The 55,231-nt window shown below is 62.6% G+C and carries 54 protein-coding genes, 2 tRNA genes and 2 pseudogenes (2 of these 58 running past the window's edge); 35 read left to right on the top strand and 23 right to left on the bottom strand.

Features of this window, described 5'->3' with window-relative positions; all coding sequences use genetic code 11:
• A protein-coding gene (locus tag AC1M7R_RS26490) for a hypothetical protein (RefSeq protein ID WP_072432086.1) crosses the window boundary here: on the top strand, positions 1–98 show its 3' end. It extends 343 nt beyond the left edge of the window; 98 of the gene's 441 nt are visible here — the last part of the coding sequence; its start codon lies beyond the left edge, outside the window; the stop codon is at positions 96–98.
• Between the two features lie 108 nt (positions 99–206).
• On the opposite strand, the gene ytfE is transcribed toward AC1M7R_RS26490, so the two are convergent.
• Complete coding sequence (gene ytfE, locus AC1M7R_RS26485) at positions 207–881, bottom strand: iron-sulfur cluster repair protein YtfE (RefSeq protein WP_072432085.1); 675 nt, start codon at positions 879–881, stop codon at positions 207–209.
• Positions 882–1,040: 159 nt separating this feature from the next.
• Between ytfE and norR the strand changes: the two genes are divergently transcribed.
• The 8 genes from norR to AC1M7R_RS26445 all read left to right on the top strand — a co-directional run bounded on the left by norR (position 1,041) and on the right by AC1M7R_RS26445 (position 8,066).
• On the top strand, positions 1,041–2,573 hold the full coding sequence (norR, locus tag AC1M7R_RS26480) for a nitric oxide reductase transcriptional regulator NorR (protein ID WP_072398785.1): 1,533 nt from the start codon (positions 1,041–1,043) through the stop codon (positions 2,571–2,573).
• A gap of 123 nt (positions 2,574–2,696) precedes the next feature.
• On the top strand, positions 2,697–3,344 hold the full coding sequence (gene pdxH / locus AC1M7R_RS26475) for a pyridoxamine 5'-phosphate oxidase (RefSeq protein WP_072398784.1): 648 nt from the start codon (positions 2,697–2,699) through the stop codon (positions 3,342–3,344).
• A 91-nt stretch (positions 3,345–3,435) separates the two neighbouring features.
• On the top strand, positions 3,436–3,990 hold the full coding sequence (gene moaB / locus AC1M7R_RS26470; RefSeq protein WP_072398783.1) for a molybdenum cofactor biosynthesis protein B: 555 nt from the start codon (positions 3,436–3,438) through the stop codon (positions 3,988–3,990).
• A complete protein-coding gene (locus tag AC1M7R_RS26465; protein ID WP_490610126.1) occupies positions 3,972–5,234 on the top strand; it encodes a molybdopterin molybdotransferase MoeA in 1,263 nt (420 codons plus the stop codon). The genes moaB and AC1M7R_RS26465 overlap by 19 nt, the downstream gene beginning before the upstream one ends.
• Positions 5,235–5,316: 82 nt before the next feature.
• Positions 5,317–6,312 carry a ubiquinone anaerobic biosynthesis protein UbiU gene (ubiU, locus tag AC1M7R_RS26460; RefSeq protein WP_072398781.1) on the top strand — a complete coding sequence of 332 codons (996 nt, stop codon included), beginning with the start codon at positions 5,317–5,319 and terminating at the stop codon, positions 6,310–6,312.
• A 10-nt stretch (positions 6,313–6,322) separates the two neighbouring features.
• Positions 6,323–7,213 (top strand): U32 family peptidase, encoded by an 891-nt coding sequence (locus AC1M7R_RS26455; protein WP_072398780.1) that lies wholly within the window; start codon positions 6,323–6,325, stop codon positions 7,211–7,213.
• On the top strand, positions 7,207–7,677 hold the full coding sequence (gene ubiT / locus AC1M7R_RS26450) for a ubiquinone anaerobic biosynthesis accessory factor UbiT (RefSeq protein ID WP_072398779.1): 471 nt from the start codon (positions 7,207–7,209) through the stop codon (positions 7,675–7,677). Before AC1M7R_RS26455 ends, ubiT begins: the two co-directional genes overlap by 7 nt.
• On the top strand, positions 7,677–8,066 hold the full coding sequence (locus tag AC1M7R_RS26445) for a putative zinc-binding protein (protein WP_072432083.1): 390 nt from the start codon (positions 7,677–7,679) through the stop codon (positions 8,064–8,066). Before ubiT ends, AC1M7R_RS26445 begins: the two co-directional genes overlap by 1 nt.
• Before the next feature lie 170 nt (positions 8,067–8,236).
• Here the strand turns inward: AC1M7R_RS26445 and AC1M7R_RS26440 are convergent, their stop codons facing one another.
• Complete coding sequence (locus AC1M7R_RS26440) at positions 8,237–8,914, bottom strand: Crp/Fnr family transcriptional regulator (protein WP_072432082.1); 678 nt, start codon at positions 8,912–8,914, stop codon at positions 8,237–8,239.
• Positions 8,915–9,229: 315 nt separating this feature from the next.
• Between AC1M7R_RS26440 and AC1M7R_RS26435 the strand changes: the two genes are divergently transcribed.
• The 10 genes from AC1M7R_RS26435 (at position 9,230) to AC1M7R_RS26390 (ending at position 19,381) form a co-directional block, all read left to right on the top strand.
• Positions 9,230–9,832, top strand: a complete 603-nt coding sequence (locus tag AC1M7R_RS26435) for a transposase (RefSeq protein WP_072398776.1) — start codon at positions 9,230–9,232, stop codon at positions 9,830–9,832.
• A 26-nt stretch (positions 9,833–9,858) separates the two neighbouring features.
• Positions 9,859–11,463, top strand: coding sequence for a ShlB/FhaC/HecB family hemolysin secretion/activation protein (locus tag AC1M7R_RS26430; RefSeq protein WP_072432081.1), 1,605 nt, complete (start codon positions 9,859–9,861; stop codon positions 11,461–11,463).
• A 17-nt stretch (positions 11,464–11,480) separates the two neighbouring features.
• On the top strand, positions 11,481–13,286 hold the full coding sequence (locus AC1M7R_RS26425) for a DUF2341 domain-containing protein (protein WP_072432080.1): 1,806 nt from the start codon (positions 11,481–11,483) through the stop codon (positions 13,284–13,286).
• Between the two features lie 10 nt (positions 13,287–13,296).
• Positions 13,297–13,722, top strand: a complete 426-nt coding sequence (locus AC1M7R_RS26420) for an ExbD/TolR family protein (RefSeq protein WP_072398773.1) — start codon at positions 13,297–13,299, stop codon at positions 13,720–13,722.
• Between the two features lie 2 nt (positions 13,723–13,724).
• Positions 13,725–14,432, top strand: a complete 708-nt coding sequence (locus tag AC1M7R_RS26415) for a TonB C-terminal domain-containing protein (RefSeq protein ID WP_072398772.1) — start codon at positions 13,725–13,727, stop codon at positions 14,430–14,432.
• Positions 14,433–14,471: 39 nt separating this feature from the next.
• Entirely contained in the window at positions 14,472–16,163 is a 1,692-nt protein-coding gene (locus AC1M7R_RS26410) for a putative porin (RefSeq protein ID WP_490610125.1), read from the top strand.
• Positions 16,164–16,178: 15 nt separating this feature from the next.
• Entirely contained in the window at positions 16,179–16,826 is a 648-nt protein-coding gene (locus AC1M7R_RS26405) for a DNA repair protein (protein WP_072398770.1), read from the top strand.
• A gap of 19 nt (positions 16,827–16,845) precedes the next feature.
• Positions 16,846–17,316 carry a YbjN domain-containing protein gene (locus tag AC1M7R_RS26400; protein ID WP_072398769.1) on the top strand — a complete coding sequence of 157 codons (471 nt, stop codon included), beginning with the start codon at positions 16,846–16,848 and terminating at the stop codon, positions 17,314–17,316.
• Positions 17,313–18,257 (top strand): peptidylprolyl isomerase, encoded by a 945-nt coding sequence (locus AC1M7R_RS26395; RefSeq protein ID WP_072398768.1) that lies wholly within the window; start codon positions 17,313–17,315, stop codon positions 18,255–18,257. The genes AC1M7R_RS26400 and AC1M7R_RS26395 overlap by 4 nt, the downstream gene beginning before the upstream one ends.
• Positions 18,258–18,400: 143 nt before the next feature.
• Entirely contained in the window at positions 18,401–19,381 is a 981-nt protein-coding gene (locus AC1M7R_RS26390; RefSeq protein ID WP_072432076.1) for a LysR family transcriptional regulator, read from the top strand.
• Positions 19,382–19,481: 100 nt separating this feature from the next.
• Here AC1M7R_RS26390 and AC1M7R_RS26385 read toward each other — a convergent pair whose 3' ends face one another.
• The gene (locus tag AC1M7R_RS26385; protein WP_072398766.1) at positions 19,482–20,174 is read right to left on the bottom strand and encodes an aspartate/glutamate racemase family protein; all 693 of its coding nucleotides are present in this window, start codon (positions 20,172–20,174) and stop codon (positions 19,482–19,484) included.
• A 278-nt stretch (positions 20,175–20,452) separates the two neighbouring features.
• Here AC1M7R_RS26385 and AC1M7R_RS26380 point away from each other — a divergent pair, with 278 nt between their 5' ends.
• The 9 genes from AC1M7R_RS26380 (at position 20,453) to nudC (ending at position 33,664) form a co-directional block, all read left to right on the top strand.
• Entirely contained in the window at positions 20,453–20,947 is a 495-nt protein-coding gene (locus AC1M7R_RS26380; RefSeq protein WP_072432075.1) for a hypothetical protein, read from the top strand.
• Between the two features lie 98 nt (positions 20,948–21,045).
• Positions 21,046–21,717, top strand: coding sequence for a DUF3313 domain-containing protein (locus tag AC1M7R_RS26375; protein WP_072398764.1), 672 nt, complete (start codon positions 21,046–21,048; stop codon positions 21,715–21,717).
• 150 nt (positions 21,718–21,867) lie between these two features.
• The gene (gene tpx / locus AC1M7R_RS26370; protein WP_072398763.1) at positions 21,868–22,368 is read left to right on the top strand and encodes a thiol peroxidase; all 501 of its coding nucleotides are present in this window, start codon (positions 21,868–21,870) and stop codon (positions 22,366–22,368) included.
• 178 nt (positions 22,369–22,546) lie between these two features.
• Positions 22,547–23,863, top strand: a complete 1,317-nt coding sequence (locus AC1M7R_RS26365; RefSeq protein ID WP_072398762.1) for an MdtA/MuxA family multidrug efflux RND transporter periplasmic adaptor subunit — start codon at positions 22,547–22,549, stop codon at positions 23,861–23,863.
• On the top strand, positions 23,860–26,955 hold the full coding sequence (locus tag AC1M7R_RS26360; RefSeq protein ID WP_072398761.1) for an MdtB/MuxB family multidrug efflux RND transporter permease subunit: 3,096 nt from the start codon (positions 23,860–23,862) through the stop codon (positions 26,953–26,955). The genes AC1M7R_RS26365 and AC1M7R_RS26360 overlap by 4 nt, the downstream gene beginning before the upstream one ends.
• A 199-nt stretch (positions 26,956–27,154) precedes the next feature.
• Positions 27,155–30,259 carry an efflux RND transporter permease subunit gene (locus tag AC1M7R_RS26355; RefSeq protein WP_337349830.1) on the top strand — a complete coding sequence of 1,035 codons (3,105 nt, stop codon included), beginning with the start codon at positions 27,155–27,157 and terminating at the stop codon, positions 30,257–30,259.
• Complete coding sequence (locus AC1M7R_RS26350) at positions 30,256–31,731, top strand: efflux transporter outer membrane subunit (protein ID WP_072398759.1); 1,476 nt, start codon at positions 30,256–30,258, stop codon at positions 31,729–31,731. Before AC1M7R_RS26355 ends, AC1M7R_RS26350 begins: the two co-directional genes overlap by 4 nt.
• 284 nt (positions 31,732–32,015) lie before the next feature.
• Entirely contained in the window at positions 32,016–32,828 is an 813-nt protein-coding gene (locus tag AC1M7R_RS26345; RefSeq protein ID WP_072398758.1) for a crotonase/enoyl-CoA hydratase family protein, read from the top strand.
• A 5-nt stretch (positions 32,829–32,833) separates the two neighbouring features.
• On the top strand, positions 32,834–33,664 hold the full coding sequence (nudC, locus tag AC1M7R_RS26340) for an NAD(+) diphosphatase (RefSeq protein WP_072398757.1): 831 nt from the start codon (positions 32,834–32,836) through the stop codon (positions 33,662–33,664).
• Here nudC and AC1M7R_RS26335 read toward each other — a convergent pair.
• The 5 genes and pseudogenes from AC1M7R_RS26335 to AC1M7R_RS26315 all read right to left on the bottom strand — a co-directional run bounded on the left by AC1M7R_RS26335 (position 33,632) and on the right by AC1M7R_RS26315 (position 37,153).
• Positions 33,632–34,411, bottom strand: a complete 780-nt coding sequence (locus AC1M7R_RS26335) for a TSUP family transporter (protein ID WP_072398756.1) — start codon at positions 34,409–34,411, stop codon at positions 33,632–33,634. The genes nudC and AC1M7R_RS26335 overlap by 33 nt on opposite strands.
• Before the next feature lie 102 nt (positions 34,412–34,513).
• A pseudogene (locus AC1M7R_RS26330) lies at positions 34,514–34,624 on the bottom strand (ABC transporter ATP-binding protein); the annotation flags it as partial.
• Positions 34,619–35,029, bottom strand: a pseudogene (locus AC1M7R_RS26325) (MFS transporter); the annotation flags it as partial. The pseudogenes AC1M7R_RS26330 and AC1M7R_RS26325, both read right to left, overlap by 6 nt.
• A gap of 130 nt (positions 35,030–35,159) precedes the next feature.
• Positions 35,160–36,332, bottom strand: coding sequence for a zinc-dependent alcohol dehydrogenase (locus tag AC1M7R_RS26320; protein ID WP_072398755.1), 1,173 nt, complete (start codon positions 36,330–36,332; stop codon positions 35,160–35,162).
• A complete protein-coding gene (locus AC1M7R_RS26315; protein WP_271905266.1) occupies positions 36,332–37,153 on the bottom strand; it encodes an SRPBCC family protein in 822 nt (273 codons plus the stop codon). The genes AC1M7R_RS26320 and AC1M7R_RS26315 overlap by 1 nt, the downstream gene beginning before the upstream one ends.
• A 341-nt stretch (positions 37,154–37,494) precedes the next feature.
• Here AC1M7R_RS26315 and AC1M7R_RS26310 point away from each other — a divergent pair.
• The 3 genes from AC1M7R_RS26310 (at position 37,495) to AC1M7R_RS26300 (ending at position 38,842) form a co-directional block, all read left to right on the top strand.
• Positions 37,495–37,568: transfer RNA gene (locus tag AC1M7R_RS26310), tRNA-Cys, on the top strand.
• Between the two features lie 196 nt (positions 37,569–37,764).
• Positions 37,765–37,851: transfer RNA gene (locus tag AC1M7R_RS26305), tRNA-Leu, on the top strand.
• Between the two features lie 346 nt (positions 37,852–38,197).
• The gene (locus AC1M7R_RS26300; protein ID WP_072398753.1) at positions 38,198–38,842 is read left to right on the top strand and encodes a hypothetical protein; all 645 of its coding nucleotides are present in this window, start codon (positions 38,198–38,200) and stop codon (positions 38,840–38,842) included.
• A 286-nt stretch (positions 38,843–39,128) separates the two neighbouring features.
• On the opposite strand, the gene AC1M7R_RS26295 is transcribed toward AC1M7R_RS26300, so the two are convergent.
• From AC1M7R_RS26295 to AC1M7R_RS26255, 9 genes are all read right to left on the bottom strand, one after another.
• Positions 39,129–39,698: a hypothetical protein gene (locus AC1M7R_RS26295; protein WP_072398752.1), complete on the bottom strand. Its 570-nt coding sequence runs from the start codon at positions 39,696–39,698 to the stop codon at positions 39,129–39,131.
• Between the two features lie 113 nt (positions 39,699–39,811).
• A complete protein-coding gene (locus AC1M7R_RS26290; RefSeq protein WP_072398751.1) occupies positions 39,812–40,174 on the bottom strand; it encodes a DUF5064 family protein in 363 nt (120 codons plus the stop codon).
• Positions 40,175–40,235: 61 nt separating this feature from the next.
• Positions 40,236–41,165, bottom strand: a complete 930-nt coding sequence (gene arcC, locus AC1M7R_RS26285; protein WP_490610124.1) for a carbamate kinase — start codon at positions 41,163–41,165, stop codon at positions 40,236–40,238.
• A gap of 82 nt (positions 41,166–41,247) precedes the next feature.
• A complete protein-coding gene (locus AC1M7R_RS26280) occupies positions 41,248–42,258 on the bottom strand; it encodes an ornithine carbamoyltransferase (protein WP_072431156.1) in 1,011 nt (336 codons plus the stop codon).
• A gap of 67 nt (positions 42,259–42,325) precedes the next feature.
• A complete protein-coding gene (gene arcA, locus AC1M7R_RS26275; protein ID WP_076405289.1) occupies positions 42,326–43,582 on the bottom strand; it encodes an arginine deiminase in 1,257 nt (418 codons plus the stop codon).
• 26 nt (positions 43,583–43,608) lie between these two features.
• On the bottom strand, positions 43,609–45,036 hold the full coding sequence (gene arcD, locus AC1M7R_RS26270) for an arginine-ornithine antiporter (RefSeq protein ID WP_490610123.1): 1,428 nt from the start codon (positions 45,034–45,036) through the stop codon (positions 43,609–43,611).
• 420 nt (positions 45,037–45,456) lie between these two features.
• Complete coding sequence (locus AC1M7R_RS26265; protein ID WP_072398414.1) at positions 45,457–46,416, bottom strand: HlyD family secretion protein; 960 nt, start codon at positions 46,414–46,416, stop codon at positions 45,457–45,459.
• Between the two features lie 3 nt (positions 46,417–46,419).
• Positions 46,420–46,791 carry a DUF3302 domain-containing protein gene (locus tag AC1M7R_RS26260; RefSeq protein WP_072398415.1) on the bottom strand — a complete coding sequence of 124 codons (372 nt, stop codon included), beginning with the start codon at positions 46,789–46,791 and terminating at the stop codon, positions 46,420–46,422.
• Positions 46,792–47,006: 215 nt separating this feature from the next.
• The gene (locus AC1M7R_RS26255; protein ID WP_072398490.1) at positions 47,007–47,369 is read right to left on the bottom strand and encodes an NUDIX hydrolase; all 363 of its coding nucleotides are present in this window, start codon (positions 47,367–47,369) and stop codon (positions 47,007–47,009) included.
• 289 nt (positions 47,370–47,658) lie between these two features.
• Here AC1M7R_RS26255 and AC1M7R_RS26250 point away from each other — a divergent pair, with 289 nt between their 5' ends.
• Positions 47,659–47,847, top strand: a complete 189-nt coding sequence (locus AC1M7R_RS26250) for a hypothetical protein (RefSeq protein ID WP_072398416.1) — start codon at positions 47,659–47,661, stop codon at positions 47,845–47,847.
• 232 nt (positions 47,848–48,079) lie between these two features.
• Positions 48,080–48,307 carry a PLD nuclease N-terminal domain-containing protein gene (locus tag AC1M7R_RS26245; protein ID WP_072398417.1) on the top strand — a complete coding sequence of 76 codons (228 nt, stop codon included), beginning with the start codon at positions 48,080–48,082 and terminating at the stop codon, positions 48,305–48,307.
• A gap of 29 nt (positions 48,308–48,336) precedes the next feature.
• Here the strand turns inward: AC1M7R_RS26245 and AC1M7R_RS26240 are convergent, their stop codons facing one another.
• From AC1M7R_RS26240 to AC1M7R_RS26230, 3 genes are all read right to left on the bottom strand, one after another.
• The gene (locus AC1M7R_RS26240) at positions 48,337–48,765 is read right to left on the bottom strand and encodes a hypothetical protein (RefSeq protein ID WP_072398418.1); all 429 of its coding nucleotides are present in this window, start codon (positions 48,763–48,765) and stop codon (positions 48,337–48,339) included.
• 121 nt (positions 48,766–48,886) lie between these two features.
• Entirely contained in the window at positions 48,887–49,117 is a 231-nt protein-coding gene (locus tag AC1M7R_RS26235; protein WP_072398419.1) for a hypothetical protein, read from the bottom strand.
• 152 nt (positions 49,118–49,269) lie between these two features.
• Positions 49,270–49,524, bottom strand: coding sequence for a DUF6555 family protein (locus tag AC1M7R_RS26230; protein WP_041022040.1), 255 nt, complete (start codon positions 49,522–49,524; stop codon positions 49,270–49,272).
• Between the two features lie 235 nt (positions 49,525–49,759).
• Between AC1M7R_RS26230 and AC1M7R_RS26225 the strand changes: the two genes are divergently transcribed.
• Together AC1M7R_RS26225 and AC1M7R_RS26220 are read left to right on the top strand one after the other, a co-directional pair.
• Positions 49,760–50,659, top strand: a complete 900-nt coding sequence (locus tag AC1M7R_RS26225; RefSeq protein ID WP_072398420.1) for a polysaccharide deacetylase family protein — start codon at positions 49,760–49,762, stop codon at positions 50,657–50,659.
• 102 nt (positions 50,660–50,761) lie between these two features.
• The gene (locus AC1M7R_RS26220; RefSeq protein WP_072398421.1) at positions 50,762–50,953 is read left to right on the top strand and encodes a DUF2188 domain-containing protein; all 192 of its coding nucleotides are present in this window, start codon (positions 50,762–50,764) and stop codon (positions 50,951–50,953) included.
• Positions 50,954–51,117: 164 nt separating this feature from the next.
• Here AC1M7R_RS26220 and AC1M7R_RS26215 read toward each other — a convergent pair whose 3' ends face one another.
• The 3 genes from AC1M7R_RS26215 to AC1M7R_RS26205 form a co-directional block, all read right to left on the bottom strand.
• Positions 51,118–52,908: a DAHL domain-containing protein gene (locus tag AC1M7R_RS26215; protein ID WP_072398422.1), complete on the bottom strand. Its 1,791-nt coding sequence runs from the start codon at positions 52,906–52,908 to the stop codon at positions 51,118–51,120.
• A gap of 254 nt (positions 52,909–53,162) precedes the next feature.
• Positions 53,163–54,029: a prohibitin family protein gene (locus tag AC1M7R_RS26210; protein WP_072398423.1), complete on the bottom strand. Its 867-nt coding sequence runs from the start codon at positions 54,027–54,029 to the stop codon at positions 53,163–53,165.
• A gap of 232 nt (positions 54,030–54,261) precedes the next feature.
• Positions 54,262–55,231: the 3' portion of an NAD(P)-binding domain-containing protein gene (locus AC1M7R_RS26205; protein WP_490610122.1), read on the bottom strand. 893 nt of this gene lie beyond the right edge of the window; 970 of the gene's 1,863 nt are visible here — the last part of the coding sequence; its start codon lies off the right edge, out of view; it ends in the stop codon at positions 54,262–54,264.

Here is a 55,231-nt window from a genome sequence, read left to right as displayed (position 1 = left end):
TGAGCCCGTCGCGAGGCTGCTGGCTGCGGCGCAGTATCCTGGCACACATGGTGTTGATCGTGGTGTTGGCCAAGGCGATGTTCTATTGGCAGTTTTGAGCAGGGAGGTGAAGGCCAACACTGGATCCAGGAGGGGCCGAACAGGTTGAACGACATCAACCCCCTGCTGGAGCTCGCTTGCACAGGGGGCAATGCGCTGTTTGAGGGTCAGCGAGTCGGCTGCATCGCATTGACGAACAGCACGTTGTTCTCCAGGTGAATGTGCTGCATCAGGTCGTCCCGCAGCTCCACGAGCCCGCGGTACAGGGCGCGCCAGGTATTGCAGGCATCGGCTGGCGGGGTGATCTGGTCGGTGAGGTCCAGCATGATTTCCAGGGCTTCGCCGTGCTGGTCGTGTTCGTAGCGCAGCACCTGGATCGGCGCCGAGGCCCGATCACCGAGTCCGCCTTGCAGCATCGGGAACAGCACCTGTTCCTCCTTGAGCATGTGGCCTTCGAGTTCCTGATACAGGTCCTGCAGGTGGTCGGCCAGGCCGTTGGGGCACGTGGCGCGGGCGCCATGCACCTGTTCCACACGGCGAGCCAGGCGGATCAGTTCCGGCAACTGTTCGCGGTGGCGGGCATGATAGCGTTCCAGGATGTGGGCGATCAGGCGCTCCTGGGGTTCGTCGCGCCAATCATGGCCCGGCTCCCCGGCGGCCTGCAGCGTGCTGAGGGCGTCGGCGATCAGGAGCGGGTTCAGGCCCTTGACCAGGGCCGCTTCGCGCAAGGTCTTCTGTCCGCCGCAGCAGAAGTCGAGGTTGTAATGGTGAAAGGTGCGGGTGGCACCGGGAATGTCACAGGCCAGTTGGCCGAGGCTTCGTTCCAGCAGGTCGAGGTTCATCATGTTTCCTTGGGTTGAATCCCGGGAGGGACAGATGACCGGACGTTGCAGTCCGTGTGCCAGATTCAAGTTACTGAAAGGCAAAGGAAAATTTTTACAGGGGGTGATTATCACCCTGTTTGCAAGGGGTCAAACGAACCCTGGAGGGTACTCATTACCATGCTGCGTGAAAGCCTGGCCGCCGACCTGATCGTCGAGCTGCCCAATGCCGTGCGGTTGCAGCGTCTGGTGCAGACCCTGCGCGAATATTTCAACAGCGGTGCCGTGGCGCTGTTGCGCCTGGACGACGACAGCCTCCGGCCCGTAGCGACCGTGGGCCTGGTCCATGAGGCGCTGGGCCGCCGATTCGTGATTGCCCAGCATCCTCGGTTGGCGGCCATCATGGCGTCGCGCGAGCCCACCTGGTTCGAACCCGACAGTCGCTTGCCGGATCCTTATGACGGCCTGCTCGATCATCATGTGGGCGAGCCGTTGCCGGTGCACGATTGCATGGGTGTGAGCCTGTACGTGGAAGGGCGCCTCTGGGGTGCGATCACCCTGGATGCACTGCACGCCGGCACCTTCGACAGCCGGGCCCGGGAGGAGCTCAAGCGGTGCACCCTGCAAATCGAAGCGGCGGTACGGGTCACCCGGCTCGAACAGGAGAACCGCAGCCTGCGGGCTTCGCGCAGCGACCCCTCGGACCTGCGCCTGCCGGCCGAAGAGGGCGAAATCATCGGCCGCAGCGAAGGGCTGCAGCAGTTGCTCAACGAGCTGGACGTGCTGGCCGATTCCGAACTGCCGGTGCTGTTGCTGGGAGAGACTGGGGTGGGCAAGGAGCTGTTCGCCCGACGTCTGCACCGACTGTCCCGGCGCGGCCGCAAGCCGCTGGTGCAGGTCAACTGCGCGGCGCTGCCGGAGTCCCTGGCGGAGAGCGAGCTGTTCGGCCACGTCAAGGGCGCGTTCTCCGGCGCCACGACCGATCGTGCCGGCCGCTTCGACGCGGCCAATGGCGGCACGCTGTTCCTCGATGAGGTGGGTGAGCTGCCGTTGAGCGTACAGGCCAAATTGCTGCGCACCTTGCAGAACGGCGAGATCCAGCGCCTGGGCGCCGACAAGCCGCTGCACGTCGATGTGCGCATCATCGCCGCCACCAACCGGCATCTGCCCGACAGCATCCGCGACGGGCTGTTTCGCGCCGATCTGTACCACCGGCTTTCGGTCTACCCGGTACCGATCCCGCCCCTGCGCGAGCGCGGCCACGACGTGTTGATGCTGGCCGGGCACTTCCTCGAACTGAACCGCACACGGCTGGGCCTGCGCGGCCTGCGCCTGTCACCGGCCGCCGAGCAGGCGCTGCTGGCGTATACCTGGCCTGGCAACGTGCGTGAGCTGGAACACGTGATCAGCCGCGCGGCATTGAAGGAACTGAGCCGGGGCGCCAACCGCAGCCTGATCATGACCCTGGAACCCCAGGTGCTGGACCTGGATGTCAGCGCCAGCGTCGGCCCCGCGCAAGCCCGGCCGGATTCGCCCGCGCAGACGGACGACGCACCGTTGCTGCCCTTGAATGAAACCGTCGACGCTTGCCAGCGGCAGGCGATTCTCAAGGCCCTGGAGCGCTGCGGGCAGAACTGGGCCGGCGCGGCGCGGTTGCTGGAGGTCGATCCCAGCAACCTGCACAAACTGGCGCGGCGGTTGGGACTCAAATAGCGTTCACCGGGATCGTTGCATTCAACGCGAGCAGGTAGACCGCGCGCCGGCATTGACAACGATCAAGGCTTCCCCAGGCCACAAAATCCACACTGGGCCAAATCCAGAGTGGAACTCATTGCCATGCCCCTATCCCTGGCCGATATGCGCCGCCAATACACCCGCGATGGCCTCGACGAAGCCCAGGCACCGGACGAGCCGCTGGCCCTGTTCGAACGCTGGATACAACAGGCCCGCGACACCGAAAGCCCGCCGGTGGAAGCCAACAGCATGATCCTGGCAACGGTCGACCCGCAGGGGCGGCCCCATGCCCGGGTGCTGTTACTCAAGGGCTTCGACAAGGATGGCTTTGTGTTCTTCGGCAACTATGACAGCGCCAAGGGGCGGGACCTGGCGGTCAACCCCTGGGCCGCCATGACCTTCTTCTGGCCGGGCCTGGAGCGGCAGGTACGCGTCGAAGGGCAGGTCCACAGGCTCGACCCGGTGCTGTCGGACGAATATTTCCACTCCCGCCCCATGGCCAGTCGCATCGGCGCCTGGGCGTCGCCGCAAAGCGCTCCATTGGAGGGGCGCTTTGCGCTGGAGGCCTCGCTGGCACAAGTCCGAGAGCGTTTTTCGGACCAACCGGTGCCGCGTCCCGAGCACTGGGGTGGCTACTGCCTGTGCCCCGAGCGACTGGAGTTCTGGCAGGGCCGCGCAGACCGTTTGCATGATCGTCTCGATTACCGTCTGCGAGCGGGCATCTGGCAACGCAGCCGCCTCGCACCCTGAGTGCCGGGGGAGGTACCTCCAACGAGGAATAGGCCCGGCGAGGATTGCAGTTCAGGCTGGGCCATCTTTTCTCAAAGGACGGCTGATCCCAATGGCCCATCTGACGCAACGCCACTTTCAACCCTTGAACATCGCGGTGCTGACCATCAGCGATACCCGCAGCCTCGACACCGATACGTCCGGCCAGACCCTCGTCGATCTGCTGCACGCGGCAGGGCACGTGCTGGTCGACCGAGGGCTGGTGAAGGACGACATCTACCAGATCCGTGCCCGTGTCTCGCAATGGATCGCCGCGCCTGATGTGCAAGTGGTGCTGATGACAGGCGGCACCGGTTTCACGCCAAGGGACAACACGCCCCAAGCGGTACTGCCCTTGCTGGACAGGTTGGTGGACGGCTTCGGTGAGCTGTTTCGCCAGGTGTCGCTGGCGCAGATCGGCATGTCCAGCCTGCAGTCCCGGGCGTTGGCCGGCATGAGCAACGGTGTGCTGGTGTGCTGCCTGCCTGGCTCGCCGGGCGCCTGTCGGACCGGCTGGGAACAGATCCTGGTGGGGCAGTTGGACAGCCGCACCGGCCCCTGCAATTTCACGCCTCACCTCAAGCCCCAGGAAGGGAGTGCCCCGACGGCTTGCGAGACACGCTCGTGAGCGGCGGGGGATGCGCCCACGCCTGTGACAGCGGCGTGCTGGTGCCAGTGGACGAGGCGATCCGTCATCTGCTCGACCAGGCCCCGCCGCCGCCGGCCATGCAACAGGTTGCCCTGGGCCAGGCGTTGGGCCGGGTGCTGGCCCGCGACGTCATCTGCCCCATGAACGTGCCGACCTGGGACAACAGCGCCATGGACGGCTACGCCCTGAGGGCCGCTGACTTGCCCGATGGCGGTGGCTATCTGGCGCTGGCCGGGCGAATCGCCGCCGGCGATGAGCCGGGAATGCCATTGAGGGAAGGGCAGGCGGTGCGGATTTTCACCGGTGCGCCGCTGCCGCCCGGCGCTGACACGGTGGTGCCCCAGGAAAGCTGTCGGGTCGAGGAGGCGCGCGTCTGGTTGCCCTCGGTCAGGCGCGGCGATCACGTTCGCAAGGAGGGCGAAGAGCTGCGCCAGGGCGAACGCCTGTTCACCGCCGGCACGCGCCTGCGTGCCCAGGAACTGGGGCTGCTGGCCGGCGCCGGGATCGCTCATGTGCAGGCCTATCGCCCCTTGCGGGTGGGCCTGCTCAGCAGCGGCGACGAGTTGCGAGAGCCGGGGGAGGCATTGGCGCCCGGCCAGATCTACAACAGCAACCGCCACAGCCTCGCGGCGCTGCTGAGAGGCTGGGGTGTCGAGGTGCATGATTTTGGCGTGATGCCTGATCGGTTGCAGGCCAGCCGGCAGGCCCTGGGCCTGGCCGCTGGCGAATGTGACCTGCTGCTGACTTCGGGAGGGGTGTCGGTGGGCGAGGAGGACCACCTCAAGCAAGCTATCGAAGCCCTGGGCAACATCGACCTCTGGCGCCTGGCGATCCAGCCGGGCAAGCCCCTGGCGTTCGGCGACGTGATGGGCAAGCCCTGGATCGGGTTGCCGGGCAATCCGTCGGCGGCACTGGTGACGGCGTTGATCGTGGTGCGTCCATTCCTGTTCCGGGCCCAGGGCCTGGCCGAGGTGCTGCCCGTCCCGTTGCAGTTGCCAGCCGGTTTTGACTGGCAGCATCGCAACAGGCGCCGGCAATACCTGCGCGCCAGGCTGGTCCCTGACGCCAACGGCCACCTGAGCGTGGTGCTGCATCCGCAGCAGGGCTCGGCCATGCTCGCCGCCGCCTGCTGGGCCGACGGACTGGCGGTGGTGGAACGCGATGCCCTGGTGCATCAGCACGACCGGGTGATGTACCTGCCGTTCGCCGCGCTGATGCATTGACGGCAATTGATTGCCGTCAAGGTGCTCGTCCGGGGGCTGGCTAGACTGGGCGACGCTGTCAGTTCTTCCATGAGGATGCCCCATGCAACTGGTTTGCCCGGCAGGTAACCTGCCTGCCCTCAAAGCGGCGGTGCGCCAAGGCGCCGATGCCGTCTATGTCGGCTTTCGCGATGACACCAACGCCCGGCATTTCGCCGGGCTGAACATGGACGACAAGCAATTCGATGCCGCTGTCGCGCATATCCGCCAGCACCAGCGCAAGCTGTACGTGGCGGTCAATACCTACCCTCAGCCCAAGGGGTGGGAGCGCTGGCAGCGGGCGGTGGATCGGGCCGCCGATTTCGGTGTGGACGCCCTGATCGCGGCCGACCCCGGCGTGCTGGGCTACGCCAGCGCGCGCCATCCACAGTTGGCGCTGCACCTGTCCGTACAGGGTTCGGCGACTCACGCCGCGGCCCTGGCTTTCTACGCCCAGCGCTATGACATTCGCCGTGCCGTGCTGCCGCGGGTGCTATCCCTGGCCCAGGTGCGGCAGGTGGCGGCGAGCAGCCCGGTGCCCATCGAGGTCTTCGGTTTCGGCAGCCTGTGCATCATGGCCGAGGGTCGCTGCCATCTGTCCTCCTACATCACCGGCGAATCGCCGAACCTGTGCGGCGTCTGCTCGCCCGCCAAGGCGGTGCGCTGGAGCGAAGATGCCCAAGGCTTGAGCGCCCGCCTGAGTGAAGTCCTGATCGACCGCTACACCCCTGAGGAACCGGCCGGCTATCCGACCCTGTGCAAGGGCCGTTTCCTGGTGGGGGGCAAGCGCTTCCACGCCCTGGAAGAGCCCACCAGCCTGGATACCCTGGACTTGCTGCCGGAACTGGCGGCGGTCGGCGTCGAAGCCGTGAAGATCGAAGGTCGCCAGCGCAGCCCGGCCTACGTCGAACAGGTGACCCGGGTCTGGCGCGCCGCGCTGGATGCACACCAAAGCGCGCCGCAACGGTTCAGGGTTCGTGAAGAATGGCGCCAGGTGCTGGCAGGCTTGTCGGAAGGCAGCCAGACCACCCTGGGCGCCTACCACCGATCATGGCAATGAGGGAGGCCCGATGAAACTCAGCCTGGGACCGGTCCTGTTCTACTGGGACAAAACGCAACTTGGAAACTTCTATGCCGAGATGTCGGCGTTGCCGCTGGATGTGATCTACCTGGGGGAAACCGTCTGTTCGAAACGCCGGGCCTTCTCCCTGGATCAATGGCTGGGCCTGGGCCGTGAGCTGCAGGGATGCAGCCAGGCGCAGATCGTGTTGTCGAGCCTGACACTGATCGAGGCGGCGTCGGAGCTTTCCACCTTGCGTCGGCTGTGCGACAACGGCCAACTGCTGGTGGAAGCCAACGACATGGGGGCGGTGCAGTTTCTGGCCGAGCGCAAGCTGCCGTTCGTGGGCGGCCCGGCGCTGAACCTGTACAACGGTCACGCCCTGGCGCAACTGCTCGACAGCGGCATGCTCCGTTGGGTACCCCCGGTGGAGTGCTCTGCCGCGCTGATCGCCGATGTGCTGGAGCAAGTGCGGGAACTGGACCGTGAGCTGCCTGAGGTCGAGATCTTTTCCTATGGGCATCTGCCCTTGGCCTATTCGGCCCGCTGCTTCACCGCGAGAGCGGAAAACCGGCCCAAGGACGACTGCCAGTTCTGCTGCATCAACTATCCCGACGGCCTGGCCCTGAGCAGCCAGGAGGGGCAGTCGCTGTTCACCCTCAATGGCATCCAGACGATGTCTGGGGAGCCCACCAACCTGTTGGCCGATTACAACGCACTGATGGCCTGTGGCGCGGATGTGCTGCGCCTGAGTCCACGGGCCCAGGGCATGGCCGACGTGGTCCGGGCCTTCGACAGGGTTCGCCAGGGCGAGGCGCCGCCGCTGTTCGTGGAAGGCTGCAACGGTTACTGGCACGGCCAGGCCGGCATGTTGAAAGTAGAGGAGGCGGGACTGTGCTGAATCCGAAGAAGTGGTTGCTCAAGGGTGCCGACCGACTGCTGCCGCTGATGGGCAGGGTTCCCTTCGTGGTGCAGCGCCTGGCATTGCAGCAGGCCCTCAATCGCTGCCTGGCCGAGCCGCTGCGCGACGGCGGGTTCGATGTGCTGCGGGGGCGCTGGTTGTGCCTGCGGATTCCCGACCTGAAGTTGTGCTGGTACCTGACCTTGGGTCGCGATGGGTTGTGCATCGCCGAGCGGGCGCAAGCCCAGGTCACCATCAGCGGCAACTGGCGCGAGTTCCTGTTGCTGGCCAGCCGCCAGGAAGACCCCGACACCCTGTTCTTCCGCCGGCGACTGGTGATCGAGGGTGACACCGAACTGGGGCTGGCAGTGAAGAACCTGATCGACAGCCTCGATCCGGAGGTATTGCCGCCGTGGTTGTGGCGCAATCTGGAGCGGGCGGGCAAGGGCTTGGCGACCGTTTAATGAAGCCTTCGAGCGCGTTGCCCCTGGTGTATTCCTGCTCCGGTTGCTCCAACGTTGCGCAACTGGCAAACAACGTGGCCCTGCGCCTGGACCGCGCTGGTCTGGCCGAGATGTCCTGCATCGTCGGGGTCGGCGGGCATGTGGTGCCGCTAGTCAACAAGGCTCGCTCGGGGCGGCGGATCATTGCCTTGGATGGCTGCCCGTTGCAATGCGTCCAGGCGTGCTTGCAGCAGCACGACCTGGAAGCGGATGTGCACGTGATCCTGAGTCAGTTGGGCTGGCGCAAGCGTTTCGGGGTCGAGTGCTCGCAAGAAGAGGGCGATGCGCTGTTCGAACGGTTGATACCGATGATTGGTGTTGATGATATCGATGGGCCGAGCGGCGAGTAAAAGGCCCATACACCCCCTGCGGCGAGAGGATTTATCCCCGCTGGGCTGCGAAGCAGCCCCAAAGCCTGAGCCTGCGGTGTATCAGGCGGTTGAGGGGGGCGCTGCGCCCCCAGTGGGGATAAATCCTCTCGCCACAGGGGGAGGGGATGCCTTGCGTAGAGGATTCGCAGCTATTGCTGGTAATCCGCCAGCGCTTCCTCGGCCAGGATTCGAATGTTGCGTCGCTCCATGGCGATCAGCCCGGCGTCCACCAGGCGATGAAGAATGCGCGAAAAGGTCTCCGGCTGGATCCCCAGCTTGGAGGCCACCAGACGCTTGGATACCTGGAGCACCAGACGACCATCGCGTGGGTCGCGTTCCTGCAAGAGGAAATTGATGACCCGCCGGCTGGCGCTGGCCAGGGTCAGGTTGTCGATGTCCCTGAGGCGCTGATGCAGGTGCACGCTCATGCTCGCCAGGATCGCCAGGCAGACCTTGGGCTGGTCTTCCAGGGCCTTGCGGTAATGGGTGCCCTCGATACTCACCAGCACACTGTCCTTGAGCGCCGACGCGCTCACCGGGTAGCAGCGGGCCTGGCTGAACAGCAGGGCTTCGGCGAAGGTCTGGCCTGGCTGGATGATCTCCACCAGGTTTTCCTGGCCTTCGCCGGTGACCCGGAACAGCTTGACCTGGCCGCTGACCAGCAGGAAAAACCGCTTGGCCGGGTCGCCCTGGTGCATGAGCGTGCTGTTGCAGGCCAGGCGCTTGAGCACCGCCAGGCCGCACACCTCCTCGAAGACACGCTCCGGCAGCTGGCTGAACAGGTGATGACGGCGCAACAGTAGGACGATGGAAGGGTGGGTCAACATGGCGTACCTCCGCGTACCGCCATGGTAGGGCCGGTAGCCTCTTCGGCCTATGCCTCGGCAGGCCTACCTCCGAAGAGGGAGACATCCTCCCGGTACCCATATCGGGTGTGTTGCCGTCATCGCCGACAGGCCCGCTTGCTTGCCCCGATCCGTCCCGCCCGGGATTTTCCGGGATCGAAAAAACGACATGAAGCTTTCATGACAAAAGTTCGGTAGCACATCGCCATTCCCGTCATGCCTGTGTGACGTGTTCGAGAGGGCCTTCGAGGCCTTTCGGAGCCGGGGCGCGAAGCCGGGAGCGAGGCGATGGGAACTATGGAACGTTATTCGAAAGTGGGCATGCAGGAGCTCGACCAGCGGCTGTCGAAAATCGTCGAGGCGGCGCGCAAGCAACCGGTCTCGGTGTATCGCTATGGCGCGCCGTGGGTCTGGATCGTTTCCCAGGATGACTGGCAGGGCGCACTCAAGGAAGTGTCCAGCTACATCCCGCAGGGCCATTCGCTGGTCCTGCTGCGACCACAGATCGACGATCTGCTGGACGAGCATCGTGACGTACTGCAAGGCCTCAACGCCGATGCCGGGATGCGGATCGCACCCCAGACCGCCATGCACATTCTCTTGCTGCAACTGCTCTATTCGGTGCCCAGCGAGCGGCAACTCTACGAGCAACTCAATTACAACCTGCTGTTCCGCTGGTTCGTCGGCCTGGACCTGAACCAGAAGGTCTGGAACTTCAACGTCTTGAGCAAGGACCTCGCCACGCTGCTGGACGATGCGCGAGCGGTGCGGCTCATCCAGAAAATCATCGGTGAAGTGTTCTGTGGCGCCTTGCTGCAAATGCCGGAGTTCTCCTTGAACTTCGCGTTGCTGCACACCTGGCTGGCCCGGCACGCCACGACATCGACAGCCAGCAATTGAGCGGTACTTTGAATTCAGGGGGTGGTGTGGAGCATTTCTTCAAGTCACGGCCGGCGCTGTGGGGCTGGCTGTTGCTGGCCGTCGGCGGGCCATCGGCCTTCGCTGCGCAGGAAGGATCCCAGGCTGAGGCGACGCCGGCCCGCCTGGTGGACGTGAACGAGTATTTCGTGCGCGGCAACACAGTGCTCGATGCCCGGTCCATCGAGGAAGCGGTGTACCCGTTTCTCGGTCCGCAAAAGACCTTGAGCGATATCGAAGGCGCCCGGGAGGCCCTGCAGAAGGTGTATCAGGCCCGCGGCTATCAGTCGGTGTTCGTCGAACTGCCGGAGCAGAAAGTGGAAGACGGCATCGTCTACCTGCAAGTCAGCGAGACCAAGGTCGGCCGGGTGCGGGTGGTGGGGGCCAGGCACTACTCCCCGGTGGAAATCCGCGAAGACGTCCCGGCTCTCAAGGAAGGTGAAGTGCCGGATTTCGCCAGGGTCCAGGCACAGCTGGCGCAGTTGAACAAGACCCCGGGGCGCCAGGTGATGCCCCTGGTCCGCGAAGGCCAGCGGCCCGGCACCATGGATGTGGATCTGCAGGTGGAGGACCAGGATCCCTGGCAGGCCAGCCTTGGCCTGAACAACGACTACAGCGCCGACACCGAAAAACTGCGGACAGTCGCCAGCCTGGGCTACAACAACCTCTGGCAGCTGGGCCACAGCGTTTCGCTGACTTTCTTCACCGCGCCCCAGGACACCGACAACGCCAAGGTCTGGTCGGGGTCCTACACCGCGCCGTTGGACGAGCGCTGGAGCGTGCAGTTCTCCGGCTACCAATCCGACAGCAACGTGGCCACCGTCGGCGGCAGCAACGTGCTGGGCAAGGGGCATTCCTACGGGGTCTCGGCGATCTACAGCCTGCCGTCCAGCGCGGCCTGGGCCAATACCTTTTCCATCGCAGTGGATTTCAAGGATTTCGACGAGGAGTTGAGCCTGGGGGGCGCCAGCGACAAGGCACCGCTCAAATACGCGCCATTCACCTTCGCCTACAACGGGCTTCGCTACACCGAAAGCAGCCAGTTGGGTCTTGGCCTGAGCCTGGTGGCGGGCACACGCAGCCTGCTGGGCTACGGCAGTTCCGACGAAGACTTCGATTACAAGCGCTATCGAGCCAGTCCCAGCTTCGCGGTGCTCAAGGGCGACGGCAACTACACCTTCACCTTCGCCGGCGATTGGCAGAGCGCCTCCAAGGCCGCTTTCCAGCTGGCCTCCGGGCCGCTGGTTTCCAACGAGCAGTTCTCCGCCGGAGGCGCCACGTCGGTACGCGGTTACCTGGCAGCCGAGCGCACCGGGGATGACGGCTACCTGCTGTCCCAGGAGTTGCGTACCCCGTCCATGGCGAAGTTCCTCGGCAGCTATGTCCAGGAATGGCGCTTCTACGCCTTCGCCGAGGGGGCGCAGTTGTACCTGCGCGACGAACTGCCCGACCAGGAGGCCGACTACAGCCTGGCCAGCGTCGGCCTGGGCACCCGGGCGAGCTTGAGCAAATGGCTGTCCGGCAGCCTCGACTGGGGCTTTGCGCTGCTCGACGGACCGAACACCACGAAACAGGAATCACGCCTGCACTTCAACCTGCAAGCGACGTTTTGAACCCAGGAGTCATGTCCATGCAACGCATACTGTTATCCCTGCTGATCTGCCTGGGGCTGGTGCTTCCGGCGACGGCCAACGCCTGGTGGCAGGACGATTGGCACTACCGCAAACAGATTTCGGTGGACACCACGCCCCAGGGCGCGGCCATCGCCCAGGCCCTGGGGCGCACCGCGCTGCTGGTGCGGCTGCACACCGGCAATTTCACCTTCGACGGCGTCAAGGAAGACGGTTCGGACCTGCGCTTCGTCAGTGCCGACGACAAGACCGTGCTCAACCACCAGATCGAGAGCTTCGACCCGTTGATGGGCATGGCGCTGATCTGGGTCGATGTGCCGAGCGTGGAGGGCGGCCAGCGCCAGGACCTGTGGATGTACTACGGCAACCAGAAGGCAGCGGCCACCGGCAGCGGCCAGTTGACCTTCGACCCGGACTACACCGCGCTGTATCACTTCGACGGCGCCACCGGCGTGCCGCCCCGGGACACCACGGCCTATGGCAACAATGCCCAGGGCGCGGTGGGTACCAGCATCGATGGCGTGGTCGGCCGGGCGCTGCAATTCAACGGCCAGCCGCTGCTGTTGCCGGCCAGCCCGTCACTGCAACACAACGCTGGCGCGGCGTTCACCTTCAGCACCTGGTTGCGCCAGGACCAGGCCAGCGGCGAACAGGTGGTCCTGGCCCGGCGCGAAGCGGCTGCCAACCTCCTGATCGGGGTGAACCAAGGGGTACCGTTCGTGGCGGTCGATGGCCTGCGCGCTGTCTCCACCCAGCCACTGAACCCAGGGCAGTGGCAGCACCTGGCAGTGACCGCGTCCGGGGATCGGATCGTGCTGTACGTCAACGGCCGTGAGACCGCGAGCCTGGCGGCGCCGATGCCGGTGTTCAATTCGCCCATCGCCCTGGGGGCCGATGTTGCCGCCGGTGCCCTGGCGCCTTTGAGCGGCGCCATGGATGAGGTCCGCCTGTCCAAGGTCGCCCGTGCGGCACCCTTGCTGCTGGCCGATGCCAATGCCCAGGGCGCCGAGTCTAAGCTGGTGGCCTATGGCGTGGATGAGGAGCAATCCGGCTTCGGTTTCGGCAGCCTGGGCTTTTTGCTCAACGCCGTGCCCCTGGACGCCTGGGTGATCATCGGGGTGCTGGTGCTGATGATGTTCCAGTCGTGGATCATCATGATCCGCAAGAACCGCATGGTCAGTCGCCTCAGCGCGGCCAACACGGCCTTTCGCGAGCAGTTCGCCCGGGTTGGCACGCGCCTGGAGATGTTCGCCGATGATCAGGAGCTCGCCCAGCGCCTGCAACATTCCTCCCTGTGGCGCCTGTACCTGGTGGCGGTGAAGGAAATCCGCACCCGCCGCGAACAGGGCGCCGATACCTCGTCGGTGTCGGCGGCCACCATCGAAGCGATCCGCTGTTCCATGGACGGCGTGCGTACCCGCGAGAACCAGGCGCTGGGTTCGAAACTCTCGACCCTGTCCAACGCCATCGCCGGCGGCCCCTACATCGGCCTGCTCGGCACCGTGCTGGGGATCATGGTGGTGTTCCTCGGCACGGCCATGGCCGGTGATGTGAATATCAATGCCATCGCCCCGGGCATGGCCGCGGCACTGCTTGCCACCGCCATGGGCCTGTTCGTCGCGATCCCCGCGCTGTTTGGCTACAACCGCCTGATCACCCGCAATAAAGAAGTCAGTGCCGACATGCGGGTGTTCGTCGATGAATTCATCACGCGCCTGGCGGAGATGCACGGGGAAGGGCAGTCCGGCGAAGCGGCCCATCGCCGGGATCACCACCACCCAAACCAAACGTCCGTACCGGCCTGAGGGAATCGCGATGGCTAGCGTAAATGCTTCGCACGATGACGACGATGACGCCGCGGTGGACAGCATCAACATCACGCCCCTGGTGGACGTGCTCATGGTGGTGCTGGTGATGTTCATCCTCACGGCCACGGCCCAGGTGTCGGGCATCCAGATCAACCTGCCCAAGGCCAGTGCCTCGGTGTCTCTGTCGGAAGCCAAGACCAAGGCGATCTCGGTGAACGATGGCGGCCAGGTGTTCCTCGATGCCTACCCGGTGACCCTGGCGGAACTGGAGGAACGCCTGCGCATCGAGAAGGCCCAGAGCCCCGATTTTCCGATCATCGTGCGTGGTGACGCCACAGTGCAGTACCAGAAGGTCATCGAGGTGCTGGATCTGTTGCGGCGCCTGGAACTGTCCCAGGTCGGTCTGGTGACCGGCAAACCGAGCCAGGGCTGACCATGACCGCCAGACTCCCCATCGATCCGCCCCCGGTGAAGACCTCGCCCTGGCGCCTGCTCAAGTGGGCGGCGGGCCTGGCGCTGGGCGCCCTGGCGGCCTGGCTGCTGTGGCAGTGGGCCAACGACATGAGCGGCGTGCGGCGCGAGGCGCCGAAGGTCCCGACCATCATTGCGCTGCCGCCCCCACCTCCACCCCCACCGCCGGAGAAGCCCAAGGAACCGGAGCCACAGGTGGAGGAAAAGGTGGTGGAGCCCGAGCCCACCCCGGAGCCGGAGGAGGTCAAGCCTGAAGAGCAGGCCCCGCCTTCGCCGGTGGACGACCTGGCGAACCCGATGCAGATGGACGGCGAGGCCCAGTCCGGCAACGACGCTTTCAATATCGGCGCCGGCAAGGGAGGTGGCATGGCCGGTGCTGGAGGCGGGCGCCTGGGCAACGGTACCTACAGCCAGTTCCTGGCCTTCACCTTCCAGCGCCTGCTGCGGGAGAACCCGCAGCTGCGCAGCCTGGCGTTTTCCCTACAGGCTGACGTCTGGCTGAGTGCCGTCGGCGAGATCACACGGGTCGAGCTGGTCAAGTCCAGCGGCAATCGGCAAGTGGATGAACAAGTGATTTCGGCCCTGCGCGCCTCACCTCATCTGAGCGAGCGGCCACCGGCTTCCCTGACATTGCCCGTGCGCCTGTCCTTGCAAGGGCGGCGTCCGGGTTAACCGAATGCTTGAAAGTTTGCCAACAGGAGTTGTGTGCAGATGATTTCCAATGTGAATCGATTGTCGTGGAGGGTCGGCCTGGTAGTCCTGGGTCTGGCCGGGCAGGCGGTCGCCGCTGCGGCGCCCTCGGAAAACGCCACGATCAATCTGATCCGCCTGCTGGTGCAGCAGGGGGTACTCAAGCAGGACCAGGCCGATGGGCTGATCGCCCAGGCCGAGCGCGAAGCCGTGCAGGCCCGCCAGGCCGCCACGGCGGTGGCTGCGGCACCGGTGGGGGCGCCCGGGGACGTACGGGTGCAATACGTGCCGAACATCGTTCGCGAGCAGATCCGCGATCAGGTGAAGGCTGAAGTCATGGCCACCGCCAAGCAGGAGAACTGGGCCCAGCCCAACACGTTCCCGGACTGGGTGTCACGCATCAGCTTCGATGGCGACATTCGCCTGCGTGACGAGTCGCGCTACTACTCGGGCAACAACAGCAACGAGATCGTCGACTTCGCCCGGCTCAATGACAAGGGACCGTACGACGTCAATCCCAACAGCAGCTCCAGCCTGCCGCCCTTGCTCAACACCCGCGAGGATCGGGAAAACCTGTTCCGCCTGCGGGCGCGCCTGGGGATGAAGGCGGTGATTGCGCCGCAATGGACCGCCGGCATCCGCATCGGTACCGGTTCGGACAATAACCCGGTGTCCACCACCCAGACCCTGGGCGGTGGCTTCGGCAAGAAAGACATCTGGCTCGATCAGGGCTACCTGACCTGGAAGGCATCGGATGAACTGACCCTGACCGGGGGGCGGGTTGCGAATCCGTTCTTCTCCACCGACATGCTGTATTCCGGCGATCTGAATTTCGATGGGGTGGCGGCGATCTTCAATCGCAAGCTCAATCGGGACTGGGGCCTGTTCGGCACCGTCGGCGCGTTCCCGGTGGAATACACCAATGACACCAGCACCAGCAATGGCACGGACAAGGAGGAGAGCGACAACAAGTGGCTCTACGGTGCGCAACTGGGGGCGAACTGGGCGATCAACGACAGCAACCGGGTCAAGGGTGCGCTGGCCTATTACCGCTTCGACGACATCGAGGGCAAGCGCTCCTCGCCGTGCCAGCCGTGGGCCGGTGACCCCGGGTGCGACAGCGACGGTTCTCGCGTGGCTTTCATGCAGAAGGGCAACACGGTGTTCCTGCTGCGCGACATCACGCCCAACCCGCTCAACCCGTCCACCACGCCCCAGCCGCAATACGTCGGCCTGGCGTCGGAGTTCAACCTGCTGGACCTGAACCTGGTCTGGGATGCCGACCTGCCCGAGGACTTGAAACTGCGCAGCCAGGCCAACTACGTACACAACCTGGGCTACGACGAAGGCGAGATGCGCAAGCGTTCCGAAGGCCAGTTCGCCAACAACCTGGACGAGAGTGGCGAACTGGAAAGCGGCGCCAACGCCTGGATGCTCCAGTTCACCCTGGGCAGCGCCCTGGAGCTCAAGCGCGAGGGCGACTGGAACCTGTTCGCCGGTTACAAGTACATCCAGCCGGATGCCTTGCCGGACGGTTTCAACGACTCGTCGTTCCATTTGGGCGGCACCAACGCCAAAGGCTACTTCCTCGGTGGCAACTACGGCCTGGCCAGCAACGTCTTCGCCACCGGCCGTTGGTTGAGTGCCGAGGCGGTGTATGGCGCGCCCTACGATATCGACGTTCTGCAGCTTGAAATCAACACGCGCTTCTAAGCGCAGGGAGGCTTCATGAAAAGGCGAGCCATGGGTTCATGCCCAGCCGCGTTGCTGGTGCTGGGCCTGCTATTGAACAGCGGTGCCCACGGCGAGGGCCTGGAGGAACGGCTGCGGGCGCAACTGCGCAGCACCACGGCCCAGTTGCAAGCCCTGCAAAGCGAGCAGGCCCAGGCCAGTGCGGCCCGACAGGCGGCCGAAGGCCAGGCCAGGGAGGCCCAGGCGCAGGTCAAGCAATTGACCGCGCAACTGAACAAGGCCCAGGCCTTGAACGAACAACTGGCCGGGCGCCAGGAAAGCCTGCAGAGCCAGGCCCAGGCCCAGGTGGCCGCCAGCAATGAGCAGATCGGCAAATTCAAGAAAGCCTACGACGAGCTGCTGACCCTGGCCCGTGGCAAGGAGGCCGAGCGCGCCCGCCTGGAGGCCCGTCTGGCCGAACGTGACACACAAGTGCAGCAATGTTCGGTCAAGAATCAGCAGATGTACGAAGTCGCCCAGTCGTTGCTGCACGCCTATGAAACCATCGACGTCACCGATGTCATGAAGATTCGCCAGCCGTTCGCGGCCAAGGCCCGGGTACGTTTCGAAGAGCTGGCCCAAGGGTTTGGCGACGATCTCTACAAGAACCGTTTCGACGCCCCCCAGGCCTCGATTACTCATTGAAAGCAAGGATGGACCGAGCATGACTTCATTGATTGAACACGTTTCCCCGACATCGCTGACCGAGCTGTTGCAAAGCGCCGGTTACCGGGTCAACGAAACGGAGCAGAACGGCATCGTGCAGCTGCTCAGCGCCAGCCAGGGTATCGGCTTCGCGGTACGCTTCGGCAATCCGACGCCCACTGCGGGGCAGTACCTGGACTTCACGTTCAGCTGCGCCTTGCGGGTCCAGGGCGAGCTGCCGGCCGGGCTGGCCGAGCTGTGGAATGCCTCGCGGCGCTTTGCCCGGCTGTCGGTGCAGGGCGAGTTCCTGGTGATGGAGATGGACGTGGTGGTCGCCGCCGGCGTCAGCGGCGATCACCTGCGCAGCCACCTGGAACTGTGGGACCGTCTGTTGCAGGAGTTCATCGTCTACCTGCGCGAGTACAGCCAGAACGCGGCGCGCCTGCAGGCTTCGGCCGAGGCATCGGTGGAGGAGGCCAGCGCATCGTGAGAAAAACGATCTTCGCGGTTCTTTTTGCAGCGGTGGCCCTGGTTGCGGTGGCCGTGGTGCAAGGCCTGCGACCGGGCAACGATCCGGTGGCGGCGGTGCAGGACGCCAGCGTCATGCCCGCCGACGGGCCGAGCCTGGCGCGCTTGGGCAATCAGCAGGTCAGCCCCGACGAGCTCAAGGCGCTGCTGGCCGCCCTGACACCGCAGGTCCGCGAGCAGATGCGCGGTAACCGGGCCGCGCTGGAGAGTTGGATTCGGGCGCGGCTGGCGGAAAAGGCCGTGCTGGAGCAGGCCGATGCCCAGGGTTGGCGACAGCGTCCGGACGTGGAGCGCCAGACCCGGGCGGCCACCGAGCAGATCGTGTTTCGCGATTACCTGCAATCGGTCAGCCAGGTGCCGGCCGGCTATCCCAGTGAAGAAGAGTTGAAACAGGCCTACGATGCGGGCAAAGCCAACTGGACGATGCCGGCGCTGTATCGGGTGAGCCAGATCTTCCTGGCGGCGACCGAGCCGCAGACCTTCGAAGCGGTGCGTCGGCAAGCCATCGAACTGAGCAGAAAGGCCCAGGCGTCGCCGGCGGAGTTTGCCGCGCTGGCGAACCGTTTTTCCCAGGATCGTGCCACTGCCGAGCGAGGCGGGGACAGCGGTATGCAGCCCTTGCAACAACTGCTGCCGCAAGTGCGCGAGGCGGTGGCGCGGTTGAAGGTGGGGGCGGTTTCGGATCCGGTGCAGAGCGCGGCGGGGTATCACGTCATCAAACTGACCGAACAGCAGCCGGCCAGGGAAGCCACCCTGGACGAAGTTCGCGGGCAACTGACCCAGGCGCTGCGCGCGCAACGCCAGGAACAGATCGCCAAGGCCTACCTGGATGGCATGCTCGATACCGCGACCCTGAGCATCGACGGCGCGCAATTGAGCAAGGTGCTGGAGGAGGTGCGTTAACCTCGGCCCGCCATGGGTGTGAGCACCTTTGTGATGTGAACACTTTTGTGGCGAGGGATCGATCCCCTCGCCACAGGGCGCTGCGCTGTATCGGGAACGCCAGCGCAGCTCAACGTATTCGTAGAACCGACAGGGAGTCACCCATGACCTTCATCGAGCCCGCAGGACCGCAGGCCATCACCGCTTATCGCGCACCGCTGCGCGCGCCCGAACCCTGGCTGGCCCTGGCCGGCGACATCGACCCCCAGGTGGCCCAGTGCTTCCTGGTGAGCGCCCGTTGTGGCTGTTTCATGCAGGCGGCTCGCAGCCTCAATGTCAAGGCGACCTGGCTGCGCAAGCAACTGATGCAGCTCGAGGCACGCCTGCAGCGCTCCCTGTTCAACTTCCAGGGCAGCGCCCTGACCCTCAGCCGGGAGGGGCGCCAGTTGCAGTCCCGGCTGAAGGCACTGGCCGATGAAAGCTCGCCACCCTTGCTGGACCAGCCATTGGTGCGCCTGGCGGTGGCCGAGTCGATCCTGCATGACATCCTGGGGCGTGACCTGATTGCGTTGTTGCGCCGCAATGCCAGTGCGCGGTTGCAAATCATCACCCTGGACAGTGAACTGGCGCTGCAAGCCGTCAGTGCCGACCTGGTGTTGTGGCTGAGCGACCCACTCGGTTCAGTGCCCGGGCCGAGCTTTCCCACGCTGCCGCCCGAGCATCTGGCGCGGCTGGACTACCTGCCTCACATCGCCAAGCGATATTCGCGGCCGGCAACCCGGCCGGGCTGCCTGGGCGACCTGAACGACTACATGCTGGTGCAGTGGCAGGCGGACCGGCAGCCGGACAGCTTCGCCCCGTGGAACACTCTCCTGGAACAGCGTCGGGCCGGCGTGGTGCAGGTGCAGTCCTATGAGCTGATGCTGGAAATGATTCGCTGCAGTGCCTGCATCGGCCTGTTGCCGCAGTATATGAGCCACTTCGACCGTGGCCTGGTGGCCTTGCCGGGGTTGTTCGACGTGCCGATGCAGCGCCACCTGTGGATGGCCGTCGGCACCCAGGGCCGGCAGACCCCGGAAGTGCGCATGCTGGTGGAGATGATTCAACACGCGCTGTACGAGCGCAGGGATTGGTTCCAGGCGTGATCGCCACTCCTGGCGGTGATGGTGTTGCTGACGATGCCAGCGGTGCCGCCTCTTCGCGGGCCCGCCCGCGCCCAGGAGATGACGGGCAATCCGCTGGCGATCAGTCCTCCAATGCGAACGCCACCGCCGCACGGGCGTGCAGGTGGGTGGTGTCGAGCAGCGGCAGGGGGCTGTGTTCGGGTTTGATCAGCAGGCCGATTTCCGTGCAGCCCAGGATGATCGCCTGGGCGCCGCGCTCGGCCAGGGACTCGATGACCCGCTGGTAGACCTGGCGCGATGCCGGATCGATCACGCCGACGCACAGTTCGTCATAGATGATGCGATGCACTGCCTGGCGTTCCTCGGGGGCGGGTATCACTACGTTCAAGCCTTGGGCGCTCAGGCGCTCCTTGAGGAACTCCTGTTCCATGGTGAATGCCGTGCCCAGCAGGCCGACCGTGACGGCCCCCGCTTCGAGGGCGGCCTGGCCGGTGGGGTCGGCAATGTGCAGGAACGGAATCGAAACCGCCGACTGGATCTGCGCCGCCACCTTGTGCATGGTGTTGGTACACAGCACCACGCATTCGGCGCCCCCGGCCTCGAGACGTCGCGCCGCATCCACGAGAATCGCGGCGGCATCCTCCCAGCGCCCCGCATGCTGGGCCTGTTCCACCGGGCCGAAGTCGACGCTGTGCATCAACAGTTGGGCCGAGCGCAGCGGCCCGAGCCGGTCTCGTACCTGCTGGTTGATGAGGCGATAGTATTCGGCGCTGGACTCCCAGCTCATGCCGCCAATCAGGCCGATGGTGCGCATTCGTCAATCCTCAGGCTGTGGCCTGTACCGACAGGGCAGGCCTGCCTGGAGTCTCTATTCGTTGATGGACGGATGCCAGCGCAACATCAACTGTTGCGCTCATCTTTGTGCCAGGTGTCATGGTTCCGGGATCGGCCGTGGGCCCGGCGCCGTGCCTCGGGCCATTTCCAGCAGGCGAGACGTAGCTCTCCTGCCATGCCGGTGGGTTTTGCATACGCCAGCCTCCCGAACCTGTCATCATCCCGGTTCGCAGCAAGCCCTTGATCGAGGAACAGCGCATGGACGGTGTACAGCAACTGGGCGATACGCTTCGTCGCTACGCAGACAGTGAGGCGCACAAGAAACAGCAGCACCAGGCTCAGGCGGCGGTGTGGGCCGAGCAGATCGAAGCGTTGTATGGGCAAATCGAGCAATGGCTGGCACCGGTGATGGCGCCCGGTCTCCTGGCGCTGAGCCGGGAAGCCCACGTGGCCCACGGGCCGGGCGTCCCGGTGGAAACATCCACCTTCAGGACCGAAAAGCTCACGGTGTCCATCACGGGCAAGGCGGTGGAGTTCGTCCCGGATGCAATGGGTAGCGGTGGACAAATCTCGCTGGCGGTCATGGGACTGACGGCGGCGCGGTACGGAAGCATTTCGCTGGTGCATTCGCTGGCCTCCGGGGAATGGCAGTGGCGCAAGACCAATGGGTTGAAAGACCCGGATACCTTCGTGTTCGATGCTGATTTTCTTGCGCAGCAATTACAGAGCCTGATTCCTCGAGATCGCGCCTGACTTGCCACAGGGCTTCTGGATATTTGCGGCAAAAATGTGCCCATTGGCTATACCTGTAGTTCCCGGCCCCGTCTCGTGTGGCTGACAGGAGTGACAGCATGAAGCTCGCATCAGTGATTGGCACCATCTGCATCGCCTCGCTCGCCCTGGCTGGGTGTTCGAGCAAGATCACTCAGCCGGACGAGTATTCCGGGTTCCTGGGCGACTACAGCCGGCTCAAGGAAGACAAGTCACCGTCCGGTGCCGAGGTGATGCGCTGGGTCGATCCGAAGGTCGACCTGGACAAGTACACCAGCATCTACATCGAGCCGACCCAGCTGTACCCCAAGCCGCAACCGACGGTGAAGATTCCCCAGGCCACCTTGTCCGGCATCACCGGTTATTACGATCAGGCCCTCCAGCGTGAAGCGGGAAAAACGTTGCCGCTGGCCAAGGCGCCGGGGCCGGGTGTGCTGGTGATGCGCGCGGCGATCACCGCCGTCAGCAGCAAGACCGAAGGGCTGAAACCGTATGAGGTGGTGCCGATTGCGCTGGTGGCGGCGGCTGTCAGCACCGCCAGTGGCATCCGCGACCAGGAAACCACCCTGGGCACCGAAGCGGTCTTCCTCGATGGCGCCAGCAATGCCGTGGTGGCCCAGGTGGTGCGCAAGGGGACAGGCAAGCCGTTGTCCAACGAGTCCCAGGTGATGAAACCCGATGATGTCAAAGGTGTCATGGATGGCTGGGCTTCGGACCTGCATCAGTCGTTCCTCAAGCTCAAGGCCCGGTAGCGTCCTTTCGTGGGGGCGGGCAGGCTCGCCCCCACAGGATTGCGCGGTCATGAACACCATGACTTTTCATGTCCAGCCATAGGTCGGGCGAGCATTTCGTGGTTAACTCCTGCCTCACCATTTTTCAAACCTGTCAGAAGGAATTCGCCCATGGCTCAAGTCACCCTCAAAGGCAACCCGGTCCAGGTCAACGGCCAATTGCCACAAGCCGGTAGCAAGGCGCCAGCCTTTTCCCTGGTGGCCGGCAATCTGTCCGACGTGTCCCTGAAGGACTTCGCGGGCAAGCGCAAAGTACTGAACATTTTCCCAAGCGTCGACACCCCGACCTGCGCCACCTCCGTGCGCAAGTTCAATGCCCAGGCCAACGCACTGGATAACACCGTCGTGCTTTGTATTTCCGCCGACCTGCCGTTCGCACAGGCGCGCTTCTGCGGTGCCGAAGGCCTGGAGAATGTGCAGAACCTGTCCACCCTGCGCGGCGCCGAGTTCATCCAGAACTACGGCGTGGCCATTGCCGATGGTCCGCTGAAAGGCCTGACCGCTCGCGCCGTGGTGGTGCTGGACGAAGAGGACAACGTGCTGCACAGCGAACTGGTCAAGGAAATCGCTGAAGAGCCAAACTACGACGCTGCGCTGGCTGTCCTGAAATAAGGGATTTATTACATTTGTTGACGGCCTGGCCAAGTCCAGGCCGTTTTCATTTGTACTTCAAGCGCTTAGCCTGTCATCACGCTACGTAAGCCCAAGGTAAATTGCCGGTAAAGGCGCTTTGCTAAATTCCCGCCAGTGCTTATCGTTCAGCCTCTCGTAAAAGATGCCCACGCGCCCAATGGTTGATCACTCCATGCAATCCTCCGTTTCTCGTAACTCCCGCCGCTGGCTGTTGAGCCTGTTCATCGTCTTGGTCGTCGCGGTGGTGGCCTGGAAATTCTGGCCCGCCGGCACGGATCCCAAGCAAGGGGCAGGGCAGAAAGCCGCACAGGGGCACACAGGGCGTTCGGGCAGCATGCGACCTGGCTTCGGTGGGGCCACGGGGCCGGTGCCGGTCCGGGTGGCGCCGGCAGTCACCGGGGACTTTGCGCTGTACTACAAGGCGCTGGGCACTGTCACGGCCCTCAATACCATCAACGTGCGCAGCCGGGTGAGCGGTGAGCTGGTCAAGATCGCCTTCGAAGAAGGGCAGATGGTCAAGGCCGGGGACCTGCTGGCCGAAATCGATCCGCGTCCCTACCAGAACGCCTTGCTCCAGGCTGAAGGCACGCTGTTGCAGAACCAGGCACAACTGAAGAACGCCCAGGTCGATCTTGAGCGCTATCGCGGGCTGTATGCCGAGGACAGCATCGCCAAGCAGACCCTGGATACCGCCGCCGCGCTGGTGGGCCAGTACCAGGGCACCGTCAAGACCAACCAGGCGGCGGTCAATGATGCCAAGCTCAACCTCGAATTCACCAGGATCCGTGCACCGATTTCCGGACGGGTCGGCCTGCGGCAGCTGGATATCGGCAACCTGGTGGCGGCCAACGACACCACGGCCCTGGCGGTCATTACCCAGACCCAACCCATCAGCGTTGTCTTCACCCTGCCGGAAAGCAATCTGGACACCGTGCTCGCCCGTTACCGCAGCGGCGCGAAACTGCCTGTCGAGGCCTGGGACCGCGGCGATGTGAAACTCCAGGCCAGCGGTGTGCTGCAAAGCCTGGACAACCAGATCGACACCACCACCGGAACCCTGAAATTCAAGGCCCGCTACGATAACCGCGACCAGTCGCTGTTCCCCAACCAGTTCGTCAACGTCCGCCTGCTGGCCGACACCCTCAAGGGCGTCGTCCTGGCACCCACCGCCGCGATCCAGTTCGGCACCAATGGCACCTTCGTCTATGCCCTGGATGGCGACAGGAAGGTCACCATCAAAACGTTGAAGATCGGCCCCAGCGACGGCAGCAACACCGTGGTCACCGAAGGCCTGGCGGCCGGCGAGCGTGTCGTGCTCGAAGGCACCGACCGCTTGAAGGAGGGCAGCGAAGTGGAGGTGGTCAATGACAGCCAGGACGTGCCCACCACGCCGACCGAGCACCTGCAGGGCAAGACCGCGGCGGGTCCGAGTGAACCGGCCGTGGTCGACAAGGCGAAAAAGGGCGGCGCATGAATCTCTCGCGGCTGTTCATCCTTCGCCCGGTGGCGACCACCCTGAGCATGCTGGCCATTGTCCTGGCCGGCCTGATCGCCTATCGGCTGCTGCCGGTGTCGGCATTGCCCCAGGTCGACTATCCCACCATCCGGGTGATGACCTTGTACCCGGGCGCGAGCCCCGATGTGATGACCAGTGCGGTGACCGCTCCCCTGGAGCGGCAGTTCGGCCAGATGCCGGGCCTGACCCAGATGGCCTCCACCAGCTCCGGTGGGGCTTCGGTGATTACCCTGCGGTTCAATCTCGAGACCAACATGGATGTCGCCGAACAGCAGGTGCAGGCGGCGATCAACGCGGCGACCAACCTGCTGCCCGACGATCTGCCGGCGCCCCCGGTGTACAACAAGGTCAACCCCGCCGATACCCCGGTGCTGACCCTGGCGATCACCTCCAGGACCATGCTGCTGCCCAAGCTCAATGACCTGGTGGATACGCGCATGGCGCAGAAGATCGCCCAGATCAGCGGGGTCGGTATGGTGACCATCGCCGGCGGCCAGCGCCAGGCCGTGCGGATCAAGGTCAACCCCCAGGCCCTGGCGGCCAACGGCCTGAACCTGGCGGATGTGCGCACACTGATCGGGGCCTCCAACGTCAACCAGCCCAAGGGCAACTTCGACGGCCCGACCCGGGTCTCGATGCTTGACGCCAACGACCAGCTGACCTCGCCCAAGGACTATGCCGAACTGATCCTGGCCTATGCCAATGGTGCGCCATTGCGGCTCAAGGACGTGGCACAGATCGTCGACGGCGCCGAGAACGAACGCCTTGCCGCCTGGGCCAACGAGAACCAGGCCGTGCTGCTGAACATCCAGCGCCAGCCGGGGGCCAACGTGATCGAGGTGGTGGACCGGATCAAGGCTCTGTTGCCAAGTATCACCGACAACCTGCCGGCCGGCCTGGACGTCACCGTGCTGACCGATCGTACCCAGACCATCCGTGCCTCGGTCAAGGATGTGCAACATGAACTGCTGATCGCCATCGCCCTGGTGGTCATGGTGACGTTCCTGTTCCTGCGTCGTTTCAGCGCCACTATCATTCCCTCGGTGGCCGTGCCGCTGTCGCTGATCGGGACCTTCGGGGTGATGTACCTGGCCGGCTTTTCCATCAACAACCTGACCCTGATGGCCCTGACCATCGCCACCGGTTTCGTGGTGGACGACGCCATCGTCATGCTGGAGAACGTCGCCCGTTACATCGAGGAGGGCGACAGCCCATTGCAGGCGGCGCTCAAGGGGGCGAGGCAGATTGGCTTCACCCTGGTGTCCCTGACGCTGTCGCTGATCGCCGTGCTGATCCCCCTGCTGTTCATGGCGGACGTGGTCGGACGGTTGTTTCGCGAATTCGCCATCACCCTGGCGGTGGCGATCCTGATTTCCCTGGTGGTGTCCCTGACGCTGACGCCGATGATGTGCGCGCGCTTGCTCAAGCGTGAGCCGAAGGAAGAGGAACAGGGCCGGTTCTACCGCGCCAGTGGCGCCTGGATCGACTGGCTGATCGCCGCCTATGGCCGCAAGCTGCAATGGGTGCTCAAGCACCAGCCGCTGACCCTGCTGGTGGCGGTGGGCAGCCTCGTGCTCACGGTGGTGTTGTACCTGGCGGTGCCCAAGGGCTTTTTCCCGGTGCAGGACACGGGTGTGATCCAGGGCATTTCCGAAGCGCCCCAGTCGATTTCCTTCGCCGCCATGAGCGAGCGCCAGCAGCAACTGGCCAAGGTGATCCTGGCCGACCCGGCGGTGCAGAGCCTGTCTTCCTATATCGGCGTGGACGGTGACAACGCCACGCTCAACAGCGGGCGTCTGCTGATCAACCTCAAGCCCCACAAGGAGCGTGATGACAGCGCTACGCAGGTCATTGCCCGCTTGCAGCCGCAACTGGACCGCCTGGTGGGGATCCGCCTGTTCATGCAGCCGGTACAGGACCTGACCATCGAGGACCGGGTCAGTCGGACCCAGTACCAGTTCAGCCTGTCGTCGCCGGATGCCGAGTTGCTCACCCTCTGGAGCGCCCGCCTCACCGAGGCGCTGGCCCGCCAGCCGGAACTGACCGACGTCGCCAGCGACCTGCAGGACAAGGGCCTGCAGGTCTATCTGGTGATCGACCGTGACGCCGCCTCGCGCCTGGGCGTGTCGGTGGCGAACATCACCGATGCGCTGTACGACGCTTTCGGCCAGCGGCAGATTTCCACCATCTACACCCAGGCCAGCCAGTATCGCGTGGTGCTGCAGGCCCAGGCCGGGGAGCGGATCGGGCCCAAGGCCCTGGACCAGATCTACGTCAAGACCACCGAAGGCGGGCAGGTGCGGTTGTCGAGCCTGGCCCGGGTCGAAGAGCGTCAGGCGCAGCTGGCGATTGCCCATATCGGCCAGTTCCCGGCGGTGATGATGTCGTTCAACCTGGCTCCGGACGTGGCCCTGGGCCATGCGGTGGAGGTGATCGAAAAGGTCCAGCGGGAGATCGGCATGCCGGTGGGCGTGCAGACCCAGTTCCAGGGTGCCGCCCAGGCATTCCAGGCATCGCTGTCGAGCACCTTGCTGCTGATCCTGGCGGCGGTGGTGACCATGTACATCGTGCTGGGCGTGCTGTACGAGAGCTACATCCACCCGATCACGATCCTCTCCACCTTGCCCTCGGCGGCCATCGGCGCCTTGCTGGCGTTGATCCTAAGCGGCAACGACCTGGGGATGATCGCGATCATCGGCATCATCCTGCTGATCGGTATCGTCAAGAAGAACGCGATCATGATGATCGACTTCGCCCTCGACGCGGAGCGCAACCAGGGCATGGACCCGCAGACGGCCATCTACCAGGCCGCGTTGCTGCGCTTCCGGCCGATCCTGATGACCACCCTGGCGGCCCTGTTCGGCGCAGTGCCGCTGATGCTCGCCACCGGCTCCGGCGCGGAATTGCGCCAGCCCCTGGGCCTGGTGATGGTCGGTGGGCTGCTGGTGAGCCAGGTCTTGACGTTGTTCACCACGCCAGTGATCTACCTGTATTTCGATCGCCTGGGCCGCCGGTTTGCCAGGCCGGAAGGGAAAGAGGTGCGGGTATGACGCTCGGGAGCTTGCGGTTGGAGCCTGCGCCGGAGAACCTGGGGCAAGCGCGTTTTCTGCGGCAAGGCGATTCATCCCCGCTGGACTGCGTAGCGGCCCCTTTTGTGAGCGCTTGGCACTCAAGCGGGGATGAGTCCCCTCGCCATGAAAGCCCGGTCATTTCCTGCATTCCTTCATCTGCAGCCCGGAGCGGCGGTCGATGAACCTCTCCGGCCCCTTCATCCGCCGCCCCGTCGCGACCATGCTCCTGAGCCTGGCGATCACCCTGCTCGGTGGCGTGTGCTTTGGCCTGTTGCCGGTTTCGCCCTTGCCGCAGATGGACTTTCCGGTGATCGTGGTCCAGGCCAACTTGCCGGGGGCCAGCCCGGAGGTCATGGCGTCGACGGTGGCAACGCCTCTCGAACGGTCCTTCGGCGCCATCGCCGGGGTCAATACCATGAGCAGCCGCTCGAGCCAGGGCTCCACCCGCGTGATCCTGCAGTTCGACCTGGACCGCGATATCAACGGCGCGGCCCGGGAGGTGCAAGCGGCGATCAATGCTTCGCGCAACCTGTTGCCCAGCGGCATGCGCAGCATGCCCACCTACAAGAAGGTCAACCCGTCCCAGGCGCCGATCATGGTGCTGTCGCTGACCTCCGATGTCCTGGAGAAAGGCCAGCTCTACGACCTGGCTTCCACCATCCTGTCCCAGAGCCTGTCCCAGGTGTCGGGGGTCGGCGAGGTGCAGATCGGCGGCAGTTCCCTGCCGGCGGTGCGGATCGAACTGGAGCCGCAGTTGCTCAACCAGTACGGCGTTGCGTTGGACGACGTGCGCAGCGCCATCGCCGACAGCAACGTGCGCCGGCCCAAGGGTTCGGTTGAGGATGACCAGCGCATGTGGCAGGTCCAGGCCAATGACCAGCTGGAAAAGGCCAAGGACTACGAAACCCTGATCATCCGCTACCAGGACGGCTCGGTGCTTCGGCTCAAGGATGTGGCGAAAGTCACCGACGGTGTCGAGGACCGCTACAACAGCGGTTTCTTCAATGACGATGCCGCCGTGCTGCTGGTGATCAATCGCCAGGCGGGGGCCAACATCATCGAGACGGTCAACGAGATCAAGGCGCAGCTGCCGGCCTTGCAGGCCGTGCTGCCGGCCAGCGTCAAGCTGGACCTGGCCATGGATCGCTCGCCGGTGATCAAGGCTACCCTGCATGAAGCGGAAATGACCCTGCTGATCGCCGTGGCCCTGGTGGTGCTGGTGGTGTTCCTGTTCCTCGGCAACCTGCGCGCTTCGCTGATCCCGACCCTGGCGGTGCCGGTGTCACTGGTGGGGACGTTCGCGGTGATGTACCTCTACGGCTTTTCGCTGAACAACCTGTCGCTGATGGCGCTGATCCTCGCCACCGGACTGGTGGTGGACGACGCCATCGTCGTGCTGGAGAACATTTCCCGGCACATCGACGAAGGCGTGCCGCCGATGAAGGCGGCCTACCTGGGCGCCCGGGAAGTGGGCTTCACCCTGTTGTCGATGAACGCCTCCCTGGTGGCGGTGTTCCTGTCGATCCTGTTCATGGGCGGCATCGTCGAGAGCCTGTTCCGGGAGTTTTCCATCACTCTGGCGGCGTCCATCCTGGTCTCGTTGCTGGTGTCCCTGACCCTCACGCCGATGCTCTGTTCCCGTTGGCTCAAGCCCCACGTACCAGGGCAGGAAAATCGCCTGCAACGCGCGAGCCGGCGTCTCAACGAGCGGATGGTTCGTGGCTACGCCTCCAGCCTCGACTGGGTGCTGCGCCACCGCCGCCTGACGCTGCTGAGCCTGTTGGTGACCATTGGTGTGAACATCGCCCTGTACGTGGTGGTGCCCAAGACCTTCATGCCGCAGCAGGACACCGGCCAGTTGATCGGTTTCGTGCGCGGCGACGACGGGCTGTCGTTCAGCGTGATGCAGCCGAAGATGGAAATCTTCCGCCGCGCCGTGCTCAAGGACGACGCGGTGCAGAGCGTGGCCGGTTTCATCGGCGGCAACAACGGCACCAATAACGCCTTCATGCTGGTGCGCCTCAAGCCGATCAAGGAGCGCGAGATCTCCGCGCAGAAAGTCATCGAGCGCCTGCGCAAGGAAATGCCCAAGGTCCCCGGTGCCCAGCTGATGCTGATGGCCGACCAGGACCTGCAGTTCGGAGGCGGCCGCGAGCAGACCACGTCGCAATACTCCTATATCCTGCAAAGCGCCGACCTGGCCTCCCTGCGGGAGTGGTATCCCAAGGTCGTGGCGGCATTCCGGGCCTTGCCCGAGCTGACCGCCATCGACGCCCGGGACGGCGGCGGGGCCCAGCAGGTGACGCTGGTGGTGGACCGTGACCAGGCCAAGCGCCTGGGTATCGACATGGCCATGGTCACCACGGTATTGAACAACGCCTACAGCCAGCGGCAGATTTCCACCATCTACGACAGCCTGAACCAGTACCAGGTGGTGATGGAGGTCAATCCCAAGTACGCCCAGGATCCGAACACCCTCGAACAGGTCCAGGTGATCACCGACGACGGCGCGCGGGTCCCCCTGTCGACCATTGCCCATTATGAAAACAGCCTGGAGGACGACCGGGTCAGCCACGAAGGCCAGTTCGCGTCCGAGGGCATTTCCTTCGACATGGCCGAAAGCGTGACGGTGGAGCAGGGCACGGCGGCCATCGAACGGGCCATCGCCAGGCTCGGCATGCCGGAGGATGTGATCGCCAAGATGGCCGGTACCGCCGATGCCTTCGCGGCCACCCAGAAGGGCCAGCCTCTCATGATCCTCGGGGCGCTGGTGGCGGTGTACCTGGTGCTGGGAGTGTTGTACGAAAGCTATATCCATCCGTTGACGATCCTGTCCACCCTGCCATCGGCCGGGGTCGGCGCATTGCTGTCGATCTACGTGCTGGGCCAGGAATTCAGCCTGATATCGCTGCTGGGGCTGTTCCTGCTGATCGGCGTGGTGAAGAAGAACGCGATCCTGATGATCGACCTGGCGTTGCAGCTCGAACGGGGCGGTCAGACACCCGAGGAGTCGATCCGCAGTGCCTGCCTGCTGCGTTTGCGGCCGATCCTGATGACCACGCTTGCGGCGATCCTCGGCGCCTTGCCGTTGCTGCTGGGCGGCGCGGAAGGCTCGGAAATGCGCCAGCCCCTGGGCCTGACGATCATCGGCGGGCTGGTCTTCAGCCAGGTCCTGACCCTCTACACCACACCGGTGGTTTACCTTTATCTCGACAAGTTGCGCCATCGTTTCAATCGCTGGCGCGGCGTGCGTACCGATGCTGCTCTGGAAACTGCGCTATGACCGATCGCTCGTTTTTCAATCTTGTCGCGCCCTTGGCGACCGCCCGGGGTTCGCGGGTCCTGAGCCTGGCGCTGTGCGTGGCGATGCTCAGCGCCTGCGCCATCGGCCCGGACTACCAGCGCCCATCGACGGCGCAGCCGGCGCAGTACAAGCAAGCCCAGGGCTGGCGCCAGGCCAACCCCAGCGATGCGTTGGCCCGTGGCGCCTGGTGGCAGCTGTACGGTGACACGCAACTCAATGGCCTGGTGGAAAAGCTCAACACCTCCAACCAGACCGTCGCCCAGGCCGAAGCCCAGTACCGCCAGGCCCAGGCCCTGGCGCGCAGTGCCCGTGGCGCCTTCTTCCCGACAGTGGACCTGACCGTTGGCAAGAACCGCTCCAGCCAGGGGACCGGCAGCAGCAATTCGAGCCTGAGCAGTTCGGCCAGCGGTATCCGCGATACCTACAGCGCCCAGGCCGGCGTCAGCTGGGAGGCAGATGTCTGGGGCAAGCTGCGACGCACCCTGGAGGCCAACGAAGCCAGTGCCCAGGCCAGTTATGCCGACCTGGCCGCCATGCGCCTGAGCCAGCAGTCGGAGCTGGTGCAGAACTACCTGCAACTGCGGGTGATCGATGAGCAGAAACGCCTGTTGCAGGCCACGCTGGAAAACTACCAGCGTTCGCTGAAAATGACCGAGAACCAGTACCGTGCCGGCGTGTCAGGCAGGGACGCGGTGGCCCAGGCCCAGAACCAGCTCAAGACCACCCAGGCAGACCTGATCGACCTGATCTGGCAGCGCGCCCAGTTCGAAAATGCCATTGCCGTGCTGATCGGCCTGCCGCCCGCCGAGTTCAACCTGGCCGAAACCCGGGACATCCCCACATTGCCGCAGATCCCCGTGGCGCTGCCGTCGCAACTGCTCGAGCGACGGCCGGACATCGCTTCGGCGGAGCGCTCGGTGATGGCCGCCAACGCCGACATCGGCGTAGCCAAGGCGGCCTACTACCCGGACCTGACCCTGAGCCTGAGCGGCGGCTATAGCAGCAGTACCTACGACAACTGGATCAGCGTACCGAATCGCTTCTGGTCGGTGGGGCCGCAACTGGCGATGACGCTGTTCGATGGCGGCCAGCGCTCGGCGGAAGTCGACCGCACCGTCGCCGCCTATGACCAGACCGTGGCCACCTACCGCCAGACCGTGCTGGACGGGTTTCGTGAGGTGGAAAACTACATGATCCAGCTCAAGGTGCTTGAAGACGAGGCCCGTGTGCGCCAGGAAGCCCTGGACGCCGCGCGCGAATCCTTGCGCCTGACCCAGAACCAGTACAAGGCCGGGTTGATCGCCTATCTCGACGTGGTCACGGTCCAGGCCACCGCCCTGAGCAATGAACGCAGCGTGTTGAGCCTGCAACAGAGCCGGCTGATCGCCAGCGTGCAACTGATCGCGGCGCTGGGCGGTGGCTGGGACGGGCAGCCAGGGCCGGATGAATAAGCCAGAACGAAGCCGGTCCCTGTGACGAGGGGATCTATCCCCGTTGGGCTGCGTAGCAGCCCTGACTATCGACACTGCGGTACGCCAGGCAGGATGCAAAAGGGAGGCTTCGCGCCCCAGCGGGGATCAATCCCCTCGCCACAGGGGGTGTTTCGACTGGGAACAGGGTAGCGCCTGTCCCGGGTGCCAGCCAGGTCCGGCTTTTGGCCGATGCACTGTCTACGACCTGTCGTGAGGGCTTGTTATAGTTCAGGCCTCTTCCCAGCCGGTAAAGGATCACTGCCATGTCGCAATACCAAGCGTTCAACGTCGAACTTGCAGACAACATCGCCCATGTGCAGATCAATCGCCCGGACAAGATCAATGCGATGAACGCGGCGTTCTGGAGCGAGATTATCGAGATCTTCCAGTGGATCGACGACACCGACGAGGTGCGAGTGGTGGTATTGAGCGGGGCCGGCAAGCATTTTTCCTCGGGCATCGACCTGATGATGCTGGCCGGCGTGGCCAATGAACTGGGCAAGGACGTGGGCCGCAACGCGCGCCTGCTGCGGCGCAAGATCCTGCAACTGCAAGCCTCGTTCAATGCGGTGGACAACTGCCGCAAGCCGGTGCTCGCCGCTGTCCAGGGTTACTGCCTGGGTGGGGCCATCGACCTGATCTCCGCCTGCGACATGCGCTATGCCGCCGAGGATGCCCAGTTCTCCATCAAGGAGATCGATATCGGCATGGCAGCCGATGTTGGCACATTGCAACGCTTGCCCCGGATCATCGGGGACGGCATGCTGCGTGAACTCGCTTATACGGGGCGTACGTTCGGTGCCGATGAAGCGCGCAGTATCGGCCTGGTCAATCGTGTCTATACCGATACCGCCAGCCTGCTCGACGGCGTCATGGGCATCGCCCGGGACATCGCCGCCAAGTCGCCGATTGCCGTGACCGGCACCAAGGAAATGATTGGCTACATGCGCGACCACCGCATCGACGACGGGTTGGAGTACGTCGCCACCTGGAACGCCGCCATGTTGCAATCGACCGACCTGCGCGTGGCCATGGCCGCCCATATGAGCAAACAGAAACCCGAATTTCTGGATTGATCATCATGATTCCACGCTGGACCACCGCAGTACTCGATACCGATCTGGCGGGCGGCTGGGCCGTGGCCCGCAGCCCGGAAGGCTTCCTGTTCGACGATAACGGCCCGCTGTTTCCCCGCCAGTGGCTCAAGCGCCAGGACCTGTCGATCCTTGCCGAGCACGGCATCGGCCACCTGGACGGCGAGCCGGTCTATCTGCTGGAGCTCCACAGTTCCCTGGACGTCCCTGGTTGCAACTGGAAAGGCCTGCGGGCCTTCATGCTCGAGGACGATCACACGCTGTACAAGGTGCTCGGGTATGCGGCGCAGATCGGCACCTGGGCCAGGGAGCATCGTTTCTGTGGCAGTTGCGGCAAGCGCATGGGGCAGATTGCGCTGGAGCGGGCGATGTATTGCGATGTATGCGACCTGCGCCACTATCCGCGGCTTTCACCCAGCATGATCGTGCTGATTACCCGTGGCGACGAGGTCTTGCTGGCCCGTTCGCCACGCTTCGTCACCGGTATCTACAGCACCCTGGCGGGGTTTGCCGAGCCGGGCGAATCGGCCGAGGATTGCCTGGTCCGCGAAGTGCGCGAGGAAGTCGGCATCGAAGTGAAGAACATCCAGTATGTGGGCAGCCAGTGCTGGCCGTTCCCTCATTCGATGATGCTGGGTTTCCATGCCGAATATGCCAGCGGCGACATCGTGCGCCAGGAAGAAGAAATCGAGGACGCCCAGTGGTTCAGCGTCCACGACCTGCCGCCGTTGCCGGCTTCGCGTTCGATCGCCCGCTACCTGATCGACCTCTATGTGGCGCGCCGTCTAGGCCACGCTGAACCAGTGCTGCCAGGCTAGGCGCACGGTAAGGCCCAGGACCACGGTGATGAACACCGGCCGGATGAACTTCGCGCCGCCGCTGATGGCGGTGCGGGCACCGAAGAATGCGCCGATCATCACCGACAGGCCCATGCTCAGGCCGATGACCCAGTCCACTTGCCCGGAGAAGATGAACACCGCCAGCGCCGCGATGTTGCTGACGAAGTTCATGCTGCGTGCCACGCCGCTGGCCTTGACCAGGTCGATGGGGTAGAGCAGCAGGCTGCTGACGGTCCAGAACGCCCCCGTGCCAGGGCCCGCCACGCCGTCGTAGAAGCCCAGGGTGAAACCCTGGGGCGATTGCCAGGTCTTCCTGATCGGCGCGTCGCTGTCCAGCGGCGCCTTGGGCGTGCCCCCGAACAACAGATACAGGCCACAGGCGAACACGATCACCGGCAGCATCTTGTTCAGCCACTCGGCGGGCAGGTAGTGGGCGACGATGGCGCCGGTCAGGGCGCCGACCAACGTACCGACCAGGGCATGGGTCCATTGCCTGGGGTGGAACAGCTTGCGCTTGTAGAAGGTGAAGCTGGCCGTGGCGGAGCCGAACGTCGAACTGAGTTTGTTGGTCCCCAGCACCAGGTGAGGGGGCAGGCCGGCGGTCAGCAGGGCGGGGGTGGTCAACAGGCCACCGCCACCGGCGATGGCATCAATGAAGCCTGCGATGAACGCGACAAGGGCAAGGATAGCGAGGGTGGTGAGGTCAACGCTGAGTTCAAAAGGCATGGAGTGGGCTTATTCGGCAGGTCGCAGAGGCGGCGGGAAAGGCCGGTATGTTACCTGCAATGGCCTTGGGCCGCGACTGCCTGAGCGTCCAGGCCTGGCGGTTCAGGCCACGCTGTCGACAATCACGTGCCGCTCCCCCCTGGAACACTGTTCGATCCTTGCCTCGACCCGGTAGACGCTGCGCAGCATGTGCTCGGTAATCACCTCTGAGGAGGCTTCGATACTGACCCCGTAGGCCTGGGCCGGGGCGATGTAGCCGGCGAATGCGCCCTGCAGGAAGCGCAGCACCAGGATGACCCAGATATCGCTGCTCAGTGCCAGCCCCAGCTGCGTCAGGGACAAACCGGCCAAGGCGCGGATCATCATAAGCTTGTGCCCATGGCGATCACCGATCCGCCCCCAGAAGGCGCTGGTCAGGATGATGCCCAGCATCGGGCCGACGTACACCGCGGTACTGGCGAAGCTGAAGAGCGCGTCGTTGTCGGTCAACTGGCGCAGATGAACCGGCCAGAAGGGGCCACTCATCTCCATGGCACCCATGGACACCAACTGGATGGCGAACAGCAGGTAAACCAGCAGGCGGATGTTCGAACCCTGGAGGACACCGACGCGGGGCATGGACGGACTCTGAGACGGCTGAGGCTGTGTCTTATCCGACAGTGCGTCGATCCTGGCAAGAAAAAAATACGATGGACTCACGCAGACGGGCGTCGGGAGCCTGGCAGGCAGGCCCCCTTGACCGCGCTGGTTATTCCGGTCGGAATACCGCCCGCAGGCACTGCTCGCGCTTGTCCTTGAACATCTCATAACCCTGCACCGACTGCTCCAGCCCCATGGGGTGGGTCAGCAGATAGGAAGGGTCCAGTTCGCCTTTCTGAATATATTCGAACAGCCTCGGCACATAACGTTGCCCCGGTTGCTGGCCCGAGCGCAGGGTCAGGGACTTGTTGACGATCGCTCCCATGGGGAACTTGTCCAGGAGACCGCCATACACCCCGACCACCGAGACGGTGCCCCCTTTGCGACAAGCGCGGATGGACTGGCGCAACACCGTTCCGCGCTCGGTGTGCAGGCGCATCATCTGTTTGGTCTTGTCGTAGTAGTAATCGACCTCGGTGCCGTGGGCCTCCATGCCCACGCAGTCGATGCAGCGATCCGGGCCGCGGCCCCCGGTCAGCTCCAGCAGGGCGGCATGCACGTCGGTGGTTTCGTAATTGAGCGCGATGGCACCGGCCTTTTCCTCGGCCAGACGCAAGCGGTCGGTAAAGCGGTCGATGGCGATCACCCGTTCGGCGCCCAACAGGTACGCGCTGGCAATCGCCATCAACCCGACCCCACCACAACCCCAGACCGCAACCGTGTCGCCGCGCTGGATGTTGGCGTTATCAGCGGCGAAGAAACCGGTGGGCACTGCATCGGAGACAAAAACCGCTTGTTCGTCTGTCACGCCTTCGGGAATGGTGAACAGGTTCACGTCGGCGAATGGCACGCGGATATAAGTGGCGTGACTGCCCGCGAAGCCGCCGAAGGCGTGGCTGTAGCCGATGATGCCGCAGGCCGGTTGGCCGTAGGCAATGTCCGTCGCGGTGGGGTTGGGATTGGAGTTGTCGCAGCAGGAAAAGTCCGCGCGCTGGCAATGCTCGCACTGGCCGCAGCCGAGGATCGACACGGTGACAACACGGTCACCTTTCTTGAACTGCGTGACGGCCGAACCGGTTTCCACCACCTCGCCCATGAATTCGTGACCGATGATGTCGCCAGCTTGCATGGTGGGTACGTAGCCGCCCAATAGGTGCAGGTCCGAACCGCAGACCGAGGACAGCTTCACCCGCACGATAGCATCGCGAGGGTTGAGGATGGACGGATCATCGACGGTGTCGACTTGTAGCTTGTTGGGTCCTTGCCAGGTGAGTGCGCGCATCAGACTGTTCCTCCGTTGGACGGGGCATGGCCCGGTGTTGAAGTCGCGGTCGTGGCCGGGTGAATGAACAGGAAGTCCTTCGTGCCCTCGGCCCGCATCCGGTTGGTGATCACTTCGCCCGTTTCCAGTTGCTGCTTGATGCTGCGAAGCAGATGGAGCAGGGCCTTGCCGGAGAATTTCGAAATGGCACTGGCCAATGCATAACCCGCACTGCCGAGGGAAGTCTTGCAGGCGACGATCACCTTGATCTGCGTGCCCCGGCCCGTCGGCGCATCGCTGAAGTGCATCTGGATGTCGTGCTTGAAGCGCGTGTCCGGACCGGCGATCCAGTGCAGCTTGCGGCCTTCCTTGGGTTCGTGCTGCTCGAGGTCGCAGTGCAGGGTCTTGTCCATCGGCCCGCGCGCCACCCAGCGGTAGGTGTGTTCGCCGGTCTGTTCGATCTCATCGATCCAGGGCACCAAGGCGCCCAGGTTGGCGGGGTTGCGACAGAACTCAAAGACCTCTTCCCGCGGCTTGCCGACCGTGATGCTGCGGGAGATCACTTTGCTCCCGTCCCAGCCCCGATCCTGCTCGAAGGCCTGTTCGAACGGGGTATGGGTAAGCGCCTGCTTGACCCGGCAGGTACCCGAATAGGCACGCCAGGTCGCGCAGGCCCCCAGCAGTACCTGTGGCCAACCTTTGAGCCCGCCTTCACGCAGCCCGTTGGCAATCAGCAGCGTGCCGGCCAGGAGTGATAATGCACGCTCCGGTGTACCGAGATTGGGGTGCGACGGACTCGGCACCGCAGCCCGGCTCGCAACCAGTGGTGGACGTTCAGTCATGATGGTTTTCCTTACAAAGTCCGAGGGCAACATAAGGAATGAACCGGCGGGACGGTCGGTCGTTCCATCGACGTCAGGGGTTTCCGATGAGGCGGCGGGACAGGCGGTCCGGGTGAGATTGTCGAACCGATGAAACGGAGCAGGGACCCGCGTGCCGGCTGATTTTTTTTTGAAATCAAGGGGTTGTCAGCTTCGGCAAATGAGTACATAATTGCGCCCATCGAACGCATTGAGGGCTAAAAAAACTCAATGTTTTCAAGGAGATAGCGCTCAATTAGATTGATCCGCTCCTCATCAGGTTTAAAAGCGGTTGATGGTTTCACTGGCATCAAGCGTCCTGAGGCCGAATAGCAAAATGGTTATGCAGTGGATTGCAAATCCACCTACGCCGGTTCGATTCCGACTTCGGCCTCCACTATTAAAAAGCTCTGTAGATCTATGATTTACAGAGCTTTTTTCTTTATGTGGCAATGCAGTTTTTTGTTTCGAAAGAACATGGGCTACCTTGCTTCATAGGGGAGGGATGTATATATTTCGTCCCCTCTGCTGTACCGGCTTCGACCTGTCAGATCCATGATCTTGACCGCTTCAGGAAGCTTGACCGCGCTACCGCCCGAATGGCGAAACTGGTAGACGCATGGGACTTAAAATCCCCCGCTCGTAAGGGCGTGCCGGTTCGATTCCGGCTTCGGGCACCATCTAAAATCAAGGGTTTGCGAGCGAAAGCTGATGCAAACCCTTGTTTGTTTCCTGCCTCGCAATTTTTATCCGCAATCATGTAGACGGCACCCTATGCCGATCGGGCTGTTCTGTGTGCCATGATCCGCTCTATCAACAGATCCGGTCCCCCTTTTGTAATCTGCTCGCAGTTGGCTGAGTAATGGAAAACGATGCGGCATAAAGAAGCCTTCAGAAGGGCTTGAATATCATTTCGTCATGTCCCAGTATTCGCCGCCCTGTCACTCCTGCGTGTGTGGGCGTGCACAGAAAACCGATCATAGTGTCGGTTTTTTTTTGAGCTATCGAGTACATAAGGACATGGTCATGCGGGTTATCACTTTCGTAACTATTTTTTCTGCAGCGCTTGCCGGTTGCTCTGGGATACCTTCGGTTCCGTACGAAGAGCCTGTCCAATCAGAGGGGGTGGCGCATGTTCGCGTCATCACGAACTCCAGTGTGTATGGCGATAGCATCATGGGCAGTTGTGCGCCTGCCACCCGGCATAAGATGGCTGAAGCCGGACGTTTCGGGGAGGACGGTACGGCGAGCATCAACTATCCGCAGTACCCCCTGAAGTCGGTGAGCATTGGCATGCCGAAAAGGGTGATGCCCCCTCTTGTCCAATACATCCCCTCGATCCGCAGAGCCCAAGGCGCATACAAGGAGGTTGTCACCGAATATCGCGTCAGGACAGACTTGCCATTTCAGATTGCAACCCAGGGCGCGACCGTTGCTGGTTCTGGCAGCACTTATTGGGCCTGCGCTGACCAGGCACTCGTGTACAAACTGGAACCCGGGAAAGACTACGAAGTTTTTGCAGGAGTGGACATGGGGCCAGACAAGGATGGTCGGCAAGCACTTATTTGCCTGTTGGGAGTTTTCGAGCTCACCCCTGTGCCTGGCACGTCAATTGTAATCCCCTCCAAGCTGACGTCTGCCGCGCCTGCCCAGGTGGCCTGCAAAAGCTGACAGGCACTCATCGCCATCCACATCTCTGATGCCTGAGTCTCGCGAGCATTGCGATGGTGTCTGTTGGCCTGTTGGCCTGTTGGCCGGCTTGCAAGCGCGACGCCATGTCCGCCCAGGCCAGCCAGTGGTTAAGCCGGGGTTTTCCTAGGCTCTGTACGAAAAGACTTGATACTCGTTCATGCCGCGTTGAAAACTGCCTCGCAATGCTCATGTACTCCAGTACACCGCGCTTGCTCGGCTGTTTTCGCCTTGCCTGATCTTCATCTCGAGACTTTTCGTACAGAGCCTAGCGTGAGGTTTTGACTTTCAATACCTCGGTATAAATGGCATCGATCGTCTGACCCTCCTGCAGTTTCTTCATCCGTTCCTGAAGCTTTGGATCCTCCACTTTCAATACGATGACTTGTCCCTCCGGAGGTAGCAAAGTCACTTCATGTTCTTTCAAATCAATGCGAGTGATCTTGGACGTGACTCTGACTTGACGGAAAGCTTCACCGCCGGGATTGGGATTGTCCTTGGTGGTGCGGATGGCCATGGCTTCATTGGATACTCCTGGCTCCCCGCCAACGTTCGTATCCAATACATAAGCGACTGAGCGAATCACGTGAATCTCGACGTTGTCACCGACTCTCAGATTGTGCAGGTTCTTGGCTTGGTCGGAGAGCTGGATGGGCACCGGTTCTTTGTTGCGGCCTTCGATGGTGACTTGATAGAGCGCCGGATCAACGGCGAGTACGCGCGAAACGATATGGCCTTCCATGGCATTGCTGCCCAGCGGTATATCAGCGGCACGGACCGCCAGACTGGTCGTTGACAGCAGTGCAGCAATTAAAGCCAGGGTGCGAATCGGTGTCATGGCTGCTTTCCTTGAGTACCTGGGATGTGAATCAAGGTCACGTAACAACAGCGCTCCTGCCAACCGGCACAATCGTGTGAGCGTGCAGGTGCGTGCCATTTACGCTCGGTGAGTCATTCAAAATGTTCAGGGTTGACGGGGTCTCCGGACTTCATGTTCAACTGCACCCGCACATCCTCGAACATCAGATCGTAATGTTTGTGTTGCGAACCGATGCTGCTGTAAGCCTTGGGAATTCCATGTTTCTCCGCAATCTTGGTCACGTTGCTGGCGAAGTTGTATGCCTGCTCCTTGCTCAGGAAAAACGTTTCCTTCATATCCTTGCCCTGAATGCTGCCGTGCATCGTGAATTGCATCCCTTTGCCTTCCTTGGGATCGGTGGTGACCTCATAATCCAGGCACAGGTCGTAGCTGACATCGTCCTTGTTCAGTGCGTGTCGTTCGATATGCAGACGACCGGGTTCAAAGTGGGCCATGGTGCTCTCCTTTCAGGGTTCGGGAGGAGGGGCAGGCCTGACCCTGCCCCTGCAGTTCTGATTATCGATAGGTAATGCCGGGAGTGGCCGTGCTGATACGCGTGCCCGCAGTGCCCTGGACGATGGCATCGATGTCCGCCAGTGCGCCGATCACCGCGACCTTGCCGGTGTTGCGGGCAAATTCGCAGGCTGCCTGGACCTTGGGTCCCATGGAGCCGGCGGCGAAGCCGAGCCTGTCCATTTCGTCCGGGTGGGCCTGGGCGATGGCTTTCTGGGTTGGCTTGCCGTAGTCGATGAACGCGGCGTTGACGTCGGTGGCGATCACCAGCAGGTCGCTCTCCAGCTGTTGGGCCAGCAGCGCCGAACACAGGTCCTTGTCGATCACCGCTTCGACGCCCTGCAGCTTGCCGTGGGCGTCGTACATCGTCGGGATGCCGCCGCCACCGGCGCAGATCACGATGCTGCCTTTTTCCAGCAGCCACTTGATCGGACGGATTTCAAAGATGCGCTTGGGCCGTGGGCTGGCCACCACCCGGCGGTACTTGTCGCCGTCCGGGGCGATGGCCCAGCCTTTCTCGGCGGCGAGTCTTTCGGCTTCGGTCTTGTCGTAGACCGGGCCGATGGGCTTGGTGGGGTGTTGGAAGGCCGGGTCGTCGGCGTCCACCTCCACCTGGGTCAGCAACGTGGCGAACGGCACTTCGAAGTCCAGCAGGTTGCCCAGTTCCTGTTCGATGATGTAGCCGATCATGCCCTCGGTTTCGGCCCCCAGCACGTCCAGCGGATAGGGTGTGACCGAGGTGTAGGCCGCCGCCTGCAATGACAGCAGGCCGACCTGCGGGCCGTTGCCGTGGGCGATGACCAGCTGGTTGCCGGCATGGATCTTGGCGATCTGCTCGGTCGCGGTGCGGATGTTGCTGCGTTGGTTGTCTGCGGTCATGGGCTCACCCCGACGCAGGAGGGCGTTACCGCCCAGGGCAACGACGATGCGCATGATGCTGTCCTTCTAAAAATGTGATGAACAACGTAGCCCCTGTGGGAGCGAGCTTGCTCCCACAGTGATTCGCGTCGGGCATTCAGATATCCGCCAATGCCGACACCAGGATCGCCTTGATGGTGTGCATGCGGTTTTCCGCCTGCTCGAAGGCGATGTTGGCCGGGGACTCGAAGACGTCCTCGGTCACTTCCACGCCGTTGGCCAGGTGCGGGTAGCGGCCGGCGATGTCCTTGCCGACCTTGGTCTCGCTGTTGTGGAACGCGGGCAGGCAGTGCATGAATTTCACCCGGGGATTGCCCGAGGCTTTCATCATCTGGGCGTTGACCTGGTAGGGCAGCAACTGCTCGATGCGCTCGTCCCAGGCTTCCACCGGCTCGCCCATGGAGACCCAGATGTCGGTGTGGATGAAGTCCACGCCCTTGACCGCTTCTTTCGGATCCTCGGTGATGGTGATGCGTGCGCCACTTTCGGCGGCGAAGGCCTGGCACTGGTCGATGAAGTCCTGGTGCGGCCACAGGGCTTTCGGTGCGCCGATGCGCACGTCCATGCCCAGCTTGGCGCCGATCATCAGCAGCGAGTTGCCCATGTTGTAGCGTGCGTCGCCCAGGTAGGCGTAGCTGATGTCATGCAGCGGCTTGTCGCTGTGCTCGCGCATGGTCAGGGTGTCGGCGATCATCTGGGTGGGGTGGAATTCGGCGGTCAGGCCGTTGAACACCGGCACGCCGGCGAACTTGGCCAGTTCCTCGACGATCTCTTGTTCGAAGCCGCGGTACTCGATGGCGTCGAACATCCGCCCCAGGACGCGGGCGGTGTCCTTCATGCTTTCCTTGTGGCCGATCTGCGACGACACCGGGTCGATGTAGGTGACGTGGGCGCCCTGGTCATGGGCTGCGACTTCGAAGGCGCAGCGGGTGCGGGTCGAAGTCTTTTCGAAGATCAGCGCGATGTTCTTGCCCTTGAGGTGGGGCTGCTCGGTGCCGGTGTACTTGGCGCGTTTGAGGTCGCGGGACAGGTCCAGCAGGTAATGCAGCTCGCGGTTGGTGTGGTGCATCAAACTCAGCAGGCTGCGGTTGCGCATGTTGAAAGCCATGATGGATCTCCTTGGGTTTCGGTTATCCCCTGGGCGGGATCGGGTCGATGCCGCCCAGGCTCGAAGGTCAGTAGTCGATGGGGTCGCGGATGATCGGGCAGGTCATGCAGTGGCCGCCGCCGCGGCCGCGGCCCAGTTCGCTGGCGCTGATGGTGATCACTTCCACGCCGGCCTTGCGCAGCAGCGTGTTGGTGTAGGTGTTGCGGTCATAGCCGATCACCACGCCGGGCTCCACGGCCACCACGTTGTTGCCGTCGTCCCATTGCTCGCGCTCGGCGGCGAAGCTGTTGCCACCGGTTTCCACCACCCGCAGCGCCGGCAGCTTGAGGGCGGCGGCCACGGTGTCGAGGAAGCTGCCTTCCTCGCGGCGCACGTCGATGCCGCCGGGCTTGCTCTCGTCGGGCCGCAGGGAGAAGGCGACGATCTGGCCGACGACTTCCGGGAAGATGGTCACCAGGTCGCGGTCGCAGAAACTGAACACGGTGTCCAGGTGCATGGCGGCACGGGACTTGGGCAGGCCGGCGACGATCACCCGTTCCACGGCCTTGTGCTTGAACAGGTTCAGCGCCAGTTGGCCGATGGCCTGGCGGGACGAGCGCTCGCCCATGCCGATCAGCACCACGCCATTGCCGATGGGCATCACGTCACCGCCTTCGAGGGTGGCGTTGCCATGGTCCTGGTCCGGGTCGCCGTACCAGATCTGGAAGTCGGCGTGGGTGAACTCGGGGTGGAACTTGTAGATGGCGGTGGTCAGCAGGGTCTCCTGGCGACGCGCCGGCCAGTACATCGGGTTCAGGGTCACGCCGCCGTAGATCCAGCAGGTGGTGTCGCGGGTGAACTGGGTGTTGGGCAGCGGCGGCAGGATGAAGCTGGAGTGGCCGAGAAAATCGCGGAACATCTGGATGGTCTTGCCACCGAAGCTGTCCGGCAAGTCGTCGGCCGAGACGCCGCCGATCAGGAATTCGGCGATCTTGCGCGGTTCCAGGCTGCGCAGCCACGAACCGACTTCATTCACCAGGCCCAGGCCCACCGAGTTGGCGGTGATCTTGCGCTGCAGGATCCAGTCCAGGGCGTCGGGCATGGCGACGATGTCGGTCAGCAGGTTGTGCATCTCCAGCACATCGATGCCGCGCTCGCGCATCTTGGTGACGAAATCGAAATGGTCGCGCTTGGCCTGGTTGACCCAGATCACATCGTCGAACAGCAGTTCATCGCAGTTGTTCGGGGTCAAGCGCTGATGAGCCAGGCCTGGGGAGCACACCATGACTTTACGCAGTTTGCCGGCTTCGGAATGAACGCCGTACTTCACTTTTTCCGTGGTCATTACACATCCTCCAGTTGAACAGTCGGCTACAGGGTCAGGAAGCCGTCGTAGAGTCCATAGGCCGCCACCAGGGCGCCTGCGACCACTGCGGCGAAAATCAGCTTCTCGACAGAGGTGAAAACCGGTTTGCCCAGCTCGCGCTTGGCCTTGGCGAACAGAATCGCGCCGGGGGCGTAGAGCAGGGCGGACAGCAGCAGGTACTTGATCCCGCCGGCATACAGCAGCCAGACGGCGTAGACCAGGGCGATGGCGCCGATGGCCAGGTCCTTGCGCCGCTCGGCCGCGAAGCCCTCGTAGGTCTCGCCACGCACCGCCAGCAGCAGCGCGTAGGCCGCCGACCACAGGTACGGCACCAGGATCATCGAGGTGGCGAGGTAGATCAGGGACAGGTAGGTGCTGGCCGAGAACAGGGTGATGATCAAGAACAGCTGGACCATCGCGTTGGTCAGCCACAGGGCGTTGGCCGGTACGTGGTTGGCGTTCTCGCGGCGCAGGAGCTCCGGCATGGTGTGGTCCTTGGCGGCGGCGAACATGATCTCGGCGCACAGCAGCACCCAGGACAAGAGGGCGCCCAGCAGCGAGATGATCAGGCCGACGCTGATGAGCACCGCACCCCAGTGGCCCACCACGTGCTCCAGCACCGCGGCCATGGATGGATTCTGCAGCTTGGCCAGTTCCGGCTGGGTCATGATGCCCAGGGACAACACGTTCACCAGCACCAGGAACAGCAGCACGGTGATGAAGCCGATCACGGTGGCCTTGCCCACGTCGGTGCGTTTCTCGGCGCGGGCGGAAAAGATGCTCGCCCCCTCGATGCCGATGAACACCCACACGGTGACCAGCATCATGTTGCGCACCTGGTTCATCACGCTGCCCAGGTCGGGGTTCATCGTGCCCCAGATGTCCCGGGTGAAGATCTCGAGCTTGAAGGCGAACAGCGCGATCAGCACGAACAGCAACAGCGGCACGACCTTGGCGACGGTGGTCACCAGGTTGATGAATGCCGCCTCCTTGATGCCGCGCAGCACCAGCCAATGCACCGCCCACAACAGCACCGAAGCACCGATCACTGCCGCTACGGTGTTGCCCTCGCCGAAAATCGGGAAGAAGTAGCCCAGGGTACTGAACAGCAGGACGAAATAACCGACGTTGCCCAACCAGGCGCTGATCCAGTAGCCCCAGGCCGAGGAGAAGCCCATGTAGTCGCCGAAACCGGCCTTGGCGTAGGCATACACGCCGCCGTCCAGGTCGGGTTTGCGGTTGGCCAGGGTCTGGAAGACGAAGGCCAGGGTCAGCATGCCGACGGCGGTGATGGCCCAACCGATCAGTACCGCTCCGACATCGGCGCTGGCGGCCATGTTCTGCGGCAGGGAAAAGATCCCGCCACCGATCATGGAGCCGACAACCAGTGCAACCAATGCACCAAGGTGCAGTTTTCCAGGCGCTTCAGACATGGCATGACTCCATAGGTGGCAAGCGGTGTTTTAGGCTCTGTACGAAAAGCCTTGATACTCGTTCAGGCAGCGTTGAAAACTGCCTGACCTTGATCTCAAGACTTTTCGTACAGCGCCTGGTTTTTAAATAACAAATTCCATGGTTTTGCCTTTCGCCGGATTGACGTTAGACAAGTTTTTAATGTTGTAAAGGATGCTTGTTTATTCTGTTTGTGCTTTGTATGTTTATTTGCAATTAAAAATAACTGCTGAGCTGTTTTTGTAATAAAGAGGGCAAGACATCGCCTCGATAGCGTGGTTTCTCGCGGAATGCTCGGGCAGGATTTCGTTTTGGGGCGTTCAATAGGGAATATTGAAAGGCAGGGGCAATATCCCAAGCGTTTGAAGGGTGCTTATGGATTTTGGCGATCAGTAAAGAAATTAATGGAATGGAAAGATATAGTTCATCCACGCAGCCATCCGCAACAGTATCTTGCGCATCATGCCTATATGGTGAAAGTGCTGACTATAAACCGCCGCCTGACCGTAGGCGCCACCGGGGACGAAGTCCCGATACTGGGTAAAATCCGGATCATTGATTTCAATGACGACAGGAACTCGACCTGGTGGCGGTGAGCCGGTATAGCTGGTGAGTGTTCCCGAAGGCTGAACCTGCCCCTCTCCGATGACGCTCAAGACACTCGCAACCTTGCCTTTGAATACTTTTCCCGGGATTCCGTCGAATGCCACTTCCGCTTCATCGCCAACGACCAGACGCAATAAACTGTTCTGGCGCATCCAGGCCGCGAAATACTGGCCCTCGTCAGGGATGAATATCATTGAAGGCCTTAGCGGTAGTTTGGTTGCCATCATCCCGGGCCGCAAGGAGACCTGTGCGACGAACCCTTTGCTCGGGGCACGCACGATCGTGTTATCCAATTCATATTGAGCGTGATCCAGCTGTGCTTGCAGATCGTCCGTACGGGCGATGGTGGCCTCCAGCTCACGTTGGGTGCCAAAGCTGCGCTTGATCAGCTCGGTGATCCTGGCGCGATCGCCTTTTGCGGCGATCAGCTGCGCCTTGATTGACTTGACCCGGTACGTGAATGGCGTCGGGTCTATGCGAAATAGAATATCGCCTTTTTGAATGAGTTCGTTGCCTTTTACCGGAACCTCGATGACTTGACCACTGACGACCGGAATCACTGGGACGGAAACAAAATAATAACGGGCCACCTCTGAATAAGGGTGGTTGTAATTCATCGTAAAAATCAGGGCGCCAATGATAAGGATGCCGCCCAGGACAGCGGTAGGCACCGTCCATTTATTTAACGGAATATGAAAGATTTTAAAGATGGCAACACAGAGGGCGGCATAGGTCAAAATGAGCAAAAGGTCCATGACCTAAATCCCCCCGTCGCTGTTGCTGGGTGCCGGTGTTTGTCGACTTTTGCCGGCGGATATTTCCAGTCGCTCAACGCGGCCTTGCAGTTCTGCCAGTTGCTGCTCTAACTGGGTAACGTGACTGAGGGGAGATTTACCATCGCCAAAACCCCAGCCCCGATCCTCGCGATAGGCCATTGCCCAAATCCATAGAAATGGCCAAAGCGCATGCAGCGTGAACAGGCTGACCCAGCCGGTCGCATGGATGGCATCCTGGTGCGGGTGGTTTCGGTGCACGGCAATTTCATAAGGAATGTCGTGCAATAAGATGATTCCGTAGAAAAGGAACAGTCCGGCAAAGATCAGGATACCCAGCGCAAAATAATCAAGCACGACAGCCTCCCATCCGCACGGTTCACTATGAGGAATGATTGTAGTCGTGACTTTTCCATTCGCTTGGTCGACAACAAAAATATCAGCGGCCAGGCTTCACCACGGTGATGCAAGGGCTCCAGGCCGGGTCGAACAACGAGTCCTGGTAGAAGGGTGAACGATGAGTCTATTCGGTTCTTTCTGTTGGCTGCGCAGTCACTGACGCCTGCGGATAATCATAATCTGCGCCGGAACGCTTCCAGTATTTCCTGTGTGCCTTTTTTCAGCTGCAACTGGGCGATGGCGTCCAGTGGATGCCAGAGACAGTCGTGGATTTCATTCAGTGGACGGGCCGCCTTCGAGTCGTTGACCGAGGCTTCGAATACGTGATGTTCGGTGCCGCCGTCGTTGAGGCGCATCAGGTAGAGCAGATTTTCAGCGGTCAGTCCGGTTTCTTCGGCCAGCTCCCTGAGCGCGGCATCGGCATGGGTTTCGCCGCGCTCGACGGTTCCACCCGGCAACGCCCAACGGCTGTTGGGCTTTCGCACCAACAGCACATGGCGATTTTCCTGGCAGATGACGGTCGCTCGAATTTTCATGGGGTTGTCCGGCATATCGCTGTCATAAAAATGAAATATAACTGAAACATAAGACGCAGGTCTTGTTGCAGGTGTTCAATCAGGTTTTTGGACTCTCTATCGGTACGACCACATCCATCCAGGAAAGATTGAACCTGATTCGAATGAATAGGTGCGGTCGAGTATCCCGTCTGAATCATGGTCGCCGGACAGGTCGAGCTGACCGGCCATCGCCTAAAATGAATCAGATGGGAAAAAAGGTATCCATGTTGAGTGGATAGCCACCCCGGGCAGTGGGGAGAGAGGAAAAATGACCACTGTGGAAGACTTCAAGATCAAATCCCACGAGCTTCTTGTGGAGCTCGATGCGGCGACTTCGGAAATGATGACCCTTATCTGTGCCCACCAGATGACCGGTGCGGCCTGGGAAGAGGCGGTTCGGCGTCAGCATGAAGCCTATGAGCAGTGGATCGGCTATCTGAATGAGCGTCCCTCTTAGCCGCAGTACGAAAAAGCCTTGATACTCGTTTATGCGGCATTGAGAACAGGCTCGTGGGCGAGTCCGGTCGAGATGCTTGTTGACAGCCGGTAGACTCCGCTTCCTCGCCCCGTTTCCCTTGCCTGGCCTTCGCGCAAACCTATGCAGGCAACGTCAGGACATCTGGCAGATTTTTTGAACGCTCCCGGGGCGCCCAGGCCTAATCCTTAGACCTTGAATGGAGGATTGGGCCATGTCTGAATTAGCCAGTTATTTCTGGATTGCTGTCGCAGTGCTTTTGCTGCTGGTAGATCTCTGGGCAATCGTCAGCGTCTTTCGCAGCGACAAATCAGCCGGTACCAAGGCCGGCTGGGCCCTGTTGCTGATTATCCTGCCGGTAGTGGGCTTGATCATCTGGGGCGTGGCTGGTCCACGCGGGGTCAAGGAGCCGCCGTCGTCGCCGGAGCACAGCAAAGGCTAGTCGTCGGGTATTGCTCGCAGGGCAGAACATCAGCGATTCTGCCAGCGGCCGCCGGTGGTTTCGCAGTCCTTTTTTGCCTGTTGCAGTTGCTCGACACCGTAGTAGTACCAGATGACTTGCGCGTCGTCCGGGATGTTGGCCGAGCCCCCCGTCCTGTCCTTGCTGGTGGAATGCGGATTGGCCAGGGCTTCCTGGGTCAGCCTGGCCTCGCATGTGGCGACGTGGCCGGCAGCGCAGCGTTCGACCGGTGTCTTGCGAGTGCTCAGGGTTCCCTTGCTTTCATTGCTGCAAGACCAGCCGATGGCTTCGGCGGGCACGCCTTTGTACTCATAGCAACTGTGGGTTTCGATTTCCGACACTGACTGGCTCTGGGACTGGGTCCTGACATCGCAGCCTTGTGCCATGGCGGCGGTGGGGCTGGCGCAAGCCGCCATCAGCAGCAGGACTTTGGCGTTCATGATGGATCTCCTTTTCGCGGTTTTTGCACCTGTTTCAATATCGAGGAGCAAAAAGCCGCCGCGTTCCATCGATTTTCAGGGTCGACGTACGTGAGCAGACGCGGGTCTGACGCGCTTGAAGCTAGCGGAATTTGGGCAAGGGCCGTTCGACTGGCTTGAGTGACGACAGGGCGTGCTGGATCGATGGGGCATCCTTCTCGATGTCGTTGAGGCGGTCCCGGATGCGCACGGCCGTTGGGTGGCCGCCGTTGTGGTCGACCCAGTCGGCGATTTCCTTGCAGGCAGCCGTCAACCGGGCCTGGCGCGATTCCAGCAGGGTGAGCAGGGTGGTGATGGACTCTTTTTCAGACATGTCACACCTCCAATTCAGAGTTGATCGAGCAGCACGAGGCCCGCTGGAGGCGGGTCATGCTGTCGATTAAGCGTAGTAGAGTTATCGGGGTTGCGCCGCAGGCTCCGGCACCCGGCTGGACAGCCGGCACGCCGGAAAAAGGGTTTGTATGATCAGCCGGATTCCTTGATCCAGCTCGGTGCGACGCTTGCGCGCCAGCGCACATCCGTGATGCCGTATTTCTCCGCAAGGGGCTTGGTGACCCGCTTGACCTTTTCTCTCCCGAATTTGGGTATGCGCCCGACACCTGCGTCGCAACTGGCCCAATGCCAAGCCTCGGAGTTATTCATCACCTCTGCTCGAATGATGAATGACTTGGGTTCGCCATGGAGCATGTAGTCGATGATGTAAAGCGATGGCCCGCCCATAAATCCTCCCTAATTTAGTCCTATACGGATGGATGCGGAGGCGTCCGGAAAATTCCATCGGATTTCCAGACGGTCAGGACAAGGCCTGAAAAGGGCGGCATTGAGCGCCGGCAAGCGAAACCCACCGGAAGCGTTCGCGGCCAGGAACCAAACCCGGTTAACCTTCTCCAAGCTGGGCTTGAGCACCATGGCCAGGGAACGAAGGCGAAGCAGTCAGCATCATGAAAGGTAGAACATGAGGAACCTCGCCAGGGTAGTGGTCAGCGTAGTCCTTGCCTGTGGTTTGGCGGGATGTATCGGACCGCCCATCGAACTCACCGCGCAAACCGAGCAACGGCTGCGTACGCAACCGCCGATCCGTTTCCTCCTGACATTCGATGACGGGCCCAGCGCATCGTCTTTCTGGAACCCTAGCCTGAGCGTGCTGGATGCCCTTGCGGATAATCCGGTGCAACCCGGTATCAAGGCGGTATTTTTCGTACAGACTCGTGCCCCGCGTGCCGGTGGCAGCGAAATCGGTCGCTCGGTGATGCAGCGTGAGCAACGCGAAGGGCACGTACTGGGCTTTCACACTGCCACAGGGTGGCATACCAATCATCGCTCCCTCGGTCCCGACGAGCTGGAGCAGTCACTGGTCAACGGCGCAGCCGATATCGCGGCGATCACCGGTGTCGCTCCGACCTTGGTGAGGCCGCCGTTCTGGAGCTATGACAGGCGCACCTTCGCGGCTTATCAACGGCAGGGCATGCACGTATTGCTCACCGACCTGAGCGCCAACGACGGCAAGGTCTGGGGCATCACGGCCAGTCCGCGTCGGCGGATCAACCTGATACGCCAGCTTTCAGAGGTACGCGAGCGCATCGCGGCCGGGGAGCTTGCGGCGGTGGAGGGGGTGATCCCGGTGGTGGTGACCTTTCATGATCTCAACCGCTACACCGCCCGGCACGCCCGGGAATATCTGCAGATCCTGCTGGACGCCGCCAGGACCACCGGGGTCAAGACCGATGCCAAGCCGTTCTATGACGACCGCCAGGCACTGGAGCGAGCCGCCATGGCACGTACGGTCAAGGAAAGCGGTCAGCCGGTGCGCCTGCCGGGCCTGTGGGACTGGATATGGGATTCGGACGCGCGATGAGCTGCATGATCGGTGGTGTGCGTCACGACGTTCGGTGCGCATCCCGGCACGAAGTGCGTGTAAGGTAGGCGAGCTAACCTGGTTATCTCGGAGGAGTTGACGATGAGTACCGCGATGCTGACGAAAATGCACATCAACGGTTATGACGTTCTCAGCGTAAACAGCGGCCCTTGGAGGGTCTGTACCCAGGCTGACCGACTGGGATCCTTTGCTTCCCGTGAAGAAGCGCTGGCATACGCCGCCGCGTTGCCGGTCAGGAAGAACCGTGATGAGCGTACTGCCAGCGACAAATAGCGCCGGTGGTTGACGGTTTGGCTCGCGAAGGCGCAGAACAATTGCCACGAGGCGGATTGTCTCGTCGTCTTCGCGGGCTCGGGCTCCAGGCCGTGAGCCAGCGCTGCTGGCAATCGGTTTGAAGCGTGTCCAATGCTCTGCGGGCGCCGTCAGGCGAGCCACCTTCAGGCAGGTGCCAGTTCCAACGGAATCTCCAGCGTGAACAGGGCGCCCTGCCCGGGGCCGTCGCTATGGACATGGAGGTGACCATTCATCTCGACGGCCGCCAGGGCGCAGCTGTGCAAGCCGAACCCATGACCCTCCTTGCGCGTCGTGAAGCCGTGGTTGAAGATGCGGGCCAGGTTCTCGGGCGCAATACCTTCCCCTCGATCCTGGACGCTGAGGCATAACCTGGTCTGGTCGAGGATTCGTATGCCCAAGGTCATTTCCCGTGGATGCTCGCAGACATGGGACATGGCGAACTTGGCGTTGCTGATGAGGTTGATCAGGATCAGCAGCAGCCTGTGCTTGTCGCCCATGATCGTGGGCGTGTCCTGATAGTCCTTGATGACGGTGACGTGGTGTCGGCTCAGGGCGCCGGCATTCATGCGCAGCGCGTCTTCGAACAGATCGCTGATCCTGAGCGGTTCCACCAGCCTTGCGGCACCGGCATAGGCTTGCTGGGTGGTGACGATTTCCTTGATGTGGTCGACGCTTTTGGTCAGTTGCGCCAGCTCCTCGATCAGCTGTGCCTGCTCGGCGCTGATGGACTCCACCAGCTCGTTGAAGTAGCGGGGCAGCAACTTGCCTTTTTCGTCGAGGGTGATGAACCGGCCCAGATCGTCGGCATGTTCGTTCATCATCCTGACCGCTTTCCCAAGCCCCGCCGTCCTGCTGTTCTTCAACTTGCGGGTCACCAGGTCCGCTGAAATATTCACGCTGTTCAGAACGTTCCCGACGTTGTGCAGCACGTTGGTGGCAATTTCCGCCATGCCCGCCATGCGGGCGGCGTCCACCAGCTCGCGTTCGGCTTCCCTCAGTTCGCGAGTGCGTTCCTCCACTCGTTCTTCCAGGCGTTCGTTGGATTGTTGCAGCTCATGGTTGATCTGGTTGATGACCGAATAGCTGCGAACCAGCCGTACCGCCAGGTAGATCATCAACAGTGCCATCAGGCTGGCGCATACGGCCAGGTAAATATGGTATTGGCGGTCGGTGGCGGCGGTCCTGCGTTGTGTCTCGTTCAGCAGCTCATTGATGTTGTCCAGCTCCTGGGCCACCGGAATGACGCTGATGCGGTCGAGCAGGTCATTGACGATGGGCTGCTCCTGGATGATGGTCCTCACATGTTGCGTCAGCCTGGCGAAGGGCGGCCGATATTCGTTGGGCAACCGGTCGATGTAGCTGTCCAGCTTGCTCAGTTGGCCTTGGATTTCCCGAGCCTTGTCCGACGTGACATAAAGCGCGAATTCCAGCGTCGTCAATGTCAGGTCCAGGACATCGGAAGCCATCGCCAGATGCTCCGCCGGGGCCGGTCCATTCATCCCGCTCAACAGGTCCTGGATTGCGTCTTCCGCCGACGGTAGCGCGTCCAAGGACGAGCGCAGGCTCGCATTATGGTGGTCGAACTGCTCGACCAGCGCGGTCTTGTTCCTGACCGCATCGACATAGCCCTGGCGCCGCGATTCCCAAAGCGTGGCCAAGGGACCGCTGTCGTTGAGCCGTTCCAGTTGTTCCCAGCGGCTGCTCGCATCGGGTGGTGGGCTCAGTGACAGGTTGTTATTGAGCCCTGTCTTCTTCTTCAGGATCTTGACGTTCCAATTGGCGTCGGATTGCTTGAGCTGCCGGATGAAGTCGCGGGACTCGAAGTATGTCGTCGTGTCATAGGTATAGGACTTGATGAGAAAGAACATCAGGGCCGAAAACGTCACCAGCGCCACAGCCAGCAAGGCGGGCCATTTATATTTCCTGATGAGCATGGTCACGCAGCTCTCCTGTCGGGGGCGGGGGAAGACGCGGTGGATGAGTTCCGGAAGGCGCGGGCACTGGGGGGCTTGAATCGATGAGGCGAGGGAGCGATTGATTGTCGCGTCGTGGTGTTTCGGCCTGGGTACACGTTGAGCTCCCTGCTAACGCTGGATATCGAAATCGTCACTCAAGCCAGTGTAGCGTCAACGGAGCGCCAGGACGGCAAGGCGGGCGCGACCAGGACAGGTCGCGCCGCGACGAGGGATCAGCGGTTGTCGGCCCGAGTATCGATGAAAGGCAGGGCACCGTTCGGCAGCACGGTGGTCGGCAGCACGCCATTCCAGCGCTCGGCCTTGGTCAGCTCCACCAGGTTCTGGTTGCTGGCCAGGGCCTGTGCCCGCGCCTTGATGGCCTCGGCTTCAGCCTTGCCGCGAAGTTCGGTGGCCAACGCGTCCGCCTTGGCCTGGGCGACCTGCGAGTCGGCTTCGGCCTGGGCCTGGGTGACGCGGATCTGGGCCTGGACCTGCTCGGTGGCCAGTTGCTGCTCACGGGTCTTGACCTGGACTTCCGCCGCCATGCGCGCTTCGATGGCCTTCTCATAGGCGTCGCTGAAATCGATGTTTTCCACCTGGACACTGTCGATGATCACAGGCCCGGTGATGGTCGACTTGATGGCGGCCGAGATGTCATTGACCAGCTGGACGCGATTCTGCACGGCGGCCACGGCGTTGAACTTGCCGAAGACGTTCTCCACCTGAGTGGGCACCTGCCGGCTGATCATCCGGTCCCGGATGCCTTCGAGATCCTTGAACTGGGTGTAGACCTTGGCCACATCGGACGGCGCGATGTGCCAGGACACCGATACCTTGAGCTGTGCGGACTGCTGGTCCTTGCTGTATGCCTGGAGATCGTCGTACGAAGTGACCTGGCTTTGAACGCTGATCAGACGCACGGATTCGATGAAGGGGGTCTTGAAGGACAGCCCGGGTTCCACCACGCCCACCAGCGCACCGTTACGCAGCAGCACGCCGCGTTCGGTTTCGTCGACTGTGTACCAACTGCCGAAGAAGACGCTCAGCAGGACGACGCCGATGACGGCGGCAGCGAGGGAGCCCATGGTTTTTCTGGTCATTTTCTCTTTCCTTGTAACAGCCACCGAGGCTGCGATGTTTTCCGAGTGCCAGACACGAAAAAGCCCTGGATAACCAGGGCATCAACGTATGGATATGGCGCAGGCGATGGGATTCTAACTCACGGGGCTGTCATTTTCCGTGATGAACGTTCCAATCCTTTCTTCCAGGTCCTGGGCAGCAACAGCCAGGTCTGTTGGCCTGAGGTGCAGTGCCCTTGACCTGGGTAGCGCTTTACGCGGGATCGGGCACGCTCAATGATCGGTCCAGCCACTGCGTGACGACCTTGAAAGCCTCATCGGAATTACGTTCATAGATCAATCCGTGGCCGTTGCCGTGAATGCCCAGTGCCGGTAGATCCAGGTGATGAATGTTGGCACCGGCATTTCGCAGGAAGGCGACGATGCTGGATGCGTAGGCAGCAAACGCCGATGTCTCACCTGTCAACAGCGCTATCGGGACGCCCTGCAGGCCAGGGACCCTCAGGGTTGAAGGTTCTGCTGTACGCACTTGTTCAGGCGTTTTGCGAGGCGGATCGAAGGTCAGAGGTGCGGCAGTCAGCCCCCAATCGAGGCTGCCTATGCCCGGTGTGTGGCCAAATACCGGACCCATGGGTTCCACCGCCACAATTCCTGCGACCAGGCCGGGTCGACGATCGGCGGCGAGCCAGCCACTGGGCCCGGACGCGGAATGCGTAACGATGATCGCTTTGCCGATCTTGTCGAGCAGCGCGGCCAGTCGATCCGCATCCAGGGTCTGGGATGCCGCAAGGTCAGCCGGCATGGGGCCGTAAGCTGCGACGAAGGCGTCAAACGCGGGTCCATCGTCCGGCTCGAATGGCCACTGCGTTTCTCCTGCGCCTTCTGGAAAGTAGACTTCACGCGCGCGCTCATAGGAGAACGCTGGCCCCATCGGCCCCATGATGTCTGGGTGATACGGCGATCGGCCATGGCCTGGTCTGTCGACGCGAAAAACGACGAAACCGGCTTCGATGAACCGCTGCGCCCACCCTGGTCGGCCATCGGGTGTGTCCAGCCATTCAGTGCCCTGCAGCGTGCCTCCGTGCACCAGCACCACGGGATAGGGCTGGGTGATGTGCTCAGGGGATTCCCAGGCCACGTACATCGGACCTTTCTGGAAGCTCTTACCGTTATGGGTAACGCGGGCTCCGGTCACCCAGAAGTTGCCACGGCGCGAGCGTTTC

The sequence above is a fragment of the Pseudomonas sp. MS01C9 genome, assembly GCF_058202755.1.
The sequence above is the reverse complement of the archived record's forward strand: the minus strand, read 5'-3'. Positions and strand labels throughout refer to the sequence as shown.

Excerpts from the sequence above, each read along its gene's own strand:
- AC1M7R_RS26335 (WP_072398756.1), bottom strand. The coding sequence starts at position 34,411 with ATGCCTTTTGAACTCAGCGTTGACCTCACCACCCTCGCTATCCTTGCC.
- AC1M7R_RS26420 (WP_072398773.1), top strand. The coding sequence starts at position 13,297 with ATGGCTAGCGTAAATGCTTCGCACGATGACGACGATGACGCCGCGGTG.
- AC1M7R_RS26350 (WP_072398759.1), top strand. The coding sequence starts at position 30,256 with ATGACCGATCGCTCGTTTTTCAATCTTGTCGCGCCCTTGGCGACCGCC.
- AC1M7R_RS26345 (WP_072398758.1), top strand. The coding sequence starts at position 32,016 with ATGTCGCAATACCAAGCGTTCAACGTCGAACTTGCAGACAACATCGCC.
- AC1M7R_RS26245 (WP_072398417.1), top strand. The coding sequence starts at position 48,080 with ATGTCTGAATTAGCCAGTTATTTCTGGATTGCTGTCGCAGTGCTTTTG.
- AC1M7R_RS26255 (WP_072398490.1), bottom strand. The coding sequence starts at position 47,369 with ATGAAAATTCGAGCGACCGTCATCTGCCAGGAAAATCGCCATGTGCTG.
- AC1M7R_RS26380 (WP_072432075.1), top strand. The coding sequence starts at position 20,453 with ATGGACGGTGTACAGCAACTGGGCGATACGCTTCGTCGCTACGCAGAC.
- AC1M7R_RS26425 (WP_072432080.1), top strand. The coding sequence starts at position 11,481 with ATGCAACGCATACTGTTATCCCTGCTGATCTGCCTGGGGCTGGTGCTT.
- AC1M7R_RS26265 (WP_072398414.1), bottom strand. The coding sequence starts at position 46,416 with ATGGACCTTTTGCTCATTTTGACCTATGCCGCCCTCTGTGTTGCCATC.
- AC1M7R_RS26250 (WP_072398416.1), top strand. The coding sequence starts at position 47,659 with ATGACCACTGTGGAAGACTTCAAGATCAAATCCCACGAGCTTCTTGTG.
- pdxH (WP_072398784.1), top strand. The coding sequence starts at position 2,697 with ATGCCCCTATCCCTGGCCGATATGCGCCGCCAATACACCCGCGATGGC.
- AC1M7R_RS26225 (WP_072398420.1), top strand. The coding sequence starts at position 49,760 with ATGAGGAACCTCGCCAGGGTAGTGGTCAGCGTAGTCCTTGCCTGTGGT.
- AC1M7R_RS26355 (WP_337349830.1), top strand. The coding sequence starts at position 27,155 with ATGAACCTCTCCGGCCCCTTCATCCGCCGCCCCGTCGCGACCATGCTC.
- AC1M7R_RS26440 (WP_072432082.1), bottom strand. The coding sequence starts at position 8,914 with ATGTTGACCCACCCTTCCATCGTCCTACTGTTGCGCCGTCATCACCTG.
- AC1M7R_RS26240 (WP_072398418.1), bottom strand. The coding sequence starts at position 48,765 with ATGAACGCCAAAGTCCTGCTGCTGATGGCGGCTTGCGCCAGCCCCACC.
- norR (WP_072398785.1), top strand. The coding sequence starts at position 1,041 with ATGCTGCGTGAAAGCCTGGCCGCCGACCTGATCGTCGAGCTGCCCAAT.
- tpx (WP_072398763.1), top strand. The coding sequence starts at position 21,868 with ATGGCTCAAGTCACCCTCAAAGGCAACCCGGTCCAGGTCAACGGCCAA.
- AC1M7R_RS26300 (WP_072398753.1), top strand. The coding sequence starts at position 38,198 with ATGCGGGTTATCACTTTCGTAACTATTTTTTCTGCAGCGCTTGCCGGT.
- AC1M7R_RS26455 (WP_072398780.1), top strand. The coding sequence starts at position 6,323 with ATGAAACTCAGCCTGGGACCGGTCCTGTTCTACTGGGACAAAACGCAA.
- AC1M7R_RS26280 (WP_072431156.1), bottom strand. The coding sequence starts at position 42,258 with ATGGCTTTCAACATGCGCAACCGCAGCCTGCTGAGTTTGATGCACCAC.
- AC1M7R_RS26400 (WP_072398769.1), top strand. The coding sequence starts at position 16,846 with ATGACTTCATTGATTGAACACGTTTCCCCGACATCGCTGACCGAGCTG.
- arcD (WP_490610123.1), bottom strand. The coding sequence starts at position 45,036 with ATGTCTGAAGCGCCTGGAAAACTGCACCTTGGTGCATTGGTTGCACTG.
- ytfE (WP_072432085.1), bottom strand. The coding sequence starts at position 881 with ATGAACCTCGACCTGCTGGAACGAAGCCTCGGCCAACTGGCCTGTGAC.
- AC1M7R_RS26390 (WP_072432076.1), top strand. The coding sequence starts at position 18,401 with ATGACCTTCATCGAGCCCGCAGGACCGCAGGCCATCACCGCTTATCGC.
- AC1M7R_RS26320 (WP_072398755.1), bottom strand. The coding sequence starts at position 36,332 with ATGCGCGCACTCACCTGGCAAGGACCCAACAAGCTACAAGTCGACACC.
- AC1M7R_RS26210 (WP_072398423.1), bottom strand. The coding sequence starts at position 54,029 with ATGACCAGAAAAACCATGGGCTCCCTCGCTGCCGCCGTCATCGGCGTC.
- AC1M7R_RS26435 (WP_072398776.1), top strand. The coding sequence starts at position 9,230 with ATGGAACGTTATTCGAAAGTGGGCATGCAGGAGCTCGACCAGCGGCTG.
- AC1M7R_RS26215 (WP_072398422.1), bottom strand. The coding sequence starts at position 52,908 with ATGCTCATCAGGAAATATAAATGGCCCGCCTTGCTGGCTGTGGCGCTG.
- AC1M7R_RS26230 (WP_041022040.1), bottom strand. The coding sequence starts at position 49,524 with ATGGGCGGGCCATCGCTTTACATCATCGACTACATGCTCCATGGCGAA.
- moaB (WP_072398783.1), top strand. The coding sequence starts at position 3,436 with ATGGCCCATCTGACGCAACGCCACTTTCAACCCTTGAACATCGCGGTG.
- AC1M7R_RS26445 (WP_072432083.1), top strand. The coding sequence starts at position 7,677 with ATGAAGCCTTCGAGCGCGTTGCCCCTGGTGTATTCCTGCTCCGGTTGC.
- AC1M7R_RS26365 (WP_072398762.1), top strand. The coding sequence starts at position 22,547 with ATGGTTGATCACTCCATGCAATCCTCCGTTTCTCGTAACTCCCGCCGC.
- AC1M7R_RS26415 (WP_072398772.1), top strand. The coding sequence starts at position 13,725 with ATGACCGCCAGACTCCCCATCGATCCGCCCCCGGTGAAGACCTCGCCC.
- AC1M7R_RS26405 (WP_072398770.1), top strand. The coding sequence starts at position 16,179 with ATGAAAAGGCGAGCCATGGGTTCATGCCCAGCCGCGTTGCTGGTGCTG.
- ubiU (WP_072398781.1), top strand. The coding sequence starts at position 5,317 with ATGCAACTGGTTTGCCCGGCAGGTAACCTGCCTGCCCTCAAAGCGGCG.
- AC1M7R_RS26360 (WP_072398761.1), top strand. The coding sequence starts at position 23,860 with ATGAATCTCTCGCGGCTGTTCATCCTTCGCCCGGTGGCGACCACCCTG.
- AC1M7R_RS26315 (WP_271905266.1), bottom strand. The coding sequence starts at position 37,153 with ATGACTGAACGTCCACCACTGGTTGCGAGCCGGGCTGCGGTGCCGAGT.
- AC1M7R_RS26295 (WP_072398752.1), bottom strand. The coding sequence starts at position 39,698 with ATGACACCGATTCGCACCCTGGCTTTAATTGCTGCACTGCTGTCAACG.
- nudC (WP_072398757.1), top strand. The coding sequence starts at position 32,834 with ATGATTCCACGCTGGACCACCGCAGTACTCGATACCGATCTGGCGGGC.
- arcA (WP_076405289.1), bottom strand. The coding sequence starts at position 43,582 with ATGACCACGGAAAAAGTGAAGTACGGCGTTCATTCCGAAGCCGGCAAA.
- arcC (WP_490610124.1), bottom strand. The coding sequence starts at position 41,165 with ATGCGCATCGTCGTTGCCCTGGGCGGTAACGCCCTCCTGCGTCGGGGT.
- AC1M7R_RS26375 (WP_072398764.1), top strand. The coding sequence starts at position 21,046 with ATGAAGCTCGCATCAGTGATTGGCACCATCTGCATCGCCTCGCTCGCC.
- AC1M7R_RS26235 (WP_072398419.1), bottom strand. The coding sequence starts at position 49,117 with ATGTCTGAAAAAGAGTCCATCACCACCCTGCTCACCCTGCTGGAATCG.
- AC1M7R_RS26410 (WP_490610125.1), top strand. The coding sequence starts at position 14,472 with ATGATTTCCAATGTGAATCGATTGTCGTGGAGGGTCGGCCTGGTAGTC.
- AC1M7R_RS26220 (WP_072398421.1), top strand. The coding sequence starts at position 50,762 with ATGAGTACCGCGATGCTGACGAAAATGCACATCAACGGTTATGACGTT.
- AC1M7R_RS26385 (WP_072398766.1), bottom strand. The coding sequence starts at position 20,174 with ATGCGCACCATCGGCCTGATTGGCGGCATGAGCTGGGAGTCCAGCGCC.
- AC1M7R_RS26290 (WP_072398751.1), bottom strand. The coding sequence starts at position 40,174 with ATGGCCCACTTTGAACCCGGTCGTCTGCATATCGAACGACACGCACTG.